This is a genomic window from Amycolatopsis sp. NPDC003865 (assembly GCF_053605345.1).
In genome coordinates this window covers 113,685-171,355 of record NZ_JBSGJA010000020.1, presented here as the reverse complement: position 1 = coordinate 171,355, position 57,671 = coordinate 113,685, and the positions used below count along the sequence as shown (strand labels likewise).

Sequence of the window (57,671 nt, the reverse complement as noted above, 5' to 3'; positions counted from 1 at the left end):
TGGCGTCTTGACTCGATCGGCACAAATTCGGCACTGAATGAGCACAACGCTGGGTTGATGGAGCAGTTCCATCGATGCGGCGTCAGGTCCACAGTGGATTCAACAGAGCCTCGCGAATCAGGCGGCTCTCCTTGAATCCCTGGAGGAACGATGAGTTCGTGGTCCCTGCGCGCCAAGGTCGTCCGAGCCATGTGCGTCCCGTTCGCGGCGCTGAGCGTATGCGTCGCAGCCGCGTCTCCAGCCGGCGCAACGACCGAGATCCAGCTCCGCGAAGGCTGCGGCTACCTCGGCTGGGGCGAGTACCGGCATTGCGACGGCGGCACCGGCTCACGGGTCGACCTGGATGTCGAAGACGTCTGGGGCAACCTCTACCGCTACTGCGTCGGGCCCGGCACGACCGACCTCCAACCAGTGATTCGGTGGCGGGTCACCGGGGCGTGGTGGAACGGCGGCGTCGGGTGCTATCCGGGCTTCGAAGGCCCGGCGTAACTCGAGGACGGCTTCCGGTCCTCGGCCAGTCGACGCGGCGGGCGTTCGTGCCCTCCTTCGATAACGCCCGCCGCGTCGGCGAATCAGGAAGCGACCACGAGCGTCACCGCCATCGCCGAGACGAGACACGGTCCGAACGGCACGGCGCGGCTCGCCCTGAGGCGGGGGATGAGCAGGAGCGCAAGCGCGATGAGCGACGCCAGGAAAACCGCGCCGGCCAGCTCGGCCCAGCCGGCCCAGCCGGTCACCAGGCCGACGACGGCTGCGAGGCCGACGTCTCCGGAACCGACACCGCCTTCGACCAGAAGCGCGAGCAGCAGGTAGAAGCCCGCTGCCGCGAGCATCGCCCATACAGCGCGGAGGCCGGGAGCCGGGTCAGAACGCGCCACGCACAGGTATGCGAGACCGAGCGCGGCGCCCACGAGCTGAGGCACGACGACGATTCGAGGTAACCGATGTTCGAGCCAGTCGATGATCGACAGCGGAATTGCGAGCGTCAGCACGTAGGCGTAGATCGGCAACTCGCCTCGGGTGCCGACGTGCCAGGCGAGGATGGCGAGGACCAGTGCGGTGACGAACGCGCCAAGCCACCAGGACGACGCGATCCGCGGCGGTCGATCGGCGAGTCGTTTGGTGATCACGCTTCCGGCGGCGCCGAGACCGAAGCCCGCCACCGCGCCGATGATGGCCGGCCAGCCGTTCACAGCTGCGCCGCCGGACTGTCGCTGCTGCTTCTCCCCACAAAGCAATGCTGGCGAGCTCGTGGATCGTGCGCATTGCCCGTCCTACCAACGAGTGAACTTCTACAGCGGTGGTCCCCGGCGCGGGGCGGTCAGCTGATCATTCCAACGGGAGGGGAAGTCATGAATCTGCGTCACGGTGCTGTCGGAGCCTCTTTGGTCCTGCTGCTCGGGGCCTGCAGTTCCACCGAGCCGAGCGGACCGCCGGCGTCTTCGAGTACCGCGGCGACGAGCAGCGCGCTACGGCAGCCGGTGGACGAGGCCAGGGAGCGGGCGATAGCGGCGTACCTCGGCATGTGGAGCGACATGGCCGACGCCGCCGTGACTTCGGACTGGCGATCGCCGAAGCTCGCGTCGAACGCCACGGCCGACGCCTTGTCGAGGATTTCCCGTGGCCTCTACGCCGACCACTACAACGGGCTCGTCACCAAAGGGAAACCGGTCAATCATCCGATGGTCGAATCCGTCGAGCCCGTGGGTGCACCGACCACGGTTAACGTCGTTGACTGCGGGGACGACAGCCATTGGCTGAAATACCGCGCCGATACCGGACAGCAGGCTGACGACGGGCCGAGCGGCCGTCGCCACATCGAAGCGAAGGTCAAGAAGGCCGTGGACGGCTCCTGGAAGGTCGTCGACTTCGCGGTCCAGGACGTGGGGACATGCTGATGCGCGCTCCGGCTGTCGGCGGAGTGATCGTCGCCTTGCTGCTGAGTTCGGCGGCCAGTGCGTCGGCGGGTGGTTGGGGATCGGTCGACTGTGCTCAACAGCCGTCGCCCTACTGCGAACTCGGAGCCGGGAAGACCGGAAAGGCACCGGGAGGCGGCGACCGCGTGCCGGACGAGCCGGGCCGGAAAGGTGGCGGTGGAAAGACCACTCCGCCGCCCGGTGACCGGATCGTCGGCGGTACCTCGCCCGTGGCGAACTGCTCGTACGTCCGGAGCAACTTCCAGCCTCCGGCAAACGGCGTCCAGACCGTCGCATTCCGTCGAGCTGTACCGCCGGTCGTCCTCGCGTCCGCGCCGCTTTCACGCGCGAGCAACATCGTCGCGCAGCAGGGCGGGGCCTGGTACGTCTACCGGTGCTCGAGCGCGGGTTTTCGCGATGGCCTCTACCGGGCGCCGATCTGGCTTCCCGACGGGGCGGCACCGGCTGGAGCGGCCTTGCCCTCTCCGCAGGAGCTGGCCGAGCAGGCTCGAACTCAGCTTCGCTTGCCCTCTCCACGTATCGAGGCCAACCCGGCCGGCGACAAACTGGTGAGCCTGCCGACCTGGCTGTGGCTTGATCGCGGCAGCTGGGGACCGCAGCAGGCGACCGCAGCCGTTCCCGGTGTGTCGGTGACGGCGGTGGCGACGCCGAAGTCCGTCTCCTGGTCGACGGGCGACGGAGAGACCGTGAACTGCTCCGGCCCGGGAACGCCCTTCCCACCCGGCGGTGACGCCTCGGCGGCGTCCCCTGATTGCGGCCACACTTACCGCCGGTCGTCGGCGGCAGCGCCGGCACAGCAGTTTCCAGTCGGGGCGACGATCCACTGGACGATCACCTGGTCCGGAGCCGGAGCGAGCGGCACGTTCCCCGACTTGACCACGTCGGCGTCGGCAGCGTTCCGGGTCGCCGAAATCCAGGTTCTCGGTACCGGGCGCCGCTGACCGGCCGAACTGGCTGTCGACAGCCGGTTCGCGCATCCACAACTCCGCTTTGACCTGTGCACCAGCTGGCACGAGGTGCGCGGCGCGGTCGAACCATGCCTGGGAGGCATCTCGTGACCAGCATCCGTACCGGTGACCACGACACGGGAATCGAGACCGGTTCCGTGTCGTGGCTGGGGAAAAAGGGGCAGCTGGCGGCGGTGCCGGCCGGTCGGCGGACGCGACGTCGCCTGCCGCACCTGCTCGTCGGCGTCCTGCTCGTGCTCGCGTGCGTCGGCGGGGCACTGTGGTGGACCACCAGCACGCAAGGCCGGGTTTCGGTGCTGGCGGTCGCTCGGCCGCTGAGCGTCGGGCACGTCCTCGATCGCACGGACGTCCGTGAAGTTGAACTCGCGGCCACCGACGCGATCGCGACCATCCCGGCGGAGCGGGCGACCACCGTGCTCGGCCGGCCGATGGCGACGAGCCTGAGCCCGGGAGCATTGCTCACCCCGGGCAGCATCGGCCCGGCGACGCTCCCCGGCGCCGGGCACGCGATCGTGGCGGTCGCGCTGAAGCCGGGGCAGTTCCCGCTCGAGATCGCGGCCGGGGCGCCCACCCTTGTCGTGGTCACCGCGCCGTCGCCAGGTTCCTCAGCCCTGCCGGAAAGCGGGCAGACGTGGCCGGCCATCGTTACCGGGCTGGTCAAAGCGGAATCCGATCAGACCACGGTGGTCTCGCTGCAGCTGGTGGGCGACGCCGCGCTTGCGCTGGCCCGGGTGCCGGTCGGCCAGGTCTCGCTGGTCCTGTTCGCGGGCGGTGAGCGTTGATGTTGATCGCTCTCGCCAGCGTGAAGGGCTCGCCGGGCGTCACCACCTTCACCCTCGCCCTCGCCGCGAGCTGGCCGACCGAGGTCCGTCGCGTGGTCGTCGAATGCGATCCCGCCGGCGGCGACCTCGCGCAACGATTCGGCCTGGCCGCATCGCCCGGGCTGCTCAGCCTCGCAGCGGCAGCCCGCCAGCCAGTGGATCCGGACGTCGTCTGGAGCCACACCCAGCCGCTCCCGGGCGGTCTGCAGGTCATGCCCGGCCCGTCGGGAGGCCAGCAGGCGCGGGCCGCGCTGAGCACCCTGACCTCGCCGTCCTCACCGCTTTACAGCGCTGCGTGCCGGCCGGCGGTGGCGATGTTCGCCGACTGCGGGCGCTTGGACCCGTGTTCGCCCGCCGAGGCGGTGATTCGTCACGCGGACGTCCTGTTGGTGATCTCCGGCACCTACAGCGACGAGCTCGCTCACCTTGCCACCCGGGTTCACGAGCTGGGCCGTACGGCCGCCCGGGCGTGCCTGGTGCTCGCCGGCCGCGGCCACTCGACTCACGCCGTCGAGCGCGAGCTGGGCGTCCCGGTCATGGCGAGGATTCCCTACGACCCGGGCGCGGCCGCGCGCTATACCGGGCGAGCAGCCATCGGCCGACGACGGACAGGGGGGCTCGTCCGGGTCGCGAGCGATGTCTCCCAGGCCCTGCTCGTCGAGTCTCCACCCGCGCCGATTCCGCACCTCGTCGAGCAGGTGCCGGGTGTGCCTGCCCAGCCCACGGCGGCGTCCGGTGTCCGTGTTCTGCCACCCGCCCTGCACAGCGGCCGCTCTCAAACCAGTGCTCCGGGCGAGGAGTTTCGGTCATGACCGTGCTTGACGAACATCGCCGACCCGACCGCCACGCAGACTCCGGTCCCGAGGCGCGTCTGCGGGAGTTCTTGCGGCGCACGCTCGCCGACGAGCTGCCGAGCCGCGCCGACGCCGCCACGTCGATGACCGCGGCGCAGCGTCGCGAGCTGGCCCGCGGGCTTCTTCGCGGCGCGGGTGCCGCGCACAGCGAGGCCGAGCTGCAAGCGGGCCGGGTCCTGCTGTCGCCGGATGCCGAAGCGCAAGTCGTTGAGGCCGTGCTGGACGAGGTCTTCGGGCTGGGCGGGTTGCAGCCGCTGCTGGACGACCCGGCGATCGAGACGATCAACGTCAACCGTTTCGACCGCGTTTTCGTCCAGTACGCCGACGGCACTCGCGCCCAGGTCGCGCCGGTCGCGGCGTCGAACGACGAGCTGACCGACCTCGTCCGCACTCTCGCCGCGCGGGCGTCCTCGGAGGAGCGCCGCTTCGACCGCGGCTCGCCCGCCCTCAACCTGCAGCTGCCCGGCGGTGAGCGCCTGTTCGCGGTGCTCGGGCTCACGGCTGGCGGCGGGGTGACGGCGTGCTCGATCCGCCGCCACGGCTACCTGACCACGAGCCTCGCCCAACTGCGTCGCCGCGGCACCCTCGATGTCGGCCTTGAACGCTTCCTGCGCGCGCTGGTGCGCGCTCGCAAGAACGTCCTGATCACGGGCGGCGCCGGGTTTGGCAAGACCACGCTGCTGCGCGCGATGGCCGCGGAGATGGACCCGCTGGAGCGGATCGTCACCATCGAGGACGCCTTCGAGCTCGGTCTCGGGCTTGATCCGCGGCTGCACGCAGACGTCACCGCGCTGCAGGCCCGTCAGCCCAACGTGGAAGGCGCGGGTGCGATCAGCCAGGCCGAGCTGGTCCGCTGGGGTTTGCGGATGTCCCCGGATCGCGTGATCGTCGGCGAGATTCGGGGGCCCGAGGTCATCCCGATGTGCAACGCGATGTCCCAGGGCAACGACGGCTCGATGGCGACGCTGCACGCCAGCAGTTCGAAGATCGCTTTTACCCGGCTGGCGTCGTATGCCGCCCAGGGCGCCGAGCGGCTCTCGCTGGAGGCGACCGCGCTCCTGGTGGCGTCCAGCGTGCACTTCGTCGTGCACCTGGCCAAGGCCGCCGACCGCACGACCCGGGTGGTCTCCTCGATCCGCGAGGTCGTCGACGCCGACGGCGGAACAGTCGTCTCCAACGAGGTCTACCGCCCCGGCTCCGACCTCCGGGCGCGCCCGGTCGCCGGCGCGCTGCGCGCGGACACGCTCGGCGACCTCGTCGACGCCGGGTTCGACCCCGACCTCCTGACCGCGCCCGAGGGGTGGTGGGCGACATGACCAGCACCCTCATCGGCTGCGTCGCCGGGCTCGGCACCGCCGCCGGACTGCTGCTAGTCATGGTCGGCTTTCGTCGGCCGCAACTGCCGGCCCGTCCGCGGATCTCCCGACGCGCCGATCGAAGAGCCGTGCTCCGGCTCGGCGTGGCGCTCGGCGTCGGTCTGCTGGCCGGCGCGGCGACCGGCTGGGTCGTCGGGGGAGTGCTTGCCGCTGTCGCGGTGTGGTTCTTGCCCGCGTTGGTCGGGCCCGACCGCGCTCACGTACGCCGGGTCGCGCGGATCGAAGCTGTGGCGTCCTGGACGGAGATGCTGCGCGACACCCTCTCTGCTGCGGCCGGGCTGGAGCAGGCGATCCTCGCGACCGCACCGCTGGCACCCGTGGCGATCCGCGAGGAGGTCGGCTGGCTCGCGGCCAGGTTGCGCAGCGGACATCGGCTCGCTCCTGCCTTGCGGCGTCTGGGTGAGGACTTGGCCGATCCGACCGCGGATCTGGTCATCGCTTCGCTGGTCCTGGCGGCCGAACACCACGCTCGCCAGCTCGGCGACCTGCTCGGCTCGCTGGCGGAGACCGCCCGGGCGCAGGCGGCGATGCGGATACGCGTGGAAACCGGCCGCGCCCGTACGCGAACTTCGGTGCGGGTCGTCGTCGCCACCACGATCGCGTTCGCTGTCGGCGTCGTGGTGCTCAACCGCGCCTACCTCACCGCCTACGACAGCCCGCTCGGCCAGGCCGTCCTGCTCGTCATCGGCGCGCTGTTCAGCAGCGGCTTCGCGTGGCTGACGCGGATCGCCGCCGGCCGTCCCGATGCCCGGGTGCTGTTGCTGGACGACCCGACTGAGCCCGAACCGACCGCGGCCGCGTCGTGGAGTGGTGAGCGCGCATGATCGTCACGATCCTCTTCGGGCTCGGAGCCGGTCTTGGTCTCTGGCTGATGCTGACCTGGGCGATCCCACCCGCGGCCACGCTGGGAAGCCATCTAGCCGAGCCCATCCCGGTCTCGGTGGTCACCGACGTGCCCTGGGCCGTCGCCGCGGCCAAGCCGCTCATACCCGGGTTGCGTGCGCTGGGGCTGCCAGGCGACCGGCAGGCTCGTGATCTGCGCGTTCTGGGTCGCGGCGCCGATACCCAGCGCGCCGTGAAAGCGCTGCTGGCCTGCGTCGGCCTCCTGGCGCCGCTGCTGCTGGAAGGCCTGCTCGCCCTCGTCGACGCGCCCCTCAGCGTCGAGGTGCCGCTCGTCTTCGCGTTCGTGCTGGCGGCGGCCGGGTTCGTCGCTCCTGACTTCGAGGTCCGCGGCAAGGCTGCGCGTGCGCGTGCAGAGTTCCGCGCCGCGCTCTCGGCGTTCCTGGACCTCGTCTGGATCACCCTCGCCGGCGGCGCCGGCGTCGAAGCTGCACTGCTGGCGGCCGCGGACGTCGGACGCGGCGGCGCGTTCGGCCAGCTGCGCCGCGCCCTCGACGCCGCCCAGCTGACCCGCACCGCCCCGTGGGCGACCCTGCGCCGGCTCGGGGAAGAACTCGACATCACCGAACTCGCCGAACTCGCCGCGTCGGTCTCGTTGGCCGGCACCGAAGGCGCCAAGGTCAGAACCTCCCTGGCCGCGAAAGCTGCGGCGCTGCGCACCCACCTGGTCGCCGACGCCGAGGCCGACGCGCAAGCCGCGACCGAACGCATGGCGCTGCCGGTCACCCTGCTGTTCCTCGGCTTTCTCGGATTCATCGCCTACCCGGCCGTCACCCAGGTCCTCAACGGACTCTGACCGTCCACAGGAGACACCATGCTGACCTACTGCCGAACCCTTTGGAGTTTGATCTCCGCGCGGATCCTGTTGCTGCGACGGGACAACGGACGGGGTGAGATCACGACAACGGTTATCGTCACCGCGCTCATGGCTGTGCTCGCCATCGCGTTGATCGCGATCATCGCCGCCAAGCTGACCGCCAAGGCCAACAGCATCGACCTCGGCGGCTGACGTGACGTCGACACTGGCTGGTAGCGGCTGGCAGCGAGTCCGGCGCGCGCTGGCGGGGGACAGGGGAGCGGTCACCGCAGAGCTGGTGATCGCGACGCCGCTGCTGTTGCTGGCGCTGCTGGCGATCATCCAGTTCGCCCTCTGGTCCCACGCAACGCACGTCGCTCAAGCCGCCTCCGCGGACGCGCTCGCCGCGGCCCGCGCCCAACACGGCACCGCCGCGGCCGGCCGCGCCGCCGGTCGGCGACTGCTCGACGACCTCGCGCAGGGGCCGCTGCGGTCTTCGCAGATCGACGTCGAGCGGACCGCGACCTCGGCGTCGGCCAGCGTGCAGGGCGAGGTCGTTGCCGTACTGCCCGGGGTGCACCTGCACGTGCACGCCGAAAGCTCGGGTGCAGTCGAGAGGTTCGTTCCGGACGCCTGATGGGAGGAAATCCATGTCACTGCTCGAAAAGCCAGATGCAGTGACCGTCGGCGACTTCTCCGACGGCCCGGACATCATGCTGTGGAACCCCGATATCACAACGAAACACTGGCGCCGGCGCGTCGTTTCCGACTTCGCAGCTCGTCTTCCTTCGGCTCGCTCGGTGGCAGGGCTGCTGGCTCTCGCGCTTGTAGGGGGCTACGGCGTCGCGGGCTCCCTCGGTGGTGCGCTCGCGGTTGGCGGTGCCATCGCGCTCGTGCTCAGTGGCCTCTGCGACGCGGCCATCACCACCGCCTGCCTGGACACCGACCACCAGCATCAGCACGAACGCCGCTGTCGGCTGGAGCGGGTTCCCGGCGAGTTCTTTCTCCGAAGTGACGACTTCGTCGACTTGGGCGCGGCGGCTCACCAGACGGCTGGCCTGCTGATCGACCTCACCGGCGAACTGCACGCCACGACGGCGCGCGACTGGCTCGACCCCGAGCTGCCCACGCGTGTCCACCACGTGGTCTGGGAGGCACTGACCCGCCTGCTCCGGACGGCGCCTGCTCGCCGGCACGCCGCACAGCTCGCCACGACTCCTGGAGAGGCTGACCTCGCGGCGACTACCGCGTCGGCGATCGCCGAGTTCGACGACCTGCTCGGCGAGCTGGTCTTTCACCTGCAGGGGTGCGTCACGCTCACCCGGGAATGGGAAGCCAAGCTTCGCCACGCTGAGCTCGTCGGGCATACCAGCGCCATCCAAGCCAACCTTCAGACCGCGTCGATACGTTCGGTGGTCGCGGTCGCCGAGGAGCTGCCGACGTCCGTCTTCGCCTACGTCACCGCGGCTCGAGACCTGACAGAAGCCGGATGGTTCCGTTGGGAACTGCCGTCGTCGGAGCGAGTTCCGTGACCGCGGTGCAGCGTCGGCGGATGGTCGGCTGGTGGCGTGCCGAGCGCGGGTCGGTGACCGCCGAGGCCGTGCTGGTCGCGCCGGTCTTGGTCATGCTGCTGGTGTTCGTCGCCGTGGTCGTCCACCGCGGAGTTGATGCCCGGCTGCGGCTCGACGACGCCGCACACCAGGCGGCACGCGCTGCGAGCCTGCAGCGCACGCCGCCGGCTGCCACCGCCGCCGCGCAGGCGACCGCCACCTCGGCGCTCGCGGACGCCGGACTGGTCTGCCGCGACGCGACGGTCAGTACCACGGCCTCGGCGACTCCGGGCAGCACCGTCGTCGTCAGTGTCCGCTGCACCGTCGACTTCGGCCAGGCCCTCGTCCTCGGTGTCCCCGGCAGCCGGACGCTCAGTGCCGAGGCCAGCGAAGTCGTCGACATCTACCGCTCCCAGCCAGCTGGAGGCGCGTGATGGACGCCCGCCGTGCCGCTTGGTGGCGAGGCGAGGAGGGCCGGGTCTCGGCGTTCGTTGTCGTGCTGATGCTCGGGCTCCTGGCTTTGGCCGGACTCGGGCTCGACGGCGGCCTCGCGCTGGCCGCGAAGGTCCGAGCGACGGGCCAGGCCGAGTCGGCCGCACGCGCCGGCGCCCAGGCGATCGACCTCGCCGCCTACCGGGCGACCGGCGCGCTGCGGCTGGTCCCCGCCGACGCCGACGCGTTCGCTCGCCGGTACCTCGCCGGCATCGGCGCCACCGGCACGGTGACCGCCACCGTCGACACCGTGACCGTCACCGTCACGACCAGCCAGCGCACCCAGCTGCTGTCGCTTATCGGCATCCCGGCGATCGGCGCCCACGGCGGCGGCGCCGCCCACCCCCAGCGCGGCGTGACCGAGCTGGAGCCCTGAACACCGGAGGAGAAAGCCATGATCCCGACCGACGAGATCGAACGGCGGGTCGAGAAGGCCGACGCGGAGAAGAGCGCGAGGAGGATGGCCGCGGCCCGCGAGGTCGGCGAGCTCGCGCACCGCCGTGCCGTGCTCGCCGAAGAGCTGGCGGAGGTCGAACGCAAGCTCGGCATCGTGCTCGCCGCGGCGGTGGACGTCGTCGGCGTCGACGAGCTGGCCGAGTTCACCGACGTCTCGGCTGCCGACCTCACCAGGTGGCTCGCTGCCGGCAAGCCGCGCGCGCGGCGCGGTCGACCGCCTGGCCGCCGGCCGAAACCGGACACCCATCCCGGGACGTCCTCGGCACCCACACCGCCGGAAACTCGGCCGCAAGCACCCGGTCCGCAAACACCGGTGGCCCAAGGCCAGCGAATCTGATTCGGGGCGCAGTTGTGCCGACAGGACGGTCGACCAGAACGGGACCGCGGCAAACTCGCCGCGCGTTCCTGCGTGGTGCGCGACGGCTGCTGCAAGCCGGCGTGGCACTCGTGCTGCTGTCCGGGCTGTCGGCGGGGCTGCCGTGGGCGCTGGCGTGGTTCATCGGGTGGCCGCTTCCGGATCACGTGCCCACCGCGGCAGAGCTCGGCGCGGTGCTGATGGCCCCGCCGTCGACGAGCCTGCTGCTCGACGTGCTCGCGTGCGGGGCGTGGCTGCTGTGGGGCGCGTTCATCCTCGAGCTGGCCGGCTGTCTACGCGACCTCGTCCTCGCCGCTGGCAAACCGGACCTCGCCCGTCACGGCAGCCCGCTCCGCCGGGTCGCGGCGGTGCTCATCACCGCCATTGTCGTGTCGTTCATCAGCCGCACGGCCATCGCTGCACCTGGCGGAGGGAGCGCGGCCCGGACCGGCGTGAGCGCGGTGATAGCCGTGCCGTCGGCTGTCGAGGGCGTACCGGAGGACGTCGAGCTGGTCCGGGCACCCCGCGACGGTGTCCACGACTCGCTGTACCGGATCGCGCAACGCCGCCTCGGTGACGGCGATCGATGGCCGGAGATCTGGTGCCTGAACGCAATGAGCGCCCAGCCTGGCGGTCGTACGCTGACGTCCCCCAGCATGATCCATCCCGGCGAGCGGATTCGCCTGCCGGCGACGTCCAGGCCGGTTCAGCTCAAACCACCGCAGGTGCAGCCTCCGCCGCGCGAGCCCGCGACTGGCTCGCCGTCGATGCTGGTGACGCCTTCCGCGACTGCTCCGAGCACTCGCTCGTCGTGGGAGCCCGAGGTGTTCATCGGTCTGGGCCTGGCAAGCGCAGTCGGCGCGGCGCTGCTGCTTGCCCGACGGCGTCAGCGCGCCGGCTACCGGCCCGGCAGCGGCCGGCGCGACGACCTGTCCATCGCCCCCGTCGTCTTCCAGCTGCATCGGGCACACCAGCACGCCCAGGCCGGACTCGAAGAGGCCGAGAGCGGCGACGCGGATGTCGACGGCGCCGACCTCGGCATCACGCCCGAGTTGGGCAGCCCCGACGATGAGGCCTCGGCGGAACTGGCGCTGAACCTCGCGGCAGCGCACGGGCTCGGTCTCATCGGACCCGGCAGCCACGCGGCGGCCCGCGCGCTGCTGCTCACGGTCATGACGTCCACCCCCAGGGCGGAGGTTGTCGCGCCGGTGGCGGATCTGCAGGCTTTGCTTGGCATCCCGGACAACCCCGACGAGCTGCTGGACGGCGTCCACATCGTCGACGGCGTCGCCGCCGCGCTCGCACACATCGGCAGTCAGAATCCGCCCGAGAACGCTCGCCGAATTCTCCTTGCGAAAGCACCGGCAGGCGAAGAGGATCGCTCCTGTCTGGAACAGGTCCTCGTCGAAGGATGCGCGAGCACGACGCTGTTGCTCCTGGGGCAGTGGCATCCCGGCGTCACGCTCTACATCGACGCCGCCGGTGCCATCACCGCGACGTCCCCGGGCCCGGGAGAGCCGTTACGCGGCCGGCGCGCGTTCACGCTGCCCGAGTCCGCGACCCGCGAGCTGTTCGCTCTCTTCGATGCCGCGCATAGCCCACGAGACGAGTCCCCTTCTGCCGACACGCACAGGCTGGAGGTCGCTGGCTCTTCCTCCCTCGACCAGACCGAGGCGCCAGCTGAGCCGGTCGCGATGCCAGCTGCCGACGTACGGCACAACCTGGCTACGCCGCTGGTGCTGTCGGTGTTCGGGCAGCCGAGGCTGTGCTGGCGGTCGGACGTCGCCCGCTCGGACGACACCGTCGAGGTCACCGGCAAGCTCTCGCCACGGCTCTGGGAACTGCTGATCTACCTGGCTCTGCATCCGGAAGGCGTTCCGCGAGCCGCGATCACCGACACCCTGTGGGCTGGCCGCCCAGCTCAAGATCCAGCCGCCGTGCTGCGCACCGTCCTGTCTCGCCTTCGCAGCACCATCGAGAAAGCCACGTACTCCGACATCGGTAATCTCGCGGTCGCGGAGCACGGCCGGTACCGCCTCGCGCCCGCCGTCGTCGAGGTCGACTACTGGACGTTCGCCGACGCGCTCGCTCGCCGCCGCAGAACGGCCGACCAGAAGCAACGCGCCGCGGCCCACGCCGCGATCGTCGCCGGCTACGGCGGCGAGCTGGCTGCCGGCTTCGAAGCCGAATGGCTCACCCCGATCCGGGAAAGCGTCCGACGCGACGCCCTCGACGCCGTCGCCGCGCTGGCTCGTGACCGGGTCCAGAGCGATCCCGAGTCCACACTGGAGCTACTGGAATCGGCGCGGGATTTCGACCCGCACAACGAGCTGCTCTACCGCGACATCATGCGACTCGAACACAAACTCGGCCGACACGACGCGATAGCCAGAACACTTCGCCTGCTCGAAGCGCGCCTCGCCGAAATAGACGAAACTCCGACGGCTGCCACGGTCGAACTCGCCGAGCGCTTACGACGACTCCATGATGGAGTCGTCGACGCGGAGGTGTGAATCATCATGCCGATGCCGGTGAAATACCTCGACGCTGAAATAGCTGATCAGCCACCGCGGATGTTAGTGTCGACGTGCTGATAGTCAACGTGCAGAAAAGTCCCTCGGTGTATCCGTTCAAAAGTTGCTGTAATTCGTCGCGTCCTCGGGGTTCCGCGACGCTCGGGGTCGACGCGCTCAGCGTCGTGCCGCGCGTGTGGACGACTCATTGGCGAGGGTTGCTCGAATCAGAGGCGCATCCCTCAGGCGGCTGGCATCCGCTGGGAGTGCCGGTGCACGCGCCGATCGGCCTGGAGTTCCGTGGACCGCCTAAGACGGATCCTCCGCCGATGCGGGAACGGGCAGGTCAGCGCTCGTATGCAGGGATCCGCTGGTGTCCCAGACTCGCTTGGCGACAAGCAGGCAAGCACATCGGGTCCGCCTCGTCGCCCAGGCCGTTGCTATCGTGTCCACGCAGCCCCGCTTCGACGGTCATCTCCCCTCGTGCAAGTGGTCGCCATCCGATTCTTTTACTTAAAAGAATCCTGCTTGTGCTGCTTTTCTGACGCTCTCGCCGGCCACTTGATGGCTATCATGACCTGCCTAAACATGCCTGCAGATTCGTCCCGAACTTCTTTTATTACGACGAAATGCGCCACCCGAATGGGGTGGCAATAGCTATTGTGCGCGCTGGTTTGTCGAGTTACTTTTGTTGTGTCACCGGAAAATCCGGAAATCAGCAAATCCTACCCGGCGTGGGCGCTGTCAACGAAACGGGGAACATCATGTGGAACGACCCGGGAACCGATCCCATTGTCATCCGAAACCTTGACGGTGCCCCCGAAGTGGCCTACCGCGTGACGTTCGACGACCGGAAAATCACCGTTCACGGCCCGGACGGTCCCCGCACCCGGACGTGCCGCCGCCGCAACGGCTACGCGCAAGACGCCATGCTCCGGGAAATGGGCTACGCCGGTTTGTTCGCGCTGTGCCCCGACGGCACCGACGACTACTTCTGCTACACGCACCCGCTGGCGCACTGAGCGCCACAACCGCCCCACGTCTGAAAGGGAACCCGCGATGACCACGCCCACCCCGCCCACCACCGGCTCAACCACCCCGGCGGGTGCCACAGCGACCAGGCTCCGCAACGGCGAACTCCGCGCCATGGTCGCCAAAGTCCTCGCCGACGACCCAGCGACCGCCCACACCCCGGGCAGTATCGCGCGCACCCTGAACCGGTCATCCGGTGCGGTCGGCAACGCGTGCCAAGCGCTGACGGACAGGGGACAAGCCGAAGTCGTCACGGCCGCCCCGGTGACCTACCGGGCCACCGCGACCACAGCATCCGCCGCCGCGCCCGCCATCACCCCCGCCCCGCCACCCACGCCCCGCGCCCGGCGGACGAAACCCGCCAGCACAGGACCCGCCGCACCCGCGACGGCTCCACCTACCGCCACCACCACGCGACCGGCGCGCACGGTCACCGGCCCGGTCAAACGTCCCAACGGGATGGATTACCACCCCCGACTCTTGTCCGGCATGCCGGACGTGACCGCGCTGCAGCGGCTGCGCGACGCCGGGGTCGCCGCGCTGCTGTACGGCCCGCCCGGCACCGGAAAGACCTCGGTGGTGGAGGCAGCGTTCAACGACTGCCTCACCGTGCAGGGCGACGGCGACACCGTGGTCGCCGACCTGGTGGGCGACTACACCAAAACCCCCGACGGCGACTTCGTGTTCGTCCACGGCCCGCTGGTCCGCGCGATGCGCGACGGCGTACCGCTGTTCATCGACGACGCCACCCTGATCCCGCCGACCGTGCTCGCCGTGGTCTACCCCGCGATGGACGGCCGCCGCGAAATCGTGATCAAGGCCAACGCCAGCGAAGTCGTCAAGGCCGCACCCGGGTTCTACGTCGTCGCCGGACACAACCCCGGCGTGCACGGGGCCATCCTCACCGACGCGCTGTCCTCCCGGTTCTCCGTGCACATCCAGGTCTCCAGCGACTACGCCCTCGCCGAACAGCTCGGGGTGGACAAGAAGGCCGTGCGGGTGGCGCGCAACCTCGCAACCCGGCAGGAGAAAGGCGAGATCGGCTGGGCCCCGCAGCTGCGTGAGTTGCTGGCGTTCAAGAAGCTCGCCGACGCGTGGGACCTCGATGCCGCCGCCGGAAACCTGGTCGGCATCGCACCCGAAGAGGACCGCGTCACCGTCGCCGCCGTAGTGCGCGACGTGTTCGGCAAGACGGTCACCCCGCTCGCCCTCGGCGCCCGCATCATCACCAAACCCTGACCCCGCCACACCAACGACCCGCGAACCGTCGCGAAAGGACCCCTGCCATGAGCGCTCACTTTACCGCCGACCCGACCGCCACCGGTGCCGCCGTATTCCCCGCCCGCCCGGAATGGCTGACCCTGTCCGCCGCGTTCGCCGACGAGGTCCCCGTGATCGCCGACCGCGACGACCTCGTGGTCAGCGTCGCCCCCGGCGCCGGTGGCGGTGCCCCGGCCTGTTTCTATCCGCACCGCGCGCTGATCGAAGTCGACGGCGACCACCTCGGCGTGGACCCCGCCACCGTGGACCCCGCCAACCTGTCCGACCGCACCCGCTACGCCCCCGCGTGGGGCGCGCTCACCCACGAGTGCGGGCACGCCAAACACACCGCGTGGGACCCGCCGGACGGCGCCCCGCCCGGTGTGGTCGCCGCCGCGATGCTGCTGGAAGAGCCGCGCATGGAGGCGGCGCACATCCGCCGCCGCCCGGACGACCGGCACTGGCTCCGGGCGTGCGTGCAGGGCATCGTCGCGACCGACCTGCACCTCTACGCCGACCCCGCCACCGCCCCGAAGATGACCGCGGCCGACGCCGCACGGTCCGCCGCGCTCCTGCTGGGACGGGCCGACGGCGGGGTCCTCACCCACGCCGAGGTCTACCCGGTCGCCCGGGTGGTCCAGGACGTGCTCGGCACCGAGGTCCTCGCAAAGCTGCGGTCGGTCTGGCGGCAGGCGCTGCGGACCGCCGACGACGCGGGAGAGGAGATGCTCGACCTCGGGCGGCAGTGGTGCGAGATCCTCGGCACCGACCCCGACAGCTCGGACTCGACCTCGCCGGCCTCGCCCAGGACCTCGGACCCGTCGGGCGGCTCGCCCGGGCCCGGTGTCCCCGCGCCCCCGTCACCGTTGGCGGACGCCATAGCCGCCGTACTGGGCGACGTGGCGGCGAAAGCAGCGAGGGAGAAGGCGCCGGAGGATCCAGCCGCCGTCTCGGCCGCCGCGAAGGAAAGCGAAGCCGCCGCCGAGAAGAAGGCGGGCGCAGTGGCGCGCCGGGTGTTCGGCACCGGCGGTCCTCCCGACGGCGACACCCTGACGTCGGGCACTCGCGCGCCCACGGCAGAGGAGCGCACCGCCGCGCGGGTCCTCGCGCGGGCGCTGGACACCGCCGGAACCCGGGAACGCGTCGCCGTGCGTTCCACCTCGGACGTGCCGCCGGGCCGGTTGCGGATGCGCGGTGTGCGTGCCGCCGAAGCCCAGCGTGCCGCCGGGGCCGTGGTGACCGCCGAGCCCTTCACCCGCACCATCCGCACACCGGTCACCGTGCCCCCGCTGCGGGTCGGGATCGCGTGCGACGTATCCGGCTCGATGGGCTGGGCGCGCGCTCACGTCGCCTCAGCGGCCTGGATCCTGGCCAACGCCGCCCGGCACACCCGCGTGCCCGCCGACACCGCAAGCGTGATCTTCGGGCGCCACGTGCGCCCGCTGACCCACCCGGGCAAGCCGCCCACCGAAGTCACCGAATTCTGCAGCCGCGACAACTACGAGGACATTCCCCGCGCGCTCGACGCCCTCGACGGCTCCCTCGGCCTGTCCCGCCCCGGCGCGGCCCGCCTGGTCGTCATCGTGTCCGACGGCGAATACCGCGCGACACCTCGCCGCGACGGGCAGAAGAAGCTCGACCGGCTGCGCGCATCCGGGTGCGCGGTGCTGTGGCTGACCACCAGCGACACCGACACCCCGCTCGCCGGAGCCACCGTCCACGTCCTGACCGACCCCACCACGGCCGCCCGCGCCATCGGGCACGCCGCCACCACGGCACTGCGCGCCGCCGCGCGGCGCCGACCCAATTCGGCACGAACAACCTGACCTCCGGCTCGCGATCAGCTGCAGGGCGAGCTCCTAACTGCCGGCGTCCGGAGCGGCCTTATCGGCCACCACCCCGAGCCGGTTCGCCAGCACACCGAGCACGACCGCGAGGATGACTGCCGTCACCTCCGCCGGTACTCCCGAGAAGCCCGGTGCGACCACGTCGAAGACGCTGTCGGGCTGCAACGCGGTCCAGCCCGCGAAGGCCAGTGGAGGAATGAGCATCCGCAAGAAGTCCCACCGTTTCGGCCACCTCTTAAGCCCAATGAGGTACAGCAACACCGACACCACCAGTAAGGCGACGAACGAGTATTTCACTACATCCGGGTGCTCGATCTTCGCCTGAGTCACCCCGCCCGCCGTTTCCTGCTGGACCACCAAGCCGGTAATGAACGCCTGCAACGCCAGCACTTCGGCCGGCACGAGCGCCGCGAACGTGTCCACGTAGGTTTTGACGCCGGGCGGCTCCGCTCCGGTGCTCTCGCCGGGCGGCGCCGCCGCGCGCTTTTGCGTCACGTCACCGTACAGATAGCTACTCATGACAGTCTCCGATCCACTACCGCGGCGCCTCGTCCCAGAAGACTCGGTAGGCCGCCTTGAACTTCCCGGGTGCCCCGTGGAACGGTTGTCCGCGGACCTTGACGTAGACGTCAACGTGGTCGCTGTGCAGCGTGATCCGCGCTCCGGTTCGCTCCTCGTTGCCTTCCACCAGCGAGGAGAACACCGTTTCCGGGCCGACGAACTCCTGCGCGTTCGCGATGGTGTCCGGCGGTTGCGGCGATAGCGGCTTGAGTTCGGCGGCGAGCTCGTTGAACACCGGCACCGGGCTGAGGACGAACGATTCACAGCACACCGCAACGCCCCACAGGGTCGATGTGCCTGGAGTGTTCTGCTGGTTCGGCGGCAAGTCGCTGACTCGCTGGATCAGATCGGGCGGGTGCACCTCGGTCCACCGCGCCGGGTTTGACGGTGAGGTGTGTTGTTCGGCGCCCTGCCAGATCGTGGCGGCGTCGTTGTAGGAAGCGCTCGTCCCGCTGCCGCCGATGTGTGCCGGATCGGTCACCAGGCTCCCACATACGCGTACGTATTCCCCATTGCGCAGTGGAGTGCCGTCGGCTCCGACGATCGGAATCGGGTAGGGCCACAGCACGCGAGGCTGGCCCAGTTCGGGAATCTCGAACCAGTCGTCTGGGCACACCGGCGCCCGGCTGGACAACTTCGGCCCCAGGTCCGTCGGCAGCCCATTGATCTCGATCTTGAGTTGCAGTGTCGAGGCTACGGCGTGCGCGTCACCTCCACCCCACGCTCGTGCCACGACGTCGATGGCCGTGACGAACGTGCGCAGGTCGTATCCGTTGGCGAGCAGCCAGTCGACGTCCAGCAGGAGTCCGTAGTGGACATCCGGGTCACCGTTGGCCAGGGGTGGGTCGGGCACATCGGCCAGCCACCCCCGAAGGTCGACGACGTGAGAGGTGTTCGGCAGTGAGACCCCTGGGGTCTCTGACCGCGGCCACCGGGTTCCGGCGTCGGATCCGTCGCCGTTGGGGCCGAAAATCATGCTGGATGGGGTGGCCGACGCGGAGGGAAGGGTACGCGTGGCGATGCCGTTGCGCGCCAGCGCACCGGACGGGATGATGCGTACCGAATCCCACCCGACTCCCAAGGCGAACAAGGCCGCAGGGCTGGGGACCCAGACGGCAGTACCGCCGGTGATGACCCACACCTCCGGCCGGTCCCATTCACGCAAGTACGTGAAGCGTTCGGGCATTGCGCCGAACCGGTCCAGATCGTGCGGTGCAACGTGCTGTACTTTGCCCCAGTCGTCGCCCATGGCGAACAGTTCCTGCGGGGATGGGACCCAGAACTTAGCGCCTCCGGCGATGACGTAGACGGCCGAGTCTCCGTCCATCTGTCCCAACCACCGTGCGGGTTCGGGCGAGTCGGGAGGGGCGGGCGGACGCGGTGGCAGGAGGTCTGATGGCCTCGGTGTTGGATCCTCTCCGGCGTTCATCGTGTCGTTTTCGCTGCGGCCGACGTGTCGGTGCGAGGCCGCCGCCATTCGGCGAATGCTGCGACAGCCAGGACGAGAATCACCAGCAACCCGACGGCGACCATGGACCATTCCAGGGAGCCGTCACCGCCATCGGGAGCGACGCCGGGCAGCAGGCGTTCGACCCAATCGGGCTCGGTAATCGTGATCACCCAGAGGGTCATGGTGATCAGCAAAACCACGCATTCGGCCCAGAAGCGAAGTCGAACCGAACTGACTCGTGTCTTTGGATGTTTCCAACGATCATTCACGGCAGCCTCCACGACTGAAGCGTCGGCGAGATTCAAGGCAAGGATACGTCCGCGCGTCGTCAGTGCCTGTTGCGATAAGGAATCTGTTTCCGATCATCCGGTGAAATGGTGATTCTTAGATGAACACGGTTGCGATGGTGGAAATGTTCCGTTCGACATCCGAGTCACGTCGCACTGGGCTCGACACCGAGGCCGTAGGCTATTTCGAGGCGAAGCGCTTCGGAGCCTCGCAGGTCTTAGCGGCGAGTCCGTTGCGGGCGAGCCTCTCCAGTGCGTTGTTGACGGCGCCGCTAGACCGACCAAGCTCGGTGCCGATCTTGGCGGGTCCGAACTCTTCGCCGGGGTGCGCCTGCAGGAATTCCTTCACCAGCTCGTAAAGCGCGCCCTTCGGTAGGCGTTCCTTCTTCAGCATGTCGGCCGCCGGTTCCTCCGAGGTTGCCGGGTCGGAGACGGTGCTGGCGGCATGCGAAGCTGCGGAATCAGCTTCTCGGGTGTGGATGTCTTCGGCGGCCGTGTCGCTTTCTCGATCTGCCGTGGGAGCCGGGTCTTCGATCTCCGTTGCGACATCGACGGCAGCGTCGTTCTGTTCTTCGATCCACGTCCACGTGACGGGCACCGACTGGTCCTTGCCGGTGGTCCGGGTCACCAGTCCTTCGGCCGCCCAACGGGACAGGAGTTTCGACGCGGTGGAGCGCCCGACTCCGGCTGCAGCAGCCAGGTTCGCGGTCGTCTCGCCGGGATGGGCCTTCAGGGCGCGGCGAACCGTCGTGTCGGCGATCTCGGGCTTGGTGCCATTCAGTTCGGTGTTCTGGGTTTCGGGCATGACGAGCTCCGTCTCGAAGGGAAGCGGTGGATGGTCATGCCCCGGCCGGGGCGTTCGCCCGCCGGTGCGCATCCGGTGGTTCGGGCTACACACTTATGGACGCTCCGATAGCCCCTTCATGTCAAGCCATTGTCCAAACAAGACACACGTATCGCCCGGAAGTGCCTACGTGCGCGTGGTCAAGCGGATGCTGTTGGCCTGGTCGCGCCGATGTAGTCGTCGCCGGGATGGTGATACGGTTCCACTTTGACGGCCTGTCCGAAGTCGGGTGCGTCGATCATGTTGCCGCCGCCGATGTACAGGCCGACGTGGTGTACGCGTCCGGCGGTGGCGTAGAAAACCAGGTCGCCGGGCAGAAGCGGGGCGCCCGCGGGGACGCGGGGTCCGGCGGCGTACTGCTCGCGCGAGGTCCGCGGCAACTGGACGCCGGCGGCGCCGTAGGCGGCTCGGGTCAGGCCGCTGCAGTCGAATCCGGCATCGCCTGCCAGCGGCCCGTTGCCGCCCCAGACGTAGGGCAGCCCGCGTTGCCCGCAGGCGTAGTTGATCGCGGTCAGAGCGGCGGGCGTCGGTGCGGTGATGTTGCCGCAGTCCCCGCCGTCAGATTGGTCGCAGGCCTCGCCGGTGACCGCCGCGACGATGGCCTGGGCGTCGGCCTGGTGCTGGCCGTAGGCATTCGGTGTGCCGGACCGCTGGACGGCTTGGGCGGCGTCGTTGAGGCTCATCTGCTGCCACCTAGGTACGGCCTGCAGGTGCCGGTAGAACTGCGTTGCCGCGTAGGTCGGGTCCATGATCTGCTCGGGTGTGCCCCAGCCTTGGGAGGGGCGCTGCTGGAAGAGGCCGAGGCTGTCGCGGTCGCCGTGGTCGAGGTTGCGCAACGTGGATTCCTGGATAGCGACCGCGATCGCGATGACCCACCCGGGCTCGGGGACCTGCAGCTGCTTGCCGACCGAGGTGATGATCGCGGCGTTGCCGAGCTGGTCAGGCTCGTAGCCAGGCACCTCGCCGGCGGTTGTGCCGGTGGACGCGCAGGTCGTGCTCCCGCTGCCGGTCAGCGAGGTGACGATGGCCTGCGGCACTGCTCCGAGCAGCACCGGAACCATCGCGAGCACGACCGTGACACCGAGCGCGATCTTCGATCCCATGAAGCACTCCTCGAACGATCAGGACCCAGGACGGCGAGTTCGGCTTGGTGTGGCGTCCGGAGGAGTCGGAGAAGGTGGTGGCAACCGGAAGGCGGCGGTCTGGCCGGACATCGCCTCATCCAGGTCGGATGGCGCTGGGGGCGGCAGACCCGGCCAGGCGAGGGGCAGCTCGCCAAGCGGGTATCGCGGGGAAGTTCGCTTCGCAGCCTTCGCGCCAAGCGGGAGCCAGACCTGGTCGGCCGGACTCGGGCACGCTGTGCTGGACGTAAGCAGGTCGGCGGCCGCGGTGGCGACGGGGACGTCGGCGGCCTGGTCAAGGTCGGCGTGGATGCGGGCGAGCGCGGTCCGCGCGCCGGCCTCGCGGCGGCTGGTCGGGAGCCAGAACAGCACCGGGGTGGCGATACCGGTGGAGTCGGCGAGCCGTGCGTAGGCGAGCAGCTTGCGGGACACCTTGGTCAGCGACTCGCTGCCGGTGTCGTATTCGAGGAAGAACTCCAGCTCGCCGGTGGCGCTGCGCCAGCGGCCGTAGGCGTCAGGGATGACGAGGTCACCGAAGTGGCGAGCGCAACGGGTCTCCGACCACCAAGCCGTGACCCCCTCACCATCTCGAACGGGGTCACGACGGCCGCGGGCGATGAGGGCGGTGAAGAAATCGCCGACACCGACGGTGTGGGCGAGGCGCTGGTTGTGGGCGATGGCCATCGCGCGGTCGTGCCGGTAGCCGAGATCCTTGACCTCCAAGCCGTGCTCGGCGGCCAGCACGGCGGCGCCGGCCGGTCCGAGGACGTAGTGCATCGGGGCGGAGCCGAGCTGGCGAAACGGCTGGAACCGGCTGACGGCCCGCCAAAGGTACAGCTCGCGCAGCCGCTGACGAGTCGAGCGGCTGGACGGGAATGCCGCGTCCTGGATCTGGGTCGAGGTCAGCACGCGGTGCTCGAACAGCAACGCCAGCAGCCACTTGTCCCGTGCCGTGAGCCGGGCCGCGAGCGCGGCCTGGTGTTCAACCGAGCCGGCCGCACGGGCCGGTGTCCGGCCGGGAAGATGCTGCCGGAGTTGGTGCTGGCGTGTCGTCGTGGTGATCAAGGGAAACCTCCGAACTGGATGTCAGAGCCGGGCGCGGCGGGGGTCGGTCTTCCGGTCGCGCCTCGGCAGGTTCGGCGGAGCCGTGCTGCCAGCAGGTCGCGCAGGAGAAGGCCGAGATGTGGCGAGAGCGGCGCGGATGTCCTTGGCACGGTCGGGAATGGCGGGACGCATCGGCGAGGTGGTCATCGTGAACGGTTCGGTTTCCGCGCCGTTGACCACGAGCCGGGCGCCGACGTGGTAGACGCCGAGGTGGGCGAGGTCGTGTTCGGACAGCCGGGGCGCGGTGTGGCGGGCGAGCTCGCGGGCGTCCTCGGGGGAGGCGTTGAAGAAAATCTTCGAGCGGGCGTTGGTGGAGATGCCTTCCTTGAGTTCGCGGGTCAGCTGGCCGAGGTGCTGGTGCGCGAGGGTCATCGCGAGGCGGAAGCCGCGGGCTTCGGCGAGCATGTCCTCGATCGGGTAGGGCAGGTTGAGGAAGTTGTGGCACTCGTCGATGACCAATGAGGCGTCGGGGCGTTTGCGCTGCGGGACGCGGGCGCGGCCGGTGGTGGCCTGCCAGGTCCGGGCGACGACGAGCGAGCCGACGAGCCGGGTGGTCTCGTCGCCGAGGGAGCCTTTGGGGATGCGGACCAGGCAGATGCCGCCCTCGTTGAGGACGTGGTTCATGTCGACGGTGGAGCGGCCGCCGGCGATGGCGTCCTTGACGAACGGGCGCAGCAGGAAGGCGCGGAGCTTGTTCATCAGCGGGGAGATGACCTGGCTGCGGCTGGAGTCGGTGAGCTCGTCGTACCACTCCCAGAACCCGGCCAGCACCGGATCGCTCAGCCCGCCGGTGATCCGCGTCCGAAACGCCTCGCTGGTCAGCAGCTTGGGCAGGTCGGCGAGGGTGGGCACGCCGTCCTGGGCGCGGAGGGTGAGGCAGGCGGCGCGCATGAGGTCGTCGGTGCGCGGGCCCCAGAACGCGGAGTAGACGCGGCGGAAGACGGAGACGAGGTTGTCGACCTCGCGGTCGGTCTCCCCGCCCTCGAGGGGATTGAGGCAGGGCGGCCGCTGCCGGGAGTCGGCGTCGAAGAGCACGACCCGGTCCGCGGCTTCCCGCGGAAGCCGAGAAAGAACGTCGGTGACGAGGTCGCCCTTGGGGTCGATGAGCACGATCCCGCGGCCGGCGTCCGCGTCGTCGAGGATCAGGTTCCCGAGCAGGGTCGACTTGCCTGAGCCGGTGGCGCCGAGGACGTGGAGGTGGTGGCGGGCGTCGGACACGCGCAGCCCGATCGGGCGGGCGTGGCCGCTGTCGGCGACGCCGAGCGGCTTGACCTCGGGCCCGGGCACTGCGACGCCTGGCGGTGGCGCGACGGCTTTGGCGCCGGCGCGCTCGATACCGGGGATCTCGGTGTCGACCGGCAGGTGCGCGAGCGCGGCCAGCTCCGGCACGGACAGCAGATCGCCGCGGCCGACCTGGCGGGTCTCGAGGGCGTGGGCTGGGTGGTGGAGGCGGATGCGGTGGAAGTGGTTGTGCTCGGTGTAGGCGGCGAAGCTTGCGGCCAGGGCGTGCGCGCGGCCGCGGGCGGTGTCCCGGGTCCGCCGAACGTCGGCCTCGGCGGCGTCGTCCGCGAGGTGGGTGGTGACGGCGTAGCGGACGACGACCTCGTACTGCGAGCCGCGTTGCTTGCCGACGATCGCCCGGTTCTGCGCCGAGTACTCCAGCGACAGCTGCGGATCCTGGCTGATCCGCCGAGCATCGCGCGGACGCCCCGGACGAGCAGCCGACGCGCCCGGCGTGACGAGGTCGAGCACGCGGCCGCCGAGCCGCCCGGACGCGCCGGCGTGCACACGCCGAGCGGCGCGACGTGCCCGGCTGACCCGGCGGCCGGTGACGGGCCGGGCGAGGATCTGCACGCTGGCGTACTCGTCGCGGCCGAGGCCGACCGGCGCGCCGAGGAGACCGCGGATCGGGTCGGCGTCGAACCCGGTCCGGATCGGCAGCGCCTCGGGCCGCGCGAGCCGCAGCTGCCCGCCGACGGTGACGCTGCGCTGGCCGGTCTTCGGTTCGGGCAGCGGCGGGTCGGCCGCGACCGAGCGGGTGTGCGCGCCGGGCCACGCGGCTTCGATCGCCCGCTCGACCAGGCCCGGTGGAATTACCCCGGGGACCCATAACCGCAACGTGACGCCATGCTCGGAGAACCGGTACTCCCACGCGAGGTGGGGCTGGCCGGTGAACCAGCGTCGCCAGCTCGGCCGCAGCAGCCCGACGAGGTTCGACCACAGCAGGGCACCGCCGGCCGGGTCGACGGTGGGCGGAGCGAGCACGGTGACGCACCGCGCGTCGACGACGAGCTGGGCGTGGCACCTGGCTCGCCACCAGCGCCGGCCGACCGCCTGACCCGCAGCGACGAGCGCGAGCACCGGAAGGGCGATCGGGCCCCAGCTCCACACCAGTCCGAGGACTTGCGCGAGCAGCTGGTGTACCGCGGTCCACGGATCGGTCAGGTAGCCGCCGACCCATCCCGCGTGCCGGATCACGAGTCGACCTCCGGGCCGAGGTCGACGACATCGTCGAGCGCGGGATCGCCGAAGTCCTGGGCGATCTCGGCGAGTTCAGCGGGGTCGGTGGTGACGAGGAGGTTTTCCGTCGGTGAGGCGAGTGCTTGGAAGGCGACCCATTCGGTGCCGGAGCCGAGTAGTCCTTGGCCGCGGTCGGCGGTGAGCAGGAACTGGCGCTGGCCTTCGGAGAGGTTGAAGGTCGCCGCGATCTGGTCGATCGCTTGCGGGGACTGGCGCAGCAGCACGCTGGTGGCGGCGTTGGCCACGATCGCCCGGCCGAGCTCGCTGCGCAGGAAGTCCTCGATGTCCTGGCTGGCGACGGTGAGGCCGGCCCAGTGCTTGCGGAAGGTCTTCGCCATCCGGTGCAGGAACTTCGCACCCTCCGGTGACTGCATCAGCAGCCACGCCTCGTCGACGACCACCAGCCGACGCCGGCGGTCGGCCGGGTTGGACACCCGCCGCCAGACCGCGTCGAGGGTCAACAGGGTGCCGATCGCCTTGAGCTCGTCGGGCAGGTCCCGCAGGGAGAACACGACAAGGTGCCCGTCGGGCGTGGTGGTCGTGGGCCCGGAGAACAGGTCGGCGAACGCGCCGTCAACGAACGGGTGCAGCCGATCTGAAAGGTCCCTGGCCGTGGGGTCGCCGGTAGCCGCGAGGACGTCGCGTAGGTCCCGCATTACGGGCGCGGGCCGGGTCCAGGTGCGCGGGTCGGTGGTGATGCCCGCGTTCGCATAGGTCGCGATGAGCGCGGTGTCGAGGACGGCGCGTTCTCGGGCGGGCAGCTCGGCACCCAGGCAGACCGCGAGGACGGCGTGCAGGAATAGCGCTCGCCGGTTGAGCGCGTCCTGCGGTGCGGTTCGGCGTCCGGCGGCGGTGGTGTGGATGGGCAGGTCGAAGGGGTTGAGTCGGACGCCGCCGGCGCCGAGGTGGACGTAGGCGCCGCCGACTTGGTCGGCGAGGCGGGCGTATTCGTCTTCGGGGTCGATGACGAACGCCTGGATGTTCCGGTAGAGGCTGCGCAGGGTTTCGAGTTTGACCAGGTAGGACTTGCCGGAGCCGGATCGTCCGAGGACGACTGCGTTGTGGTTATCGCAGGCGAAGCGGTCCCAGTGCACCAGGCCTTGGGAGCCGACGTTATAGCCGTAGAGCACGCCGCTGGGCGAGGTCGACGTCGGATCTGCCGCGGGCAGGTCCGGTGATGTGAAAGGAAACGCGGCGGACGCGGCGGCAGTGTCGAACGTCCTTTTCAGACCGAGGGAGTCCAGCCCGAGCGGCAACGTGGTCACCCAGCCCTGTAGCGAGCGGTAGGTGGCGGGTTTGGCGTCCAGCAGCAGGGACGCGCACAGCGACCGCAGCGCCGATACCTCCTCGGCGAGTGCCTGCTCGTCGGGGGAGTGGAGGGTCAGGTAGAGGCCGAACTTGAACAGCCGGCCTTCGCCGCGGGCGATTCGGCGGGACAGGTCGGCGGCGTCGTCGGCCGCGGCGTCGAGGTCGGGGTCGTCGAGCTGGTCGTGCCGGGCGTGGTGGCGCCGCGAGGACTCCAGCCGGGCCCGTTGCTTCTTCAGGCCGCTGGCCGCGGTGACCGGGTCGATCGGCTGGATGTGGACGGAGACGTCGAGGCGGGCGGGGTAGGTCAGCAGCGGGGCGAGCCAGCCGGGGTAGACCTCCTGCGGGTAGCCGGTCACGCCGAAGGAGGCGACCCACTCGTTGCCGACCTCCAGATGCCGCGCGCCGATCGACAACGAGTCCGGTGTGAACGCCTCGGCTGAGCGGGGTGGCTGGGTGCGGGACATGGTGTTCACCTGCCGTCGAAGTCGTCGTAGAGGTCGGCGGCGGTCACGACGTCGCCGGCGCCGGCCAGCGCGGCCGAGGGCGGGAGAAAGGTGTCGGGGTTGCACGCCGCGGCCAGCACCCCGGTCGCCGTCGCGGCATCCAGCGCGTTGACGACGATCCCGGCCGCCGTGAGCAGCTCAACCGCCTCAGTGAGGCGCCGGGCGAGCCGCTGCTCGGCTGCCTGGCGCGCTGCCCCATCGATCGCCGGTGCTGCGGGCCGTCGCCGGAGGCGGCTAAGGGTCGAGCTGACGCTGTCGACGACCGCGGGCCGTGTCGGTTCTCGCAGCACGAGCAGCACTTGGCGGCGCAGTAGGTCGGCGTGCTGGCTGAGCTGGGCGAGGTAGTCCGCGTGATCGAGCGCGGCGGCCTCGAGCGCGGGGTGGGGGAGCCCGCCGGCGCGGTCGCGTAGCTCGGCGATCTGCGGGGCGAGGTCGAGCCGCTCGGCGCGGACGAGGAACTGCACGGGCGCGGTCAGCGAATGCAGGTACCGCGCGAACGAGCTGACGAGCGCCTCCTGCTCGGCGGGAGTGCGCAGCGAGAAGTTGACCGTCGAGCACGCGGCGATCACCGCGAGCCCGTCATCGCCGAGGTCGACGACCCCGGCAGTTATCCCTTCGTCGACGCCGCGCGCGGGCAGCTCCAGCGGCGTCGGCGCCACGTCGTCACGTTCGTGGTCACCGGCGAGCCAGGCCGGCAGCGGCCCGACACCTTCCGGCGCCGAGACCTGGCGGCGCGGTGTGCAGCGCTGCCGGAGCGCGGCCAACAGCAGCCGGTCGAGCGGGACGCCGTCCCGGCGGCCGAGCGCGACCACCGTGATGGCGAATCCGAAGGGCACGGCGACGAGCAGAAACACCGGCAGCGGGAGGACCGTGCGGGTGGCGCCGTAAAGAGCGTAGAGCAGCAGGCCGGTGACGCCGAGGATCGTCAGCTGCCGCGCGGTGAGCGGGCCGAGTACGCGGTCGGGGCGGTCGACGTCGGCGGGAATGCGCACGGGACGGGACATGACCTCGCTACCTCACTTCGACTTGGGACGGCGCCGCCGCGGCAGATCCAGCGGCAGCGGCAACTGCTTGCCGACGCGCTTGCGCGCCGGTGCGGGTGTCGGCGGTGGCTCGGGTTTCGGCTGGCGGCGGAGGCCGAGGGGGAGCGGGTACTGCCCGGAGGCGAGTGGCCGGTTGCCGCTGAAGGCGTCGGGCGCGGGACGGCGGTGGGCACGGGCCGCGCGGTTGATCTGGCCTCTGGGTGTGATCAGGCCGGGACCGGTTTGCGGCGCGCGGTGGATCCGAGCGGGGTCGGCGGGTTCGTCGGCGAGGCTGCGCCGCGCGGGCCGCGGAGCCTGCGGCGGCAGGTGGAGCGGCAGCATGCCCGCGCTCGGCGCGATCAGCCTGTTCGACAGCTTCGCCGGCGGGCGCGCGTTGCGACTGATCCGCCCGTCCGGGGTCAGCAGACCCGGCTGCCGCAGCGGCCGATTGGGCGGTGTCGGCGCGGCGAGATCGTCGGCGAGCGTGCGCCGCGGTGTGCGGTCGGGATCGCGGCGCACGGTCATCGGCAACCCGAGCTGGTCGGCTGGCAGCGCGTTCGGCAGGTCCTTCAGCGGCAGCGTCCGCGGGTTCGCGCGGACCGTCGAATCTCCGGTGCGCGTGAACAACGACAGCTGGCCCGGGCCGGGCGAGCCCTCGAGCGCGCCAGTCCGGGGGAGCTCGTCCCATCCTCGGCGGGGAGTTCGAAGTGCGCTGGTGGAGCGCCGCAGTTTCATCGGCAGCATGAACTGCCCGGACCGGGTCGCCGGCGGATCCGCCGGTGCACTCGGCCTGCCGAGGCGTGGCCGCGAGGTGCTTCGGCTGGCTGCTGCGCCGGCGAGCAGGCCCATTGTCTTGTAGGCGATGACGCCGCGCGCGATCCTCCCGAGCATGGAGGGGCGGCCGGAGCGCAGCGGCGCGAGGAACCAGAACGGAATCTTGATCAGCACGTACATCAGCGCGATGCACAGCAGCAGGTTCATCAGCGACGAGAGCGACGGCCCGAAAATGGTGAACCCACCGGGCGCGAAGAACACCCGCACGGTCACCACGAGCGTCAACGACTGGCCGACCTGGATGGCCAGCACGCCACCGCAGCCCTTCCACCACAGGTAGGCGACGCCTTCGGTGTGGGGGAGCGCGTGGAACATCAACGCGATCGGCGCCGCGGCGACCAGCAAGATCGTCACGATGACCCGGACAACGAAAACGACCAGCAGGACCAGGAGCATCGCGACCAGGCCGAGCCCGAGGATGCCGAGGAAGATCCCGCCGCCGTGCAAGGAGTCCTGCACCATCGTGATCAAGCTGCGCGTCATCTGCGCCGGGTCGACGCCCTCGCCGAGCACCGCAGCCGACAACGCGTTGGCGACCTGGACGCCCTTGGTCATCAGGAACAGCGACAGCGTCCCGGCGAGAAAACCCACGACGAGCCGCGGGGCGAGTTCCTTGACGGTGTAGCGGGCCTGCAGCGTCTGATAGCCCATGATGATCAGCCCGGCCAGCAGCACGAGGACCACGTAGGCGGTGAGCAAGATGTGCCACGAGCCGACCCACACCGCCCCGAGCCCGGGCAGCTGATCCGGCTCCGGCGTCGTCAGCAGTGTCTTACCGAGCAGCTCCAGCAGCGGGTTCAACCCGGCGGCGACGACCGCGGCGAGCAACGTACTGGCGGCGACGACCATGCAGCCGGTGAGGTCGGTCAGCCCGCACTCCGCGACATCGCCGGCACCGTCCGGAACCGAGGCCGACGGTGGCGTACTCGGCATCAGAGTGGACGGCTGCGGGATGCAGTTCGGACCCTGACACGGCGAGCTCGTGACCGGCGCGCAGCCAGAATCCAACGACCCGGGGAAGCACGACGGCGGAGCCGTCAGCGCGGTGATCGGCGGCAGGGGAGTCGCTGGTATCGACGGCGCCGAACTCGTACTCGGAAGGTGGCACGCCGGTTCCGCAGAGCCTGGCTCGCACCCCGGGTTGGGTGGTAACGGCAACGGTGGCTGGGCTGCAGAGAGCTGAACCGCGCCGGTCTGCCGGGGGCCGGAGGCGGCTGCGGTGGACGCGACGCCGCCGAGCACAACCGTGAGCAACCCCGCCAGAGCGACAAGCCAGAACGAGCGGCAGTGACGCGACCGGACTGCGTTCCCCGGTGTGACCATGCGGCGTGCAGCGCGGGCGGACATCGTCTACACCCCGCCGACGATCGTCTTGAGGATTTCCACGACCAGCGGCGCGAGCGCGGCCAGACCGAACCCGATGCCGGCGGCCTTGAACGCACCCTTCGCCTTCTCGATCTCGCCGGGGTCGTTGGACGCCATCAGGTAGCGGAGCCCGCCGATGGTCAGGAAGACGAGCGCGACGCCGGCGAGGATGCCCATGATCCACGAGCGAATGTTCGACAGAACCTGATCGACCGACTGCGCGAGAGCGACGTACTGCACGGTCTCCGCACGGGCGGCAGACCCGCCGAGCAGCAGGGCTGTGGCGACCAGCGTGCCGCCGAGCACCGTGACCGAACGCCGACATGATCGAGCCCGGGGGGTCGGAGCTTTCGGCACAGAACCGGGCTGGCGGCAGCTCGTCGCGCGCGCCGTATTTCGAGCGGTCGCGTCGTGGTCGCGCCGGTTCGGTGGCCGGCGGACGGGGCTGCGGTGGCCGGGGCGGTGGGTGATCAGTCGCATGAGGACGCCTCCTGAACGGCGCCCGGTTCCGATGTGGACCGGGATGGGCGAGGGCGCGCGGGCAGTCGCGTCCCGTGGTCACCAACTCCGGATTTCGGCGAGCGGGGAGACACCGGCCGCCGCGTCTTCTCCGGAGCACATGCGACGCGGCGCCGGGTCTTCCGGCGCGTTCCCAGGTCGCTCCCGCTGAGGTATTCGGCCAGCTTGCGCTCGGCGCGGTGCCGGGCCTGCTGGGTCGCCTTGTAGGTCTGGCCGCGGGCGTGCGCCGCGTCGGCCAGCGACAGCTCGCCGAACCTCGTGTCACCGATCAGCGCTGCTTCGGCGGCGCTCAGGACACCGGCGTCGACGGCGGCGAGCAGAACAAAATCGGGGTGTCCGCCAGCGTGCTCCGGCCCGGGCGCGCGAGCGCCGAGGTCGGCGACCGGGGCCGCGGCGTCGAGCGCCTCCCGCAGCGCGCGGTGGCCGGCGCGGTAGGCGGCCCAGCGCAGCCGCACGAGGATCGCCGGCCGGGTGAGGTCGACGTCGACCAGGGCCTCGAGGAAGCCGGTCAGCACCGCGGCGTGGATGTCGTGGACCTCGCCGCGGAACCGGTTGGTCAGCTTGGCCGCGACTAGTAGCAGCACTGGCAGGGCCAGCCCGACGCACGCGACGGTCCACGTGCCGCCTTCGGCCCGTGACCGCGTCACGAGTGCTGTCCACACCGCGTCCCGGGTCTGCTGTGGACATCCTTTCGCGATGGTCAGTCGGCCGACTTCGTCCAGCGGCACCAGCCGCGGTGGTAGCCCGGAGATTTGGCGGCCGTCGAGGGCGACCGGATGTGGTCCGGTGACCAGCCAGGCGAAGGCGGTGCGGGCGGTATCGAACACGCCGGCCTCGCCACGCGGACGCGTCGTCGGACTGGCTGCGGGGTGATTTGGTGACGAGGGCTGGTCCATGGCGGCACTCCTGAGCGAGCGGAAGGTGACGTCGACAGGAAGCCCGCCTGGGCGCCTCAAAACCGCTTCAAGCCCAGGTCAGAGGCGTGACAATGCCGCTTCAAAGCCGTTTCACGCCTGCACCGCGACTTCGAAATCGCAGAAGCGATCAGTCAGTCGACCAGCTCGGACTTCGCTCACGAAGGTTCGGCTGCCGGACGGAAAACGCGGACTCGGCGTGATGGTGTCTCTTGTCGACCTCGTTGCCGGAGTTAGTCGGCGACCGCGCAGAAGCCACCCGACTCGATCGGTCGGTGGCCCGCCCTGGAGGTTCCGCTTGTGACTCGACGCCCGCCGTCGTCGGCCAACCGGCCGTCCAATCGAGACGACTCGACCCGCCCGCAACGCCCTCGATCCGTCAACGGCATCCCGTACCCGGGCGCTTCCGATCCCCTCGGCCTGAGCGCTCGCCCTCGCCGCTCCCCGAAGCGATCGACCACCAGCTGCGAACTCGCGCCGATTCCGCCGACGGTGTGGACAGCCGGGCCCGACCCGATCGACCCGGTAGCCGCGTGGCCGGTGCCGATCATCGAAACCATCACGACCAGCTTTTCGGCACCCGGCGCTCGGGTCCTGCTCGCACCATGGCCGACCGCTGAGGAGGCCGCGAGCCACGCAACCGGCGCTGGCGAACTGGACGCGGCGCTCGACGCCGTGCACGCGCTCGATCGTCGCCCCGCGATCACGAAGCTCGAGCTCCTGACCGCGATCGAGGTGCCCGTCAGCGGCGAAGCGACGTCGGCTTGGTTGTCGGCCGACGAGCGAGTCGACTTGGTCATCACGTCGCTGCCGCCGGAGCGCGGAGCCGACGGCTCGGCGGAGGCCGTGGCGATCGCAGCAGCGCAGTTGCTCGGGTTCGGCGGAATTCTCGCGGTCTACACCCACAGCGACTGGTCAAGCGGCCGCCTCACCGACTCGTCAGGCCCGATGATCGCCGCCGCGCAAAACGCCGACCTGCTCTACCTCCAGCACATCGTCACCCTCCACACCCCCATCCAGAACGGCCGCCTCCAGCCACCCACCGCGACGGGCCGAACCGGCCTCGCACCCGGCGGCCGAGAATCTGCCGCGCCGATGGCGCACACGCGGGCGCACGGCGACGTCCTCGTCTTCGCCCAAGCCCACGCCGACGCCGCGCAGCCGGAAGACCTCCGATGACCAGCCGACCGAAAGGCAGGTGCACCGCCGTGGCCACCACACCGCCGACCACCCCGACGTCCTCGGCCGACGAGCCGACCATGCCGCTGTCCCGCGCGTTCATCAACGCCCTCGACACCACCCCACCCACCGACACGCCGACGGACTTCGGCAAGTTGCCGGTGTCGGTGTGGGCGACCGCGCAGACCTCTCCGGCCGCGCAGCGCAAGGGCCGCTACGTGCCGGAGTCGACCGCGCACCCAGCCAAAATGCTGCCCGCCGTCGCCGCGCACGCCATCGAGCACTACACGAAACCGGGCGAGGTGGTGCTGGACCCGATGTGCGGAATCGGCACCACTCTCGTCGAAGCGATCCACCTCGGCCGTCGCGCGATCGGCGTCGAGTACGAACCGCACTGGGCCGACATCGCCCGCGCAAACCTCCGCTTCGCCCGCAAGCGCGGCCACGACCACGACGGCCAGGTCGTCCGCGGCGACGCACGCCAGCTCGAGAGCCTGCTGCCGACCGAATACGCCGGCCAGGTTTCGCTGGTCGTCACCTCACCGCCGTACGGCCCGTCGGTGCACGGCCTCGTCAACACAAACCGGGAGTCCGGCGTCGACAAGGTCAGCAAGCACCACTACCGCTACGGCAGCGCACTCGACCGCGGCAACCTCGCCAACATCGGCCACCACCGTCTGCTGGCCGGGTTCACCCGCATCCTCACCGCCTGCGCTAGCGTCCTCCGCCCAGGCGGCTACGTCGCGATCACGGTCCGCCCGTGGCGCGAGCACGCCGAACTGATCGATCTCCCGTCCCAGGTAATCGCCTGCGGTGTCGCGGCTGGGCTGGTGCCGGTCGAACGGTGCGTCGCGCTGCTTGCCCGCGTCGCGGAGAACGAGCTGGTCGCCCGCGGCAGTTTCTTCCAGCGCGACTTCATTCGCAAGCAGCGCGAGGCTGGACTGCCACTGCACCTGATCGCGCACGAGGACGTCATCATCTTGCGGGCCGAGGGCGAACACACGAACCGGCGTATCGCGGTCCGCCACGAGTACGGCGCGATCGGACCAGGGCATTGGGCCGCGTGACCGGCGTGTCGTACGTGGCGGTATACCTTGGGCGGGACACCGCAACTGGAAAGCCGGCGACTATCTATTGAGGTCCGGCAGATAAGTCGGAGCCTTTGTACCTACGCCGGGCAGTCTGACTGCCGATGAGGCAGCAGTGCCACGCCATGATGTCGGCGACGAGGGGTGCACCCTCGTCGCCGACGTGGCAGCGCCCTCCGATTCCCGACCGTCACCGCTTACTTCTTCGTAGCGGCGACCTTTTTCCGCGCAGTTCGCTTGCGGGGAGTCGTCGCGCTCTCATTCGGTCCGGCAGCCTGAGCCTGCTCGAAGGCGGTGATGACCTCCGAGGACAGACGTCCGCGTTCCGAGACCTCGTAGCCGTTGGCGTTCGCCCACGAGCGGATCTGCTGGTTGCGCTCGCGATCTGTCGTGCTGATCGTGGTTGATTGGCCGGTAGCGAAGCGAACTTTGCGACCACCGGTGCGGCGACCGGCTGCGATGTACCGCGCGAGTTCGTCGCGCAACGCGGCCGCGTTCTCGTCGGAAAGATCGATCTCGTACGTGATGCCATCGAGGGCGAACGGGACGGTGTGAGCTGCGGGGGTGCCATCGATGTCGTCGAGCATCTCGACGAGAACCTTCTGGGCCATTTCTGCTCCTTGAATCGGTATATACCAGTTTTGCCGAATGGTTGTCGCTGGCTCCGATGGATTCTATCCACGGTGATCGTGTTTGCGAAACCGGCCCTGCTCAAGCTCGTGGCAATCGTGGGATCTCGGCGTCGAAGGGCTCTGACGAAGCGAAAATCTGCGAGGGGTTTTGTCGCGAGTGGGTTATGAGGACAGAAGGCAACATGAATCTGCAACTTGCAGGTTCGCTGCCGTGGCTGCAATTGGTTCTCCTGGCGGTGTACGCGAGCGCCCGTGAGTCGTGGCGGCCTGGACTTGGAGCGTGCGACGCTCCCGACGGCGACGGCCGGTCCCGCCCAGCCGCAGCTCGAACCTGATCTGTGCCGGGGTTTGGTCACAAGAGCAGGTCGGCGCCCGGACCTACCTGCGGCGTCCGAACTCGCCGACGCCAAGGAAGGTGTCGGGACGGTGGCCAGCGTCCGTGGTTCGTCGGGTCGACGTTGGAGTGGGTACGGCGAGTTGCCTCAGCTGCCGCTAAATATTATGCGGTGTCGTTGAGCCGGTCATTGGCGAGGTCTGCGAAATCTATCTGGCAACCCTAGCCGCGAGGCCGGCGCTATGCGAACGACCTTGCACGTGCCTGATAAGCGGCCGTTGAAGGGTCACCCTTCGTATGGGCTTACGTGTATCGCGTCGTGGTAGCCGAGTTCGATCAGCCTGGTGCGGAGATCCGCGAACCCTTCGTCCTGTCGGGTGTCACTGAGGGTGCGCAAAGCGTTCAGGGCCGTCTGCGCGACGTGGTGGGCTTCCCATCCCTCGCCGTGTCCGAGAAGGAGGAGAAGGATTTGCACGCTGTCGCCGGGAACCGGGACACTCTCGCAGCGGTTGGCGACTTCGATGGGGTAGTCGATGTGGCCACCGGTTAGCTGCAACGTGTGGAGCATGAGAGGAGCCCAGTCGTGCTCCGGTACTCCGGTGACAAACGCCCATCGTCCGAGATGGCGAAGAAATTCAACCGGGACCGCGGTGCGTTCGGCGTCAAGCAAGGCGATCCAGAAGGCGACGGCCGTGGCTAGTTCGGGTGCTTCGGAGTCGCTCCGCTGCACGAGCGTGGCGACGTCGGACGTAGCTTGCTGCAGTAGTTCTGGGCTCTTGCGCAGGTCAGAGATCGTTGTTTGGAGGGCGCAACCGTCCTCACCTCTGAGCAATCCGACCAGCAAGACGCGCACTGCGCTCTTTATTCCGCGTTGTGCGGCGCGGACGATTTCGTCGCGGAGGTTTCGGTAGAGCCAGGGCGTCGGCTGTGCGTACCGAAGGGTGAGAGACATGGTGTCAGGTCCGGCGTCGCCGCGGAACAGGGCGTCGGCTCGCTGGTCGAGCCAGCTGCCGTCGATCTGCTCCAGTAACGGACGGTGCGCGGCCAGGATGGCCCGGAACTCCATTCCACGCGTCCCGGTCACCGTGAGCACGGTATCGAGTGTGTCGACGAATGCGGCGCGCACTGCTTCGTGGTCGTGATATTCCCAGGCGGCGAGTAATACAGCAGCTCGGAGACCTCGTCCGCGACGGTTGGTCATCGCGCGAGTCAAAGGATTGTCGGAAGCGTCGTCGTTGAACTCCGGTGGTGACCACACAGCCTCCAACGCCCAGCTCCAGGCCAAGTCAAGCTGCCCGGCGAGGCGCGCGTGATGGCGGGCCAGCGCGGTGATCAAGTCCACAATCGCGTCGTCGACGCGGCGCCAGTCCGGTTCGTAGTCGAAGTTGGGCTCGCCCAAAGCGACCGGCACCGACTGGGCTGTCTTCGCCAGGTGGGCGGCGCCGAAGATCTCGTCGGTTCGGCTCGTGATCTCTTTAGCGACTTTGCCGAGGGCGGTGAAGTAGTGCAAGACGTAGACGGGTTCGCGCAGTGCCTCAACCACTGCGGCCGGATCTTCTGTCCACCGCTGCGGGTCGGCTGCGACGGCCGATTCCAGAGTACGAGCCAGTTCGAGCGAGCCGTGGGATCGCATGACGTCTTTGTTGTCGGGACGCCACTCAGCGATCATGTGCGCGGCGTCGAGAACGGGGCGGCCCGCTAGGTCGTCCATGCTGAACGGTGACTGTCCCCAGATAGTGAACGAGGACGGCATCCGATGGTCGAAGGCGTCCGAGCCGATGTGCCCGTGTACGGCCGAGACGGCTGCGATCTGCTCACGCCATCGCTCGAGCACGGGGGCGGGAAGGACCGTGGCCCAACGCCACGCCCGAGCCCAGTCTCTGGGCAGACCCTCTTCGGCGTTCTGCGGGGACGGCACTCCCATGGCCTCTGCCCACGCCGCAAGGTCATCCGGATCGGGCCCCGCGGCGAGGACTGCGTCCACCAGGTCTTTGTCCTCGCCGGTCGCGGTCGAAGAGGACAGCCGGAGCGAGACGTGGTCAATCTTGCGGCGAAGGGGAACATCCTCGGCGAAGGCCAGCACGCGGCTTATCAGGCGTTCGCCGACCTCGCCGGAGATCGTTTCGGCCAGCTCCAGCAGGCGCTGGTCGGGGACTCCGAGAGCGTGCGCACGAATGAACATCCGAGCCAGGTAGTGGGCTGCCACGACGAAGAAGTCGTGGTCGTCGTCGCCGAGTTCGGTGGTCAGCCGCGCGATGCCGAGCACAATCCATTTCGCGTGGGGTTCACGGGCGGCGCGGCGGAGTTTGTAGACGGCCAATTTGGTGCGCTGCTCAGCGTTCTCCGGGGTCATGCCGGACTCCAGTTGGGCGAGGAGCAACCGGAAGTAGTAGTCGTCGTGATCGTCGGGATCGAGGTTGAGGAGGTAGTCGCAGACTCGCTCGACGACGGGATGGGTGGCGTCGGCGCCTTTGCCGCAGTCGGTGGCGAGCGCTCGCACAGCTCCGTTGGTGGGGTGATCCCGTGCGGCGTCGGCGATAATTGGGTAGCCGGCCGGGCCGAGGTGGGTGGCGACGACCATGAGATTGAACCGGGCGTCGAGCTGCCGGTCGGGAGGCACGCTGCCGGCTTCGGTGTAGAGCTGGCTCATCACTGCGGCGACTTGGTCGGGGTTGGTGCGTCCGAGCCCGTCGGTCAAGGCGCTGGCCGGCCACGGCGCACCCGATTCGGGTAACCCGATTGCGCCGGCCTGGTGAAGCGGGTCGAGCCATGCCGGATCGGTTACGTGCGCGAAGAACAAGCGAAGGTGATGCGGATTGGAAGCCAACGCTCGCAGGCGACCGATCTGTTCGGCTCCGCACCATGATTCTGCCGCCAGCTCTTGGATCGCAAGGACGATCGCATCGGGGGGTGTAAACATGCGGGTGAACCAGGCGATCGTGTCGCGGTAGAGGCCCGTGGCCAGGGCCAGGGCGGTTGCGCTGTGCAACCCGCCTGCCGCGGTGTCGCGTAGGCGCTTGTACTCGGCGATCGGGTCCAGCTGGCCGGTCAGCGGCTCGACCCCGGACTTGCTGCTCAGATAGCCGAGCAGCTTTGCTGTGTGATACGAGTTGCGATCGCGACGTTCCGTTTCTCGGAGCAAGACCGCTTCGAAAACAGCCAGGGCCTCAGCCTCGTCGGTGCCGGGCTGAGACCGTTCAAGGTCAAATCGGATCCAGGCGTCGGCGACGGCGGGGAGGCCGCCTGGTGCGGGATCGCGTCCGGAGACCACCGCGTCTAGGGCTTCGCGGACGTTGTAAGCAGCGCTTTCGGGGAACCGGAGCCCGGTCTCGTCATTCACCGCCAGGTTGATCAGGGCGGCCGCGGTCTGCAGCGCTGCGGCGATCTTCTTGGCTTGAGCCGGCAGCTCGGTCGTGATGCGTGCGATGACCTCTGCGGACAGGCTGAACTCGACTCCGGAGGTGAGGGCGTCACTGGCAGGCACGGCTCAGTGTGCGGCTAGACCTGGAGCCGGTTGGGTTCGACACGCCGAAGGATCGGTGGGCGTGCTTGCTTCAGCTCCGGTCGCATGGGTCGTCCGAAGGCAGTACAACTCGATCATCGTGCGGGCGCTGAGCGGAGCGAAGCGCGTCCAGCGCTCACTGTCGGTCCTCAGCTGCCGGAACTGGTCACGTGTACTTGCGCTGACGAGGCATTTCACGGCAGACTCGGCCATCAACCAGGCGCAGCCGCGTTGTCCCTCAGGTTTCTGTTCTTACGCCCGTTGGTGATCCGGTGGCCTGCGCCAGGCCTCGCCCGACCTCTTCGACACCGGCTGGCCGCCGAGATACGGCTTCTTGTCCAGCCAGCGCGCCGCAGTCGCCTCATTGCTGTTCGCCATTCGTGGCTGCCCCTGCGCGTTTTCGGGCTCTTCGGCGCAGTAGGGCAAGCACTGCTGTGCCTGAGACGCTGCCCGCACCCCCGATCCACGCGAGAGGCACGCCGAAGACCGGGCCGCTCCCGAGCACCTGCGCCGCGACACAGAGCGGCAGCACCAGGATCGAGACGGCGCACGCCGCCCTGCGCGGCTCGTCGATGATGCGGAAGATCAGGCCGATTACGGTGCGCGGGTCGCCGGGCGGCCTGCCGGTTCGCGTCGTCATCGATAATCCTCGGACTCACCTGGGTGCAAGCCCGCGGCCACCGCGGCGACCATCGCCTCCAGGAGCTCCCTGGTCGCGGTCGCAGCCGCTTGGACCACTTCCCGCTGGGCGATCACCGCCTGCAGCACCGCGGTCATCTGTGCCGAGTCTTCTGAGGAGGGCCAGGCCACCGTGAGGTCCCGAATGTCGGCGTGAGACACCATGGCCGACGCCGGAACCGACGTCGCGGACAGTAGGATCGCGAGCAGCAGCGCGCGGTCGCCGGAGTGCTCGCGGAGTCGCACAATCTGAAGGGGTGCGGCGACGACTGCGCCACCGACATCGTCGACCCCGGCGCGAACTTGGCCGTCGTGGGCGAAGACAAGCACGTCGCCGGGACGGGTCCGAGGCACGTCCCGGCCGAAACGCTCGATATTCACGGTGCTGGACGAGTGTGCCGTCCAGTCGCGCTGGATGTCTCCCGCTTGGATGAGCGGGGTCGAACCCTTCTCAGGAGAATCTCGTGGCAGGCGGACTCCGCGGATGACCTCCCCGAGGTCTCGCACGAGCACGGACTGGGTCTGCGCGGGCCGCAGGTTCCCGAGTTTCGGCAGTGGAGGGATCTCGGTGATGGTGTCGCGCGCCTTCGCGCGTGCCGAGCGGATCCGTGACGCATGCACGTCCGATGGGGTTTCAGAGGACGTCCAGTGCGCCGCGTCGAGCCGGCATTCGCCTTGCAGCAGCTCTTCGATCGGCACGGCTCGGCACGGCAGCCCGGCTTCGGTCGGTCGCAGGTCGCCGCGTTTCCAGTTTCGGTGGCACGCGACGACCCGTTCGATGTCAGTTCTGGTCAGTTCGCGGCCCAGTCCCTTGCGAGTGCCCAAGCCACTTCCGTCGACCACCAGCACTGTTGATCTCGGCTCGCCGGCCGGTCGAAGGAGCCACAGGGCCATGGAAAGGGTGGTGTTCGAGTACAGCCCCGAGGGCAGGGTGATCACGGCCTCGACCGAACCTTGTTTCACCAGCCGCTGACGGACCCGAGCTTCCTGACCTGATCCGAAAAGTTCTCCCATGGAGGTTAGGTGGAAACCACGGCCGGTTGCACCGAGGTGGTGGATGGTTCGGTCGAGCCAGCTCCAGGTGTCGGGCTGGCGGCCGCTTAACGGCGGGTCGGTGAAGACGAAGTCCGCATTCCGGCTGGTACGTGTGCGGGTGGCGTCCTGTTGCCCGACCGTGCCGGCCGCCCCGTGGATCAGCATGCGCAATGCGGCGATCATCCAAGCGATCGGCAGTATGTCGTCCCCCTGCAGGTGCAGCTCAGCGTCGGGCGGCTGGCTCCAGTGGGCGTGCATCAGCACATTTCCCAGTCCGCACGCGAAGTCGTAGACCGTGCCCTCGAGCGGACCGGCGAGTGCGAGCATGAGCTGGGCGATCCAGGCGGGGGTGATGTACGGCCCGAACCACTTGCCCTGGCGCTCCGACACCTCGGCGACGAGGGCTTCGCAGACGTCACCCGCACCGTACTCGCGGATCAGCCGAGGCAGCTCCTTGACGACCGGAGCCATTTCGTGGACCTCGGCCGGTTCGAGCGCGAGCGGGTACCCCTGCAGATGCAGGCCGACGAGATCCGCTGCCATTTTCACGAGCTCAGTGGGGTCGGTCACGGTAACGAGGCGCGCCGACGGCCGTGGGCGGCCATTCTCGTCGAGATCGTCGATGAGCACGTGCATGCCCAGCACCCAGAGGCAGATTTCAACCGCCCGTGTGACCGCGACCTCCCCGCGGACAACGCTGAGGGCCCGCCGGACCTCCCTGCGAGCGGTGAACTCGATCTGCTTCTTATCGTGCTTGGTCAACCACGCTTGAACTTCAGCGAGTCGGAACAGAGTGACCGCACCGGTCTCCCGGGCCGGCCGCGGGAAGTCGTCGTGCCGCCGTCGCCAGTTGCTCACGGCCGGGCGCGTCACCTGGGTGAGCTCGGCGACGTCGGCGAGGCTGACGAGGCGCAGGCCGTCTTCTTCGGAGGGCACTCGCACAGTCTCACGTGAACCCCCTTAACAAGTCAACCGTGTTAAGGGGGTTTTCATAAGCCTGTTAGTCGACCGACTGGTTGTGGACCCGATGAGGCGACAGGGAGGTCCGAGCGATCCGATGGCCGGGCGCCGACGACGTGGCGGTGCCGCGGACGCTGGTGCTTGCTTGTGACTCCCGCGCGGAATCACCCAGAAGCGGCTCGCCGAGAGGATGAGGAGCAGACCGCCCCGGGTGTCACGAGCCAGCGGGTTTGTGCCCCGCGCCGAGGCGGGTCAGCTTCTCGTCGCCAGGGAGCGTCTCGAGCTTACGCGGGCCGTGGGTATCCATCGTCCCCTGCTGTGCACGAACGAGACAGAGCTCGGAGCCGGGGCCAGGCTGTTTAACGACCGGAAGAAGCAGGCGACGTCCGCCGGCGACGTGCGCTGTATCCACGCCCTGCTCAAACCTGACGAGGCTGCAGGTCCGATCGCTGCTGGCCGAAGCCCCGGCGCAGGTGGCGACGCCAACGCTGCACGTCGAGGTCGACGATCTTGCCACCCCGGCTGACGCCGCGCGGGTCCGCGCCGAGCTGGGAGCGGCGACCGGGCCGCTATAGTGTCGACTATCCCGTTCGTCGAGCATGCAGGGCGCTATTAATCCGTCGCGAGCTCGTCGCCCCGGCGCAGCTGGACGCCAGCGCCGAAACAGTCCCGATCGACGTGGTCAGTGTTGCCCGCCGGAGGATGACGCTGTGGTCCTGCTCAACCTCGGTGCACCGGCTGCGCGGTAGCGGTTCACCTGACCCACGAGCTCGGACACATGGTCATGCATCGGGCCCCGCGCAAGGACCAAGAGAAGCAGGTCAACGCGTTCGCTGCCGGGCTGCCGATGCCGGCACAGCAGACGGGCGCCAACTTGTCGGGCAGCCAGCTGAGCGTGCCGCGGCTGCTGGAGCTGGAGAAGCAGTGGAACGCCAGAAGGCCAGGACTTGTTCGCCGCGATGTGACGGTTGACGATCGGTCCGCCGGCCGAGCCATCTGTTCCCGTCGACCTGACCGGAACGATCGGCTTGGCTATACCACCCCAGCGACCTGCTCAAGCACGATCGGGTCACACGGCCACTACGAACAGTTCGCAGAGTGTGATCGGCGGTAACGTGCCGCACTGATCGCTCGATGGAGTTGACTAACGGCACGATGTCAGTCGAGTTACTCACCGGTTGGAGGTGGTTGTCGATGTCGCAGGACACTGCCACAACGGCGGGACCATCAGCTGCCGGAACGCGTGTCAGCAAGGCACACGTCAACATCGCCGCACATCAGGTACAGGCCAACGCGCAGGGTGTCCAGCACGACTTCGCTGAGAAACCTCGGCGGCGCGGTGACGGGGTGGCAGGCGAAGTACTTCATCCCGGGAGTCGCCAAAGTCAGGAAGCGCAGATCCCTGAGTTCGTTGACTCGGCGGTCAAGCACGCCGCCAAGGAGGACTTCAAGCTGAAGCAGTGGATCCGCGTGCCGTCGAGCAAGGACGCTGACCAGCCGCCGTACGGGATGATCAAGGACGAGGTGGCCTGATCGGCTTGACGGGCGTCGCCGGAGGCGTCTTCGAGGTACGGCAGGATATGTCTGACGCCGAGCAGGAGGAAGTACCTTTCGTGACCATCACTCAGCAGGACCTCGAGACTCGCCTCTGGCAGGCTGCAAACGCACTTCGCGGGCCGGTCGATCCTGCCGACTTCAAGACCTATGTTTTCCCCATGCTGTTCTGGAAGTGGATCAGCGACACCTGGGTCTACGAGCATGACGAGGCGCTCGATGACTACGGCGACGGCCTAAACGATGAGATCGAGGCCGACTACCACCGCTTCGAGATGCCCGAGGGCACTCTCTGGAGCGAGGTGACCACGAAGGTCGCCAACCTCGGTGCCGAGATCGCGAAGGCGTTCCAACGCATCGAGAAGGTCAACGCCCGCTCGCTTGCAGGCGTCTTCGGTGACGCCTCGTGGGGCAATAAGGAACGCATTCCTGAGTCGACTCTCGTTGGCCTCATTAAGGCCTTCAACGAGATTCGCCTCGACCCGTCCACTGTTAGTCACGACCTTCTCGGGGCGGGGTACGAGTATTTGTTGAAGAACTTCGCCGATGAGTCCGGCAAAAAAGCTGGCGAGTTCTTCACCCCGCGTGAGGTCGTAAACCTGATTGTCGGCGTTCTCCGGCCGGAGCCGGGTGAGTCGGTCCACGACCCGACCTGCGGATCGGGTGGCATGCTGGTCGCGACGATCAATCAGGTTCGTGAGCAGGGCAAGGATCACCGGACGCTCCGGGTTTATGGTCAGGAGGTCAATCTGACGACCGCCTCGATTGCTCGCATGAACCTCTTCCTGCACGAGATCGAGGACTTCGACATCAAGCGCGGCGACACCCTGCGTGCGCCGGCGTTCAAGGACGCGAATGGCGCGTTGCGTCAGTTCGACGTGGTGATCGCCAATCCGCCGTTCTCGCTGGCTGACTGGGGTGCCGACCGCTGGGCCGCCGACCCTCGTGCCTTCTGCGGTGTCCCGCCTGCCAAGAATGGCGACTACGCCTTCATCCAACACATGATCTCGTCGATGGCGCCAGGCTCCGGCCGTGTCGGCGTCGTCATGCCGCATGGCGTTCTGTTCCGCGGCGGCGCGGAAGCCCGAATCCGACAGTGCTTGATCGAGAAGGACTTGCTCGACGCGGTGATCGGACTGCCGCCCAACCTCTTCTACTCGACGGAGATCCCCGCCTGCATCCTCGTCTTCCGTGATCAGAAGGCCGCAGATCGGAAGAACCACGTCCTCTTTGTCGACGGCTCGGCGCGGTTCGTGAAAGGCAAGAACCAGAACCGGATGACCGACGAGGACATCAAGATCCTCATCAAGGCTTACGAGGCCGGCGAAGACCCGGACGGCGACGGCGGCGCGAACGTCCGACTGGTGCCGTTCGACGAGATCAAGAGCAACGGCTTCGACCTCAATATCGGCGGGTATATCAAGGTTGCAGCCGAGGAAACTGCGGACCTGGGCACGGCTCTCATGGCCTACGCCGATACTCGGCAAGAGCGGTTGAAGGCCGAGGCGGCGATGTTCGAGCGGCTCTCTGCGGCCGGGATCGACCTGAGCATGTTCGAGGTGCCCGGTGAGTAAGTGGGAAGAGGCGGCTCTCGCAGACATCATTACGCTTGACGTCAACGCCTTGGAGGTCGATCCCACCCGGACCTACGACATCGTGGGGATACTGAATCGCGGCCGTGGCCTTCTCTACCGCGAGCCGATGCCTGGCTCCAAAACCGCATACAAGACGCTGAACAGGATTAGACCAAACCAGATAGTCTACAGTCGCCTGAAGGCTTTCGAGGGGGCAATCACTGTCGCACCCGCTGACCTCCACGACGTCTACGCGTCGCAAGAGTTCCCAACGTTCACCTGCGGGTCTTCGCTGCTCCCGGACTACTTCCGTCTCCTGACGACGACGAAGCGTCTCTGGGACACACTGCAGAACCTGTCAACGGGCATGGGTGGACGGCGTGAGCGCGTGAAGCCACACGACTTCTTGACGATCAAGATCGCCCTGCCATCTATCGCAGAGCAGCGACGGATCATCGATGTCATGCGTGCCGTGGACGATCTGATCGAAACACTCGCCGCTGAACTTACGACCACCGAGCGCGGGGCCCTCATCCTGGCCGAGGACGTACTTCGCGCCGTGAAGCAAGTGACTCTCGGGCAATACCTCGTAAGCATCGAGGGTGGAAAAAGTCCGATGACTACAGGTGAGCCGCCCGCGCCCGACGAGCACGGTGTTCTCAAGGTGAGCGCCGTGACACCATTTCGCTTTGTTCCAGAGGAATCAAAGGCGCTGCTTCCTGATACCGCGATGACCGCCAAAGCTGCAGTATCACCCGGCGACGTGCTGATCACGCGCGCGAACACTCCCGACCGAGTAGGTGCCGTCTGTCGTGTTCCTCAAAATGTACGCTCGGGCCTCTTTCTCTCCGACAAAACGCTTCGGCTGGTACCCAGGGAGTCGGATCTAGACGCCGATTTTCTGGTGATTGCACTGGGACTCACGTCGTCACGTCAGCATCTGACGGGTGCGGCGAATGGAAGTAGTGCCTCCATGGTCAACATCAGTCAAAGCAAGATACGTGCCACACCTGTGCCGCTACCCCCCATAAAGGATCAGAAGTCGATCGCGGCGACCGTCCTCGCTGCCAGGTCTGTGGTCGACGGCCTGAACAATGAATTGACCCGTCTCCGCACCTATCGTTCGACTCTCCTTAACGCGTTCATCAACCAAGAAGTCGAGATTCCTGAGTCCTACGACGCTGTTCTGGAGGCGGTGTCCTGACATGGGCTTCACCGAGGCAAGCACGATTCAGACGTCGCTGCTCGAATGGGCGGAGGACGCGGGCTGGGATCACGTACCCGGCGCAGACCTGCCTCGGGACGAGCACGACGTCGTTATTGAGCCGTGGGCCCGCGAGGCACTCCTCGTCCTGAACCCGGATCTCGTCGAGGACCCGGAGTCCGCCGACATGGTCCTTTTCGAGATCAACCAGACGATCCTCGACGCCCAGAACGGGCTCGTGGCGGCCAACGAGCGGCTCACCGTCATGCTGCGGGGCGATCACTCGTTCGTGACCGTCGACGGCAAGCACGTGCCGCGGCGGCTCATCGACTTCAGCGACCTCGGCAACAACCGGCTGATCGTCGCCGACGAGGTCACCATCACCGGAGCCGTCAAGCCCCGTCGCTTCGATGTCGTCTACTACGTGAACGGCTTCCCGCTGGTCGTGGTCGAGACGAAAACCCCGGTGAAGAAGCAGGTGTCGTGGGTCAACGCGGCGAAGGACATCTACAGCACCTATGAGGCCGAGTACCCGCAGTTCTTCGCCACCAACGTCTTCAACGTTGCCACCGAAGGTCTCGACTTCCGCATGGCTCCTATCCGGTGCTACCCGGACCCCGATTCAGAGATCTGGGCGAAGTGGGGCTCGACGACGGATGACCCGAAGCTGACTGGGCCAGCCCGCGTCGAACGCGCGGCCCGGCTGCTGCTCACGCCGCAGGTGATCCTTCCGATTTTGAAGGACTTCGCGATGTACCGGCACGCCAGGGACGCCTCCGAACAGGACGTTAAGCTGCTGCCGCGGTACCCGCAGTTCGAGGCTGCCCTGGCGATCCACGCGAAGGTTCTCGCTGGTCGCCCGGGAGGACTGATCTGGCATCATCAGGGTTCCGGGAAGACCGAGCTGATGGCGTTCACCGCCTCGCGTCTCTTGCATGATCCGGAGGTCGGTACGCCGACCGTCATCGTGATCGCCGATCGAAAGGACCTCGTCCGGCAGACGGCGGAGATGTTCGAGACGGCCGGGATGCCGCGTATGTCGGTGCCGGCGAACAAGCGGGAACTCTGGAAGATCCTGAAGCGCGACGAGCCCGGTGTCGTCATCACGACCGTCCACAAGTTCGCGGAGGCGGGTCACCTCAGCGACCGGTCGAACATCATCGTGCTGGTGGACGAAGCTCACCGCACCCAGGAGGGCAAGTTCGGCAGGGCCTGGCGGGCGGCGGTTCCGAACGCCAAATTCTTCGGTGCGACCGGTACGGCGATCAAGGACAAGGACCGCTCCACCTTCAAGTTGTTCGGTGACCCGGGCGACCCCGACCTCGTCATGAGCCGCTACACGATGGAGCACTCCATCATCGACGGATTCACCAAGCCGGTGATCGTCGAAGGACGCTCCGTAGGTTTCGAGCTGAACAAAGAGGACCTGGACGAAGCGTTCGAGGAGCTGGCCGACCAGGAGCACTTGGACGAGGACGAGAAGGTCTACCTCTCCGGCAAGGCCTCCCACGTCGAGACCGTACTCTCCAATCCGGAGCGGATCGCGGCGGTCTGCACCGACATCGTCGAGCACTACCTGAAGTACGTGGCGCCACTCGGTCAGAAGGGCCAGGTCGTCGCCTACAATCAGCGGCTCGTCGTCGCCTATGCGAAGGCCATCGAGGCAGAGCTGAAGCGGCGCGGCGCGGTCGCCCGCCTGCCTGACGGACAGCAACGCGAAGTCGGCGTCGTGATGCACGTCGTCGACTCCAAGAACACCCCTGCCGCGTTGAAGCAGTACCTGCTCACGGATGAGCAGGAGGAGACACTGAAGCGGCGCTTCAAGAAGGTCGAGGACCCGCTCTGTTTCGTCGTCGTCACCGCGAAGTGGATGACCGGCTTCAACGCGCCCATTGAGGGAGCACTGTACCTCGACAAGCCGCTGAAGGCTGCGAACCTGTTTCAGACGATTACGCGGCCCAACCGTCCGTGGAAGAACCCCGTCACCGGGCAGCGGAAGGACTTCGGCCGGGTCGTCGACTACATTGGTCTGGCCAAAGCGATTGGTGAATCGTTGGTCGGCACGCAGCCCAAGACCGGGGAGACGGACGAACTCCACATCGTTGACGTCTCGCAGTTGGTCGCCAAGTTCATGGGCGATCTGACCAAACTCGACGCGATGTTCGCGGGCATTGACAAGACCGACTCCGGTTTCGCCTCCCTGGCGGAGGCGCACGAGCGAATCAAGGACGGCACTACACAGCGTGACGCTTTCGTCGAGGGGTTCGTTTCGATCCAGACAGTGTGGGAGTTCCTCGATCCGAACCCGATGCTCGCTCCGTTCAAGGGCACCTACTACTGGCTCGCAAAGGTGTATGAGTCCATCCGGCCCAAGGACGTGTCCAAGGCCTTCCTGTGGGAGCGGCTCGGCGCAAAGACGCAGGATCTCGTCCACGGTCACATGACCAACGTGACCGTGCGCGCGAACCGGACGAAGAACGTCATGCTCGACGCGGCCGGCCTCGAACTGATCAAAAAGATCGCCGAGCAGTTGAAGATCCCCGACATCGAGTCGCCGGCCACGAAGCCGGGCGACGTCTATCAGGAAGTCCTGGACAGCATTGAGAGTCGACTGAAGCGCCGCCTGGAAGAGTCCGACAGTCCGGTCTACCAGAGCCTTGCCGCACGCATCGAGAAGTTGCGTCAAAAGGCCATCACCAGCGTTGAAGAGTCGCTCGCGTTCCTGGAGCAGGCACTACAGATCGCTCAGGACGTCGTCGCAGCTGACCGTGCGGCCGAGGAGGGCCGCCTTGAGGAGTTGGAGCCACTCGTCGACCCGAAGCGCGGCGCGCTCACACAGATCGTCGAGGAGAACACACCCCCGGGCCTGCACAAGATCGTGCCGGACATAGTCTTGAGGATCGACTCGATCGTGCTGAAAGTCGCTTATTCCGGATGGACGGAGAGCGACGCCGGGGACAAGAAGGTCCGGAAGGAACTGCGGGCCGCCCTGAAGAACTTCGGACTCCCAGTGACTGGCGAGTTGTTCACGAAGACATACGAATACGTGAGGGAGAACTACTGAGGACCGCGCACAACCTGTGGTCGCAGTCGGGTGGAGGGCGTCTCAGCGGCTAGGTTCTGGCGGCGTGCATCGCCATCCAAAGGCTTGCGTTCGTGAAAGAACCGCTGGTGGCTCCGTCGTCGGGCAGTGGGGGCAAGCCAGACAGGGCGTGTCGGCACCCGGCTCAACGCTGCGGGAGCGGGCTGACTTGTACCGATGATCAACGGCGTCGTGGGAGCTGCGAGTGGCGCAAATGGCTGAGGAGACGTCGGACATCGACTACACGTGGATCGTCCAGGCACGGGGTGAGGGAGTTGTTTCCAGCTACCTGAACGGCAGTGACCCCAGCAACCCTCACCGCAGTGTCAAGAACCTCATCGAGGAGACCACGCACGAGTATGGAGGGCGTTTCCTCCTTGAGTTGCTGCAGAACGCGCACGACGCCCATGACCGTGGAGCCAGCCGCGGGCAGGCCCTGATGTGGTTTGAGCGGGACAAGGGTATGCATGGAGTTCTGTATGTCGCGGACCGAGGGCGCGGATTCGACCACGAGAGCTTCGACGCGATCTGCAAGCTGGCACAGAGCAGCAAGATCGTTGGGGAGGGCATCGGCAACAAGGGTGTGGGTTTCAAGAGCGTGCTGCAGATCTGCGAATGGCCCGAGATCTACAGCTGCGATCCCGTCGCCCCGGAACGCGACGGGTACTGCTTCCGGTTCGCGTCAGAAGCAGACCTGAAGCGCATTGCCCGCGATGTCGAGGCGTTCCGCAAAGTTCAGGAGGACGTGTCCGCTTACACCGTGCCGGTGCCGATCACGAGTCCTCCAACGACTGTCCGCAACCTGCGCGAGCAGGGTTTCCGCACGGTAATGCGGTTGCCGCTGCGTAGTGAAGTGGCAGCGGGCGAGGTCGAAAAACGCTTCGAAGAGCTTGAGCGGAACTCGGCGCCGGTGATGCTCTTCCTCAGTAGGATGCGCACACTCCGGCTACGACGCAGTGGTGGTGCAGGACCGGAATCCGACGTGACCCTCAGCCGCGAGGTGCGACCGTTGAACGTCGTGACAACGGAAGAGCCGCTCACCGCTGCGGTAGTCACCGTCGAAGGGCAGCGACGCTTTCTCGTGGTAACCCGAGATGTGGATCCGGCGGAGCTGGGAGCGGCCATTCGCGAATCGGTCGACGCGGAGCTACTCAACTCCAAGTGGCTGGACTGGACAGCCCCGACGCACGTGGCGGCCGCCGTCCCCCTCGAAGGGGTGATCGAGGACCGCCGACTCTACACCTACCTGCCGATGGGACCGGAGAGCACCGCTCCCTTCCCCGGGCACCTGCACGCACCGTTCCACACGGACTTCGCCCGCCGCAGCCTGATCCGTGATCATCCGCTGAACAGCATGTTGTTCGACGCCGTCGCCGCGCTCGCGCTCGATGCGAACAAGCTGCTGCTCAGTGGCTCCCTGGTTATCCCGGACGCTGAGCCTCGGCAGGTTGCAGTGGACCTGGTCAGCTGGTCGGGAACCGATGTCGGCCACCTCGCGCGCGCAGCGGATCGTCGGCCGATATTGCTCCCGTCCGCGACCGGTGGGTCGGTGGCTTTGCCCGACGTCTGGCTGTGGCCGCGACAGGACTGCGAAGTGCTGACCCCCGAACTCGCCGAGCGGGCCGCTGGGGTGGCCTGTCTGCCTGCAAGCTTGGGCGGCGAGCGCCTTGATCGTCTCCGAGGGACCGCGCGCGCTCTCGGTGACTCCATAGATCTCACCGCGGACCGACTGGCGGAGGCGGTCGAGGCGATGGCGGGGTGGTGCGCGCGGGAGCGGCTGCCGATCCCAAGCTGGAATGCGCTGTACGACGACGTCGCGGTGCTCTTCGAGCGCAGAGCCGACGCTTGGTACCTGGGAGGTCGCCGCATCCTCCTGGACGAGGACCAAAAACTGGTCCCATGCCTGACACCGCCCGACCCGGCGAGCCGGCGGCCAGGAGGAAGGCCTCCGAACACGCGCAGGAACGATCCAACTCCATTCTTCCCGCCGGTGCGGCAAATCACCGAAGGCGAGGAGGACATCGATCCTGACATCGACCTCACGCTCCCCAAAGGCCTCGAAGACCGCATCGTCCTGCTGCATCCGGAGCTGACCTGGCACGACGAGAACCGGAAGGTCACGAGAGCGCGCAGCGTACTGCTGAGCAACAGCCTGGTTAGCCGCTTCGACGCTCGGTCGCTGGTGGACCACGTCCGGTCGGTCCTGGGCGCTACGAGCGGACGGCGGGTCCACGCTGACGCGGTTCGTTTTCTCTACGACCTTCAGCGCGGTACCCGGGCCGTGCTCGACCTGCGGGGAGTTGGCGCTCGACTGCCGACAGTGGGTGGCGAACGCCTTCTCGCCAACGAGATCCTGTTCTCCTCCTCCTGGCCGGACACGAACGGCACACTCTTGGAGAGCGTGACTGCTGTCGAGGAACAGGCTTCCAGCGAGCTAAATCAGCTGGCGCGGCGGATTCTTGTTCCGCCCGCGGCACTTCTCCGCTCCGGCGACAACGTCAAGGAGTGGGTCGAGTTCCTGCGCAAGCTGGGAGTACGAGACGAGCTGCCGGTTCGCCGCGTTCGGGAATCCCGGAAGCTGAACGGCAACCGCCTGTCACGAGACCGTCTGGTGCTGAATGAATCCGTGCCTCCGGGGATCCAAGCAGCGTGGAAGGCGGGTCTGTCAGACCGATCGCGCGCGGAATTCCCCGAGACACCCTACCTGACCCGGACGCCGATCAGCTGGCTGCCTGGGCAGGACCGCCAGGAGTTCCTGCCCGGGCCGGCGCGGGAGGCGTACGCCAAGCTCGTCCTCATCGGGCTGTCGACGTGGCCAGACAATTACCTGCAGATGTCGTGGGAACGGGACCGGGACGGCAATAAAGACCCCCAGCGGGTCCCGACACCGCTCGGAACCTTCGTCATGGAGGCCGCGTGGTTAGTCGTCGATGATCCGCGGACGCGACGACAGTCCTTCGAGGTGCCACGGCGTACTTGGCACTTCCGCACCGATCGCGATGGCTTCCCACCACGCTTCGCCCCGTTCCTGCGGCGAGATCTTCGCACAATCGTGGATGCCGATTCGCGGATCGCGAAGCGGCTGCGGAGCGTCGCGATGCCGACTTGGAACGATCCCGAGGAGTCGGCGCGTCAGCTCGAGTATCTGGCGGAGCTGTTCAGCAGCGGCCTCGTCGAGGCCAACCTCGTGCCCGCGCTGCGCAACACCTACAGGGACACATGGAGCGCGCTCCTCTACCAAGCCACATGGGCCAGCCAGCTGGACACGTGGCTGCATTCGCTCATCGTCAGCACCGCCGGCGTCCCAGAAGTTCGCCAGATATCGGACTTCTCACCCGAGGAGCCAGTGGTCATCACCGAGCATGCCGATGACGATTTCTTGCGCCAGGTGGTGACGGACTTCGAGTATTCCGTGCTGCACCTCGACCGCCACGCCGACGCGGTGCTCGAAGTCTTCGCCGAGGGCGCTGCCGTGCGCCCAGCGCAGCTGAACATCCGGATCCTCCTGGACGGCGCCGAGTTCACACCGACCAGTGACGCTCCGCTGCTGGTCGCGGAACTCCCGTGGCTAGTCACCGCCGTGGCGGCGCTCTTAGAGCACCGAACCCCACCGCACGAGCGACCTGGGCCGACGCGGCTAGGGGAGATCGCGACAGCGCTGGGCGCGATCAGGTTTGTTGTCGCTGAGGATGTTGTCGTACGGGTCGCCGAGGAGGCCCGACCCGCGCCCGCCCGGTTACGCGGCGTCCTGCCCGTGCCGGACACGCAGTATCCGACGCTGGTGTTCGCTCGATCACCGGCGTCATTCCGGATGAGCTGGGATCTGGTGGACGCCGCGGCGGAACCCGTGCTGCGGTTGGTGGAACAGGCCCGCTCGGCCTCACTGCTGCGTCTGGCCGTCTCCCGGCTGCGGCAGAGCGGCGCTGGCCTGGACGACGCGCCGAACGTCGCCGTGCTCGCCGACGCTTGCGAAGTCGAGCCGGAAGCCCTGGCCTACACCGCGAACCACCTGGGTATCGCGCCCGGGGAGATTCTCGCCCGGCTCCGGCCGATCGTTCACCACTTCTGGGGGCCCGAGGCCGCCGCCACCTTCGACTCCGCGCTGTCGGCACATGACGGAAACCCGACGGAATCCGCGGTGCGAGATGCCCTGCGGGCCGTTGCGCTCCCGGGTCCGCTCGAGCCGGACCTGCTCTTCGATACCGCGCAGCGTGCGAACAATCTGGACGAGCTGCGGACCGAACTGGGGGTCTCCCTGGCTCAAATCAACCAGGCGCTGGAAGCAGTGTCACCCGGTACCGCTCCGATCGACTACGGCGCGCGGCACGAGGAGACGTTCCGGATGGTCGTCCTGCGCCCGGACAACCGCTTCCGCCTGCTGGACCGCCTCCGCTGGGCGCTACTTGACGAACATGCCGCGGTGCGCCCGATCGCTCAGTGGGCCGACCTGCGCGACCTGACCACACTGCGACCACTGGACGAATGGCGCTACACCAGAGATGAGGTCACCGCCGCTGAGGTGATCATAGCCGCTGAGGAGCAGCTGGCAGACCGTGCAGGGAAGCCCCTGCCGGTTGACGGCCCGAAGTTGATGCAGATGGAGAAGGTGCGCGAGAGAAACCGCAACCTCGCCGAGGATCTGCTCCGCGATGCGGCACCCAAGGTGCACGCGTGGCATCAGAAGAATGGCGGAGATAAGCCCGCCGTCGACCTTAGCCCCACCTCGACGCTTCCCGCGGTGAACGCGCTGGTCGCCGTCGGCGCCCTCGACTTCACCTGGCTGGACGGGGATCTTCTGATCTCCTGGTTGCGTGCCGTCCGGGTGTGGCCCGCAGCGATGCCGGCGAGCCTAGAGCTGGACGAACTAGGCCTCACCGAACAGGACCTGCGCGCGGAGAAATCCGAAGAGCAGCGGCGAGCGGAAGAGCAGCGACGGGCGAAGCGAGTCCTCGATGTCGATGGCACCGTGCTGGACTTGCGGGACGGGCTGGAGAACCTACGCCACACTCTGGAGAAGTCCCTCGACGACGGCCCTCCTGGCTTCCTCGAGACGCGCGCACGGATCACGCCCCTGCGCGCTGTTGTGAGCTCCCAATCCCGTGAGCGAGGTGGACAGCCTGGATCACGTTGGGCAGGACCGGTTTCGCGACCGTCGGCGGAACAGCTGAACGCGATCGGCTTCGCCGGGGAGTGGCTGGCCTATCAGTGGTTGCTACGTCGTTACCCGGGCCAGGTGACCGAGGAAAGCTGGGTGTCGACCAACCGAGCGGTCTGCTTCACCGGAGACCTGGGGGACGACGGGTGCGGATACGACATCACGGTCCCCTTCAGCGGGGGTAACCGGATGTTCGAGGTCAAGGCCACCACCGGAGACGGCGGCGAGATCCAACTCGGAGAAAGCGAGGTGCGATGCGCACAAGAGAACGCTCGCAACAACCGCTGGCGACTACTCGTCATCACTCACGCCTTGGACCGGTCAAGGCGCATCATTCAACTACCCAACCCATTCAGTGCTGCCTCCCGCGACCTGTTCTCATTCGTGGGGCAGGGAATTCGTTTGCGGTACGCCACCGCAGACTGAATCGGTGCGTTCAATCGTCAACGCGCTACTTACGAACAACACGATCGGTCAACCGCAGCATCTTGAGGACCGTCGTGTCCACCGTGGGACCCGTCGCATGGTCCTTCGCCGGTTGGTCCGTTTTCCGCTGCCTGGACGCAGCTTCGCGCCTTTTGGTCTTACGAAACCCAGAGCTCGCTCGCACCTGATCGTGTGCGAGATCGTCGAGGACCTCACCGCGGAGTTAACCGCGCGCGGCGGTACGTGCTCGAGCCTCGTGCCGCCGAACCGTCTGGGCGATAGGCGGTGCCATCACCGACTGCGTTTCGGTCTGGGCCGATTGAGTGATCCGTGGCGTCGTGGCTCACGAGTGGTGATCGTGTCAATAAGATGTAACGTTGTGTGGATTGCTGATCGCGACCCGTTCTTCTCGTGCGCCGCCCAGGGGGCGTGAGTGAGTGCCGAGGAAGCGCAGCAGCAAAACGCCGCGCTGCCGGTACTTGATCTTGTTCGTGTAGGGGCCGGCGCGGGTCGTGCGGGTGAATGGACGTGTCCGTCGTCGTTGGGGTGGAAGTCTCGGCCGAGGTCACCCTCGGTAAGCCGCTTTCCCTACGAGCGGTTGGACGATTTCGTGCTTCGCCCGGTGATGGCGGCCCTGGACAAGGTCGAGTTCGACGAGTCATCGGCGGACGAGGCTATCTCGGAGGTCCAGCGTTTGGGCAAGCCGACGCATCCTGGGATCAGCCGGTTTGCCGAACACGCGACGCACATGTACCTTGCGTCGCGCCGGCGACGTGAGGTCAATCTGAGACCCGTACGCGAGTTCTGGGTGGCGCAGCGGATGACGACCTCGGTGATGTGGGAGCTGTACGCCTGGGGTCGCCGGTACGAGTCGACGGACGGCCGGCTACGGGAGTTCCGGTTTCTGCGGCTGGGCGACGTGGCGACTCGCGAGCGGGACCCGACCCAGATCGCCCTCGCGGCCTACGCCGCCGCCTTCGGCACGCCAGCGTCCTGGCCGGATCCGTGGTCGGAACCCTTCAGCCCGAGCGGCCGCGCGGGCGCGGAGCGCGTGCGGGTGGTGGACGTCGGGTTGCTCGATGGCTCGATGGAGCCGTGCTTCGATGGCACGGCGGAGGAGGTCGAGGAGTATTTCGCCGAGCACGGCCGGCGCCAGGTCAGCACGATCGTGGCGGGCGGTGACGCGGTTCCGGGCTCGGGGTGCGCCAGCTGCAAGCGAGTCACGGTGTGCGACGGGCCGGTCCGGACTCCTGGGCTGCTAGGACTCGCCCCGTCGCAGGGGCCGTTACGGACGGTGTCAATCAGCGGGCTTCGGTACTACCGTAAGTGTCCGGCGCAGGCGTACCTGCGTTCGGTTCACCTGCCGCGGGCGTACGAGTACAGCGCCGAGGCGGAGCTGGGGCAGGCGGTGCATGCGTGGCTGGAGGCGGCGCACGAGGCTCAGCCGACCCCGTGCGGCCGAGATGATCTGCCGGTGCTCGGTTCGAGTTGGTCCGCTGGAAAGTGGGACGTTGCGGCCGGCGAATTGGCGGACGCCGGTATCCGCATGCTGGCTCATCACGTCGAGGTGTGCCCGTTTCATGATGCGCCGGAGATCGATTCGGTCCAGGTCGAGCCGCGGTTGACCTTTGCTGACACGACGGCGCGCGCGATCGTGCTGGCAAGGCCTGATCTGGTGTACCGGGAGGCCGGGCAGTGGGTCTGGCGCGAGCTCAAGACAACCCAGAAGGCGCCGGAGTCGTTCGGCGACCCGTTGCGGAAATTCCCCCAGCTCGCGCTCGGCGTGGCGGTGCTGGCTGCCGGCGGGCTCGGTCCCGGCGGCGCGGGCCGGGTCGAACTGGAGATCTTGCGTCCGACGGGTGCGGAGATCGTGCTGATCGACCCCACTGACGACGAGCGGGTGGAGACGGCTCGCGCGGTGCTGCGTGAATGGGCCACCGCGTGGCGTGCGGACCACTCGTTCGAGGCACGAGCGAGCCGAAACTGTCGGTGGTGTCCGGTATCACTGTGGTGTCCGAGCTACCCCGGCCCGGACGGGAACGGGAAGGACCACCCCAGTGGTGCCGCGTCAGCAACAGCAGCCGAGAGCTGAATCCGTTTTCGAGGGCGAGCCCCTGGTGAGGATGGTGGCCAGCGCCATCGTGCGGCTCTCGCAGCAACAGGATCCGCAGGAGCCCGTCTACGACGCCACGGTGCAGAACACCTACAACCAGCTCGTGTTGCTGTGCCTGCGGAAAGGACAGACACCGCCGGCGAGCGTGCCGGAGATGGTGCGGTGGGCGGCACAGCACCCGATCGGTGAGGAACCGTGGCCATGGACGCTGCCGGATGACTTCGACGGCGGCGGGGCCGTGCTGGTCGACGACCAGACGCACACGCCGACCCAGCAGTGCTGGGAGTGGCGGGTCGCGGCGCGCGACGTCGCCGCCGAACAGGTCGAGAACCAGCTGATGCTGACGGCGATCGCCGAGTGCCGGGCCGCGAACGCCCCCGAGTCCTACACGGCGTTCCGTCGGCTGCTGATCCGGCAGCCGGTGCTGACCGGTGCCGAACGCGCCGCGATCGCCGACGACGACCTGGACCTGGAGCTGCTGCACGACACGATCAAGCGCTGCTATGAGCCCGCGCCGGCGTCGTACCTGCGCGACGGCGCCTACGCACTGTGCGCGCGGTGCGGGTGTCTGCTGGCGCCGATCGGCCGGGACCGCTACGTCTGCGAACTGGACCGATGCCAGCGCGACCAGCATCCCCGGGTCGGCAAGCTGGTCGAGGCGCGCCGGGGTGGTGGCCTGTACCAGCTCAACCGGCCGATGCGGATGTTCATCACCGGCCCCGGCCTGGCGGAGACCGATCTCGAAGCCGAGCTGCTTAAGCGCGGGCTCCGCCCGCAGATGTGGCCCAACTTCGACGCCTACGACCTGCGCATCACCCTGCCACGCGGGCGCGTGTGGGCGATCGACGTGAAGGACCGGGCCAACCCCGCGCTGCTCGGCCGCGGCGCTGCGCCGCTGCGGCACGACCCGCCCTACGACGAGGGTTTCCTGGTCGCGCCGCAGTACCGATTCGACGAGCGCGAGGACTACGGCCGGGTGTTCGCCCATCACCGTCCCGACGAGCTGACCGGCAAGGTCGACCTGATCTCCGACCGCGAGCTCCTGGCCCGGGTGGATCGAGAACTGCGCCGCGCCGGCCGCAGCGAAGTCACCGCGAAGATTGAGGGGGCAGCCAATGCGTGAACGGAGTGGATGGCACGCTCGTCTGCTGGGCCAGCTCACCCCGGTCTGGCCGGAGACTCTCTCGGATTTCCGGCCGGGGCAGATGCTCGACGTGGAGCTCGGGCTGTACCTGCTCTGCTCGGCGGCGCCAGGGCACACCGCGCAGGATGCCTGGACCCTGTTCGGCGGCTACCCCTACAGCGAGGTGTTCGGCGCCCAGGCCGCCGATACACACCTTCGGGTGATGCACGGCCGGCACTACCTGTGGGACATGCGCCGCCGCCGGGAATGGATCCGCGCGGTCGAGGCATACCTGCGCGTTCCCGAGGAACTCCGCGGCTACCGCCTCGCCGGCATCGACAGCGCACCGGAGCAGCGCGAGCCCAGCCGCGCGGCGGACCGGTTCGAGGTGTATGAAGCGCTGCTGACCACCCCGCCGGCCTTCGCTCGCCAGCCGCTGCCGCTCGCGGAGCCGGGTGAGTACGAGTTCTATGTGCGCGACCGGCGCTACTCGGTCACCTTCCCGGCAGAGCTGCTCGCGGAC

General features: G+C 68.2%; 45 protein-coding genes (1 of these 45 only partly in view). 28 read left to right on the top strand and 17 right to left on the bottom strand.

Going from position 1 to position 57,671, the window contains the following annotated elements; translation table 11 throughout:
* Window positions 1–150 precede the first annotated feature (150 nt).
* On the top strand, window positions 151–489 hold the full coding sequence (locus ACWEVP_RS37570) for a DUF6355 family natural product biosynthesis protein (protein WP_452067330.1): 339 nt from the start codon (window positions 151–153) through the stop codon (window positions 487–489).
* Window positions 490–572: 83 nt separating this feature from the next.
* Here ACWEVP_RS37570 and ACWEVP_RS37565 read toward each other — a convergent pair whose 3' ends face one another.
* Entirely contained in the window at window positions 573–1,193 is a 621-nt protein-coding gene (locus ACWEVP_RS37565) for a prepilin peptidase (protein ID WP_452067329.1), read from the bottom strand.
* Window positions 1,194–1,385: 192 nt separating this feature from the next.
* Between ACWEVP_RS37565 and ACWEVP_RS37560 the strand changes: the two genes are divergently transcribed.
* The 17 genes from ACWEVP_RS37560 to ACWEVP_RS37480 all read left to right on the top strand — a co-directional run bounded on the left by ACWEVP_RS37560 (window position 1,386) and on the right by ACWEVP_RS37480 (window position 17,136).
* On the top strand, window positions 1,386–1,898 hold the full coding sequence (locus tag ACWEVP_RS37560; RefSeq protein ID WP_452067328.1) for a hypothetical protein: 513 nt from the start codon (window positions 1,386–1,388) through the stop codon (window positions 1,896–1,898).
* Entirely contained in the window at window positions 1,892–2,878 is a 987-nt protein-coding gene (locus ACWEVP_RS37555; RefSeq protein WP_452067327.1) for a hypothetical protein, read from the top strand. The genes ACWEVP_RS37560 and ACWEVP_RS37555 overlap by 7 nt, the downstream gene beginning before the upstream one ends.
* Before the next feature lie 113 nt (window positions 2,879–2,991).
* A complete protein-coding gene (locus ACWEVP_RS37550) occupies window positions 2,992–3,687 on the top strand; it encodes an SAF domain-containing protein (RefSeq protein ID WP_452067326.1) in 696 nt (231 codons plus the stop codon).
* Complete coding sequence (locus tag ACWEVP_RS37545) at window positions 3,687–4,538, top strand: carbon monoxide dehydrogenase maturation protein (protein WP_452067325.1); 852 nt, start codon at window positions 3,687–3,689, stop codon at window positions 4,536–4,538. Before ACWEVP_RS37550 ends, ACWEVP_RS37545 begins: the two co-directional genes overlap by 1 nt.
* Window positions 4,535–5,896: a CpaF family protein gene (locus tag ACWEVP_RS37540; RefSeq protein WP_452067324.1), complete on the top strand. Its 1,362-nt coding sequence runs from the start codon at window positions 4,535–4,537 to the stop codon at window positions 5,894–5,896. The genes ACWEVP_RS37545 and ACWEVP_RS37540 overlap by 4 nt, the downstream gene beginning before the upstream one ends.
* Window positions 5,893–6,780, top strand: a complete 888-nt coding sequence (locus ACWEVP_RS37535; protein WP_452067323.1) for a type II secretion system F family protein — start codon at window positions 5,893–5,895, stop codon at window positions 6,778–6,780. Before ACWEVP_RS37540 ends, ACWEVP_RS37535 begins: the two co-directional genes overlap by 4 nt.
* Window positions 6,777–7,652 (top strand): type II secretion system F family protein, encoded by an 876-nt coding sequence (locus ACWEVP_RS37530; protein WP_452067322.1) that lies wholly within the window; start codon window positions 6,777–6,779, stop codon window positions 7,650–7,652. The genes ACWEVP_RS37535 and ACWEVP_RS37530 overlap by 4 nt, the downstream gene beginning before the upstream one ends.
* Before the next feature lie 18 nt (window positions 7,653–7,670).
* Window positions 7,671–7,865: a hypothetical protein gene (locus tag ACWEVP_RS37525; protein WP_452067321.1), complete on the top strand. Its 195-nt coding sequence runs from the start codon at window positions 7,671–7,673 to the stop codon at window positions 7,863–7,865.
* Between the two features lies 1 nt (window position 7,866).
* Window positions 7,867–8,289 (top strand): TadE/TadG family type IV pilus assembly protein, encoded by a 423-nt coding sequence (locus tag ACWEVP_RS37520; protein ID WP_452067320.1) that lies wholly within the window; start codon window positions 7,867–7,869, stop codon window positions 8,287–8,289.
* 13 nt (window positions 8,290–8,302) lie between these two features.
* The gene (locus tag ACWEVP_RS37515; protein ID WP_452067319.1) at window positions 8,303–9,184 is read left to right on the top strand and encodes a hypothetical protein; all 882 of its coding nucleotides are present in this window, start codon (window positions 8,303–8,305) and stop codon (window positions 9,182–9,184) included.
* Window positions 9,181–9,636, top strand: coding sequence for a TadE/TadG family type IV pilus assembly protein (locus ACWEVP_RS37510; RefSeq protein ID WP_452067318.1), 456 nt, complete (start codon window positions 9,181–9,183; stop codon window positions 9,634–9,636). The genes ACWEVP_RS37515 and ACWEVP_RS37510 overlap by 4 nt, the downstream gene beginning before the upstream one ends.
* On the top strand, window positions 9,636–10,070 hold the full coding sequence (locus ACWEVP_RS37505) for a pilus assembly protein TadG-related protein (protein WP_452067317.1): 435 nt from the start codon (window positions 9,636–9,638) through the stop codon (window positions 10,068–10,070). Before ACWEVP_RS37510 ends, ACWEVP_RS37505 begins: the two co-directional genes overlap by 1 nt.
* Window positions 10,071–10,088: 18 nt before the next feature.
* On the top strand, window positions 10,089–10,487 hold the full coding sequence (locus ACWEVP_RS37500; protein WP_452067316.1) for a hypothetical protein: 399 nt from the start codon (window positions 10,089–10,091) through the stop codon (window positions 10,485–10,487).
* A gap of 101 nt (window positions 10,488–10,588) precedes the next feature.
* Window positions 10,589–13,018 carry a transcriptional regulator gene (locus ACWEVP_RS37495; protein ID WP_452067315.1) on the top strand — a complete coding sequence of 810 codons (2,430 nt, stop codon included), beginning with the start codon at window positions 10,589–10,591 and terminating at the stop codon, window positions 13,016–13,018.
* Between the two features lie 734 nt (window positions 13,019–13,752).
* A complete protein-coding gene (locus ACWEVP_RS37490; protein ID WP_452067314.1) occupies window positions 13,753–14,040 on the top strand; it encodes a hypothetical protein in 288 nt (95 codons plus the stop codon).
* 499 nt (window positions 14,041–14,539) lie between these two features.
* The gene (locus ACWEVP_RS37485) at window positions 14,540–15,289 is read left to right on the top strand and encodes an AAA family ATPase (protein ID WP_452067313.1); all 750 of its coding nucleotides are present in this window, start codon (window positions 14,540–14,542) and stop codon (window positions 15,287–15,289) included.
* A gap of 47 nt (window positions 15,290–15,336) precedes the next feature.
* On the top strand, window positions 15,337–17,136 hold the full coding sequence (locus tag ACWEVP_RS37480; protein ID WP_452067312.1) for a vWA domain-containing protein: 1,800 nt from the start codon (window positions 15,337–15,339) through the stop codon (window positions 17,134–17,136).
* Window positions 17,137–17,169: 33 nt separating this feature from the next.
* Here ACWEVP_RS37480 and ACWEVP_RS37475 read toward each other — a convergent pair whose 3' ends face one another.
* The 12 genes from ACWEVP_RS37475 to ACWEVP_RS37420 all read right to left on the bottom strand — a co-directional run bounded on the left by ACWEVP_RS37475 (window position 17,170) and on the right by ACWEVP_RS37420 (window position 31,422).
* On the bottom strand, window positions 17,170–17,676 hold the full coding sequence (locus tag ACWEVP_RS37475) for a hypothetical protein (protein WP_452067311.1): 507 nt from the start codon (window positions 17,674–17,676) through the stop codon (window positions 17,170–17,172).
* Between the two features lie 16 nt (window positions 17,677–17,692).
* Window positions 17,693–19,045: a hypothetical protein gene (locus tag ACWEVP_RS37470; protein ID WP_452067310.1), complete on the bottom strand. Its 1,353-nt coding sequence runs from the start codon at window positions 19,043–19,045 to the stop codon at window positions 17,693–17,695.
* A gap of 98 nt (window positions 19,046–19,143) precedes the next feature.
* Window positions 19,144–19,473, bottom strand: coding sequence for a hypothetical protein (locus ACWEVP_RS37465; RefSeq protein WP_452067309.1), 330 nt, complete (start codon window positions 19,471–19,473; stop codon window positions 19,144–19,146).
* A gap of 163 nt (window positions 19,474–19,636) precedes the next feature.
* Window positions 19,637–20,260 (bottom strand): MarR family transcriptional regulator, encoded by a 624-nt coding sequence (locus ACWEVP_RS37460; RefSeq protein ID WP_452067308.1) that lies wholly within the window; start codon window positions 20,258–20,260, stop codon window positions 19,637–19,639.
* 179 nt (window positions 20,261–20,439) lie between these two features.
* Window positions 20,440–21,402, bottom strand: coding sequence for a C40 family peptidase (locus ACWEVP_RS37455; protein ID WP_452067307.1), 963 nt, complete (start codon window positions 21,400–21,402; stop codon window positions 20,440–20,442).
* An 18-nt stretch (window positions 21,403–21,420) separates the two neighbouring features.
* The gene (locus ACWEVP_RS37450) at window positions 21,421–22,485 is read right to left on the bottom strand and encodes a replication-relaxation family protein (protein WP_452067306.1); all 1,065 of its coding nucleotides are present in this window, start codon (window positions 22,483–22,485) and stop codon (window positions 21,421–21,423) included.
* 21 nt (window positions 22,486–22,506) lie between these two features.
* Window positions 22,507–25,002, bottom strand: a complete 2,496-nt coding sequence (locus tag ACWEVP_RS37445; protein WP_452067305.1) for a type IV secretory system conjugative DNA transfer family protein — start codon at window positions 25,000–25,002, stop codon at window positions 22,507–22,509.
* Window positions 24,999–26,816 (bottom strand): VirB4 family type IV secretion system protein, encoded by a 1,818-nt coding sequence (locus ACWEVP_RS37440; protein WP_452067304.1) that lies wholly within the window; start codon window positions 26,814–26,816, stop codon window positions 24,999–25,001. Before ACWEVP_RS37440 ends, ACWEVP_RS37445 begins: the two co-directional genes overlap by 4 nt.
* 5 nt (window positions 26,817–26,821) lie before the next feature.
* Window positions 26,822–27,859: a PrgI family protein gene (locus ACWEVP_RS37435; protein ID WP_452067303.1), complete on the bottom strand. Its 1,038-nt coding sequence runs from the start codon at window positions 27,857–27,859 to the stop codon at window positions 26,822–26,824.
* Between the two features lie 12 nt (window positions 27,860–27,871).
* Entirely contained in the window at window positions 27,872–29,644 is a 1,773-nt protein-coding gene (locus tag ACWEVP_RS37430) for a hypothetical protein (protein ID WP_452067302.1), read from the bottom strand.
* Window positions 29,645–30,061: 417 nt separating this feature from the next.
* The gene (locus tag ACWEVP_RS37425; protein WP_452067301.1) at window positions 30,062–30,382 is read right to left on the bottom strand and encodes a pilin; all 321 of its coding nucleotides are present in this window, start codon (window positions 30,380–30,382) and stop codon (window positions 30,062–30,064) included.
* Between the two features lie 164 nt (window positions 30,383–30,546).
* Window positions 30,547–31,422: a sigma-70 family RNA polymerase sigma factor gene (locus ACWEVP_RS37420; RefSeq protein ID WP_452067300.1), complete on the bottom strand. Its 876-nt coding sequence runs from the start codon at window positions 31,420–31,422 to the stop codon at window positions 30,547–30,549.
* A 627-nt stretch (window positions 31,423–32,049) separates the two neighbouring features.
* Here ACWEVP_RS37420 and ACWEVP_RS37415 point away from each other — a divergent pair.
* Window positions 32,050–32,688, top strand: coding sequence for a hypothetical protein (locus ACWEVP_RS37415; protein WP_452067299.1), 639 nt, complete (start codon window positions 32,050–32,052; stop codon window positions 32,686–32,688).
* On the top strand, window positions 32,685–33,755 hold the full coding sequence (locus ACWEVP_RS37410; RefSeq protein ID WP_452067298.1) for a TRM11 family SAM-dependent methyltransferase: 1,071 nt from the start codon (window positions 32,685–32,687) through the stop codon (window positions 33,753–33,755). Before ACWEVP_RS37415 ends, ACWEVP_RS37410 begins: the two co-directional genes overlap by 4 nt.
* 218 nt (window positions 33,756–33,973) lie before the next feature.
* Here ACWEVP_RS37410 and ACWEVP_RS37405 read toward each other — a convergent pair whose 3' ends face one another.
* The 4 genes from ACWEVP_RS37405 to ACWEVP_RS37390 all read right to left on the bottom strand — a co-directional run bounded on the left by ACWEVP_RS37405 (window position 33,974) and on the right by ACWEVP_RS37390 (window position 40,893).
* Window positions 33,974–34,387: a histone-like nucleoid-structuring protein Lsr2 gene (locus ACWEVP_RS37405; protein ID WP_452067297.1), complete on the bottom strand. Its 414-nt coding sequence runs from the start codon at window positions 34,385–34,387 to the stop codon at window positions 33,974–33,976.
* A gap of 641 nt (window positions 34,388–35,028) precedes the next feature.
* Window positions 35,029–38,226 (bottom strand): hypothetical protein, encoded by a 3,198-nt coding sequence (locus tag ACWEVP_RS37400; protein ID WP_452067296.1) that lies wholly within the window; start codon window positions 38,224–38,226, stop codon window positions 35,029–35,031.
* Between the two features lie 379 nt (window positions 38,227–38,605).
* Window positions 38,606–38,884, bottom strand: coding sequence for a hypothetical protein (locus ACWEVP_RS37395; RefSeq protein ID WP_452067295.1), 279 nt, complete (start codon window positions 38,882–38,884; stop codon window positions 38,606–38,608).
* Window positions 38,881–40,893: an N-6 DNA methylase gene (locus ACWEVP_RS37390; RefSeq protein WP_452067294.1), complete on the bottom strand. Its 2,013-nt coding sequence runs from the start codon at window positions 40,891–40,893 to the stop codon at window positions 38,881–38,883. The genes ACWEVP_RS37395 and ACWEVP_RS37390 overlap by 4 nt, the downstream gene beginning before the upstream one ends.
* Before the next feature lie 1,218 nt (window positions 40,894–42,111).
* On the opposite strand from ACWEVP_RS37390, the gene ACWEVP_RS37385 reads away from it, so the two are divergent.
* From ACWEVP_RS37385 to ACWEVP_RS37350, 8 genes are all read left to right on the top strand, one after another.
* Window positions 42,112–42,450, top strand: a complete 339-nt coding sequence (locus ACWEVP_RS37385) for a hypothetical protein (RefSeq protein ID WP_452067293.1) — start codon at window positions 42,112–42,114, stop codon at window positions 42,448–42,450.
* 5 nt (window positions 42,451–42,455) lie between these two features.
* Window positions 42,456–44,045: an N-6 DNA methylase gene (locus ACWEVP_RS37380; RefSeq protein WP_452067292.1), complete on the top strand. Its 1,590-nt coding sequence runs from the start codon at window positions 42,456–42,458 to the stop codon at window positions 44,043–44,045.
* A complete protein-coding gene (locus ACWEVP_RS37375) occupies window positions 44,038–45,249 on the top strand; it encodes a restriction endonuclease subunit S (RefSeq protein WP_452067291.1) in 1,212 nt (403 codons plus the stop codon). Before ACWEVP_RS37380 ends, ACWEVP_RS37375 begins: the two co-directional genes overlap by 8 nt.
* A gap of 1 nt (window position 45,250) precedes the next feature.
* A complete protein-coding gene (locus ACWEVP_RS37370) occupies window positions 45,251–48,313 on the top strand; it encodes a type I restriction endonuclease subunit R (RefSeq protein WP_452067290.1) in 3,063 nt (1,020 codons plus the stop codon).
* A gap of 232 nt (window positions 48,314–48,545) precedes the next feature.
* Window positions 48,546–53,912 (top strand): sacsin N-terminal ATP-binding-like domain-containing protein, encoded by a 5,367-nt coding sequence (locus ACWEVP_RS37365; protein ID WP_452067289.1) that lies wholly within the window; start codon window positions 48,546–48,548, stop codon window positions 53,910–53,912.
* 433 nt (window positions 53,913–54,345) lie between these two features.
* A complete protein-coding gene (locus tag ACWEVP_RS37360; RefSeq protein ID WP_452067288.1) occupies window positions 54,346–56,004 on the top strand; it encodes a PD-(D/E)XK nuclease family protein in 1,659 nt (552 codons plus the stop codon).
* On the top strand, window positions 55,970–57,148 hold the full coding sequence (locus ACWEVP_RS37355) for a pPIWI_RE_Y domain-containing protein (RefSeq protein ID WP_452067287.1): 1,179 nt from the start codon (window positions 55,970–55,972) through the stop codon (window positions 57,146–57,148). Before ACWEVP_RS37360 ends, ACWEVP_RS37355 begins: the two co-directional genes overlap by 35 nt.
* On the top strand, window positions 57,141–57,671 hold the 5' portion of the coding sequence (locus ACWEVP_RS37350; protein WP_452067286.1) for a pPIWI_RE_Z domain-containing protein. The gene runs 2,913 nt beyond the window's last position; 531 of the gene's 3,444 nt are visible here — the first part of the coding sequence; it begins with the start codon at window positions 57,141–57,143; its stop codon lies beyond the right edge, outside the window. Before ACWEVP_RS37355 ends, ACWEVP_RS37350 begins: the two co-directional genes overlap by 8 nt.

What these genes read in the sequence shown, in the direction of transcription:
- ACWEVP_RS37480 (WP_452067312.1), top strand. Translation starts at nt 15,337, where the DNA reads ATGAGCGCTCACTTTACCGCCGACCCGACCGCCACCGGTGCCGCCGTA.
- ACWEVP_RS37385 (WP_452067293.1), top strand. Translation starts at nt 42,112, where the DNA reads ATGTCGCAGGACACTGCCACAACGGCGGGACCATCAGCTGCCGGAACG.
- ACWEVP_RS37525 (WP_452067321.1), top strand. Translation starts at nt 7,671, where the DNA reads ATGCTGACCTACTGCCGAACCCTTTGGAGTTTGATCTCCGCGCGGATC.
- ACWEVP_RS37555 (WP_452067327.1), top strand. Translation starts at nt 1,892, where the DNA reads ATGCTGATGCGCGCTCCGGCTGTCGGCGGAGTGATCGTCGCCTTGCTG.
- ACWEVP_RS37505 (WP_452067317.1), top strand. Translation starts at nt 9,636, where the DNA reads ATGGACGCCCGCCGTGCCGCTTGGTGGCGAGGCGAGGAGGGCCGGGTC.
- ACWEVP_RS37545 (WP_452067325.1), top strand. Translation starts at nt 3,687, where the DNA reads ATGTTGATCGCTCTCGCCAGCGTGAAGGGCTCGCCGGGCGTCACCACC.
- ACWEVP_RS37500 (WP_452067316.1), top strand. Translation starts at nt 10,089, where the DNA reads ATGATCCCGACCGACGAGATCGAACGGCGGGTCGAGAAGGCCGACGCG.
- ACWEVP_RS37535 (WP_452067323.1), top strand. Translation starts at nt 5,893, where the DNA reads ATGACCAGCACCCTCATCGGCTGCGTCGCCGGGCTCGGCACCGCCGCC.
- ACWEVP_RS37470 (WP_452067310.1), bottom strand. Translation starts at nt 19,045, where the DNA reads ATGGACGGAGACTCGGCCGTCTACGTCATCGCCGGAGGCGCTAAGTTC.
- ACWEVP_RS37455 (WP_452067307.1), bottom strand. Translation starts at nt 21,402, where the DNA reads ATGGGATCGAAGATCGCGCTCGGTGTCACGGTCGTGCTCGCGATGGTT.
- ACWEVP_RS37395 (WP_452067295.1), bottom strand. Translation starts at nt 38,884, where the DNA reads ATGACGACGCGAACCGGCAGGCCGCCCGGCGACCCGCGCACCGTAATC.
- ACWEVP_RS37370 (WP_452067290.1), top strand. Translation starts at nt 45,251, where the DNA reads ATGGGCTTCACCGAGGCAAGCACGATTCAGACGTCGCTGCTCGAATGG.
- ACWEVP_RS37435 (WP_452067303.1), bottom strand. Translation starts at nt 27,859, where the DNA reads ATGTCCCGTCCCGTGCGCATTCCCGCCGACGTCGACCGCCCCGACCGC.
- ACWEVP_RS37485 (WP_452067313.1), top strand. Translation starts at nt 14,540, where the DNA reads ATGCCGGACGTGACCGCGCTGCAGCGGCTGCGCGACGCCGGGGTCGCC.
- ACWEVP_RS37405 (WP_452067297.1), bottom strand. Translation starts at nt 34,387, where the DNA reads ATGGCCCAGAAGGTTCTCGTCGAGATGCTCGACGACATCGATGGCACC.
- ACWEVP_RS37460 (WP_452067308.1), bottom strand. Translation starts at nt 20,260, where the DNA reads ATGCCCGAAACCCAGAACACCGAACTGAATGGCACCAAGCCCGAGATC.
- ACWEVP_RS37430 (WP_452067302.1), bottom strand. Translation starts at nt 29,644, where the DNA reads ATGCCGAGTACGCCACCGTCGGCCTCGGTTCCGGACGGTGCCGGCGAT.
- ACWEVP_RS37540 (WP_452067324.1), top strand. Translation starts at nt 4,535, where the DNA reads ATGACCGTGCTTGACGAACATCGCCGACCCGACCGCCACGCAGACTCC.
- ACWEVP_RS37410 (WP_452067298.1), top strand. Translation starts at nt 32,685, where the DNA reads ATGACCAGCCGACCGAAAGGCAGGTGCACCGCCGTGGCCACCACACCG.
- ACWEVP_RS37515 (WP_452067319.1), top strand. Translation starts at nt 8,303, where the DNA reads ATGTCACTGCTCGAAAAGCCAGATGCAGTGACCGTCGGCGACTTCTCC.
- ACWEVP_RS37475 (WP_452067311.1), bottom strand. Translation starts at nt 17,676, where the DNA reads ATGAGTAGCTATCTGTACGGTGACGTGACGCAAAAGCGCGCGGCGGCG.
- ACWEVP_RS37440 (WP_452067304.1), bottom strand. Translation starts at nt 26,816, where the DNA reads ATGTCCCGCACCCAGCCACCCCGCTCAGCCGAGGCGTTCACACCGGAC.
- ACWEVP_RS37530 (WP_452067322.1), top strand. Translation starts at nt 6,777, where the DNA reads ATGATCGTCACGATCCTCTTCGGGCTCGGAGCCGGTCTTGGTCTCTGG.
- ACWEVP_RS37570 (WP_452067330.1), top strand. Translation starts at nt 151, where the DNA reads ATGAGTTCGTGGTCCCTGCGCGCCAAGGTCGTCCGAGCCATGTGCGTC.
- ACWEVP_RS37365 (WP_452067289.1), top strand. Translation starts at nt 48,546, where the DNA reads ATGGCTGAGGAGACGTCGGACATCGACTACACGTGGATCGTCCAGGCA.